Below are 57671 nucleotides of genomic sequence, written 5' to 3'. Positions count from 1 at the left end.
GCCTCGGAGAGAACCTCCCGGTCTCATATCTCGGGCACAGCACACCCCGATTTGGGGACCCCGCGCGTACCCCTTATGCTCAAAACATGTTCATGCGAATGTCCAACTAGCGTGCCACGAGGCACGCACCAGCCCCTGTCCACACAACCGAAAGGCGGGCTGGTCGGGACGCAACGTGTGACCACAGCATGAACGTCGGCGCGTCCGCCGCCCGCTCCCCACAGTTTGGAGAGCATATCCATGACCGAGCAAGAGTGGTCCTTCGATACCCTACAAATCCATGCCGGGCAGACGCCTGATTCTGACTACGGCTCCCGCGCCCTCCCCATCTACCAAACGACGTCGTTCGTGTTCCCTGATGCCCAAGCTGCAGCAAATCGTTTCGCTCTGACCGATCCCGGTCCGATTTATACCCGCCTGGCGAATCCGACCCAGAGCGTCGTCGAAACCCGTCTCGCAGCACTGGAAGGAGGCGCCGCCGCTCTACTCGTCGCCTCCGGAGAGGCGGCGGAGTTCTACACCATCCTCAACCTCGCCCGCCCCGGGGACGAAATCGTCGCTTCTCCCTCCCTCTACGGGGGTACCTACAACCTGTTGAAAACCACACTGGGAGGTCTCGGCATCACCACGCGCTTCGTCGAGGATCCGGATGATCCCGAAAGCTGGCGCGCACTCGTCAACGAAAAGACCCGCCTCCTGTACGGAGAGTCGATTCCCAACCCCAAATGCGACATCCTCGATATCGAGGCTCTGGCTGACATAGCGCATGCCTGGTCCGTACCGCTCGTTGTTGACAACACTATCGGCACGCCGTACAACGTCCGCCCCTTCGAGCACGGGGCCGACATCGTCGTGCATTCCGCCACCAAGTTCCTCGGCGGCCATGGCACCGCGATGGGCGGGGCCATTATTGAGCGCGGTGATTTCGATTGGAGGAACGGCAAGTTCCCCGCGCTCAGTGATCCGGACGACTCGTACAACGGGATCGTCTTCGGGGATCTAGGACCAGGCGGATTCGTCTCGCGTATTCGTGCGACCCTGCTGCGCGATACCGGTGCCGTCATCTCACCTTTCAACGCTTTCCTGATCGCGCAGGGATTGGAGACCCTATCGCTGCGCATGGAACGTCACCTCAGCAATACCGCTGCGGTGGCCGAATTCCTCGCACAACGCGAAGAAGTGGCTTTCGTTCAATATTCGGGGTTAGTCTCCTCTCCGTACTACGAGAAAGCCCAGAAGTACGCGCCAAAGGGTGCTGGATCGGTTTTCACCTTTGATCTCAAGGGTGGTCGAGCCGCCGGTGAAGCCTTCGTCGACGCTCTCTTGCTATTTTCGAATGTCGCCAATATTGGCGACGTCCGCTCACTGGTGATTCACCCCGCCTCCACCACACATTCCCAGATGAACGACGACGAGCTGGCCGCCGCGGGAATCAGTGGCGGTACCGTTCGACTGTCCATTGGCCTGGAAGACATTAGAGACATCCTCGCCGACCTGACCCGCGGCCTGGAAGCCGCAACGTTGGTTTAAGCACCATGGCAGATATCAAAGGTCCTCGTTTCCTCGTTGGTCATGCACCGCTTGAGCCGGTGACCGACGCGGAGCCCATCGGGGATTTCGACACGGGTTACCGCCCCGCTCATCGCACCGCCATCCCCGCGTCGGGGGCATGGCGCGAAGGAGACGATCCTGAGGAACGGCAGTTCGAGAACCTGGGACCACTGGAGTTGGAGCTGGGCGGTCGCCTACCCACGGTGTACATGGCGTACGAAACCTGGGGGAAACTGAACGCGGACGCTTCCAATGCCGTTCTGCTCTGCCACGCCCTCACTGGCGATTCACATGCCACGTCCGTCTCCGGCGATAGCGGCTGGTGGAATGAGATCGTCGGCCCCGGAAAGGCACTGGACACGAACCATTACTTCGTCGTCTGTCCCAATGTCCTCGGGGGCTGCCAGGGCACAACCGGGCCTGCCTCTTCGGCACCGGACGGGCGACCCTGGGGGCCCCGATTTCCCGAAGTCACCATCCGCGATATGTGCGCCGCCGAGGCAAAACTGGCGGACCGGCTGGGCGTGCGGCGATGGGCACTGATAGCGGGGGCATCGTTCGGAGGAAACCGCGTGATGGAGTGGGCGGCGTCGTATCCAGAGCGCACCGGAGCCATTGCGGTTCTGGTGTCAGGACCGGCGACGACGGCGGAGCAGATCGCCTACGCACACTTTCAGAAACAGGCGATTATGCAGGACCCCAAGTGGCGCGGAGGGAACTACTACGATGCCGACGACGGGCAGGGGCCGCACCGAGGGCTCGGCCTCGCCCGCGAGATTGCACACCTGACATACCGCTGCGCGCCGGAACTAGACACCCGGTTCGGGCGTTTGCCGCAAGGCAGCGAAGACCCGTTGCATGGCGGACGTTACGCGGTTGCCAGCTATTTCGACTATCACGCCTACAAGCTGGCAATGCGTTTTGATGCCAACTCGTACCTGACGATTACGCAGGCGTTTATCACCCATGACATTGGCCGCGGGCGCGGGGGAACGGATGCCATGCTCGCACGCCTGACAATGCCCGCTTTGGTGGTGGATGTGGACTCTGACCGGCTGTTCTATCCGGATTACATGCAAACACTTGCGGACAAGCTCCCCGGCTCCAACGGGGTCGTTACGGTACATTCGCGGCACGGGCACGACGGATTCCTCATCGAGAATGACCAGGTTGCTGAGATTCTGACGGATTTCCTCACGCTACTTGATCCGAAGTACGCACTGTCGGCAGAGACACCGATCTGAGGCGCGCCGGGCGGGTTCGCTTAAATCTCCCCCAGACTCCGCCCATCGGGAATCTTCCAGACGCGCCACCCGTTAATGTTCACGTCGCCTGAGACGGCGCGAGCCGCAAGCGTCGGATCGGTATACGTCTCGCCACCGGCGAGAACGATGGTCCCCCACGGAGTGACGCGTGCATTCACCGTTACGCCTCGCCGCTGATCTGTCCACGTTACGGCAAACGGTGCATGATTGCGTCGTGCCACGGCCAGCAACCGCCCCGCCGGAGAAAAAGCATCCTCCTCTGCGGCACGCTCCACGGCATTCGAAGACACCTCTGCGGCGGAGGACTCGGAAATACTGCTCGGCTTCCACGAGGTCTCGTGCTTCGGCGCCGAGTTCTCCCACAGACGCTGCTCGGCGCGGCGTCGAGACTCCGCCTGGTCACGCAAAGACTGCTCGTAGACCGTCATCGGAATTGAACGCCGTCGAGACTGTATAGGCGATGGTGTGACCGGTGGCGGTCCAGCGGGCGAGGCACCCGCAGTTTCCTGTACGAGCGCATCGGGCTTGGCGTTCTCTTGCATCGGTTCAGGTCGCTTCCGGCTCGGCGGCGGTGCGACGAGCGGAATCTCCACCGAGGTCGCCGGAGCTACCGAAGCCGGTGCGTGCAGCTCTCGGCGTGCCGACTCACTGCCCCAGGGCCGTTCCTCCTGGCTTCCAAAGCGTGTTGGCACGGCACCGGGGCCGCTTGGATACTGCAGAGTCGCGGCAACCGATGAGTCGTCATGAGTCGGCGGTAACGCGACGGTGGAAGCATCTATGGGAGTGGCCGGTGAATCGTCCTTCACACGCGTCGCTTCCTGCCGGAGCTGGGCCGATTGAGGCGTCGGGACGGCCTGCACTGCGCCAGCGATCACCGCGACGTCTGCCGACTCCTGTCGCGCGAGAGGCACGGCTATACGATCAGCGGCGTGAGCACCGGCCTTCCTGCCCACACGATTCGACGTCGCATTCGACATTTGGACGGTTGAAGACGGGGACTGGCCCACTTCCGCCGCTTCGCTACCCGACGCCGCTGGGGACAGAACAGTCGTTGACTCATCGTCACCGTTTCCACGGATAAGGTTACGTAGCCGGTGCGAATGCCGACGTCGACGCCGCGGCGTTTGCTCCGCCAATTCGAACGTCTCGCCACCGACGGCGGAATTAGCTGACGCAGCGGTTACTGCCGAGGCAGCCGCACCTTGCGACGGTGCTCCGCTACCCCCCGCCCACACAGGTGATGTGGGCATGGGCATGGCGCCTGCCTGAACGACTTGGTCGCCATTCCCAGCCGTATCAAGCTCCGACGACGTGTCGACGCCCCGCCGCTCTTCGCGTGCAGCGGAAGCATGCGAATTTGCGCGAAGTTCGGCTCGTCGCCGTCGTGCGGCAACCTCAGCAGCCCCGGGCTGTTCATCCCGTGATGCCGCAGCTGCGGGGGAAGCCGCCGAGCTCGGCGTCGCCGCTGATGTCGGCGAGGCAACCGATCCGGCGGATGTGGCCGACGGCGCGGACGCGGTAGACGCCGCAGAGAGCGCGGACAGTGCAGAAACTGCCGAAGCGGCAGACGCGGCGGACTGCCGCGATATCAGTGATCCACCCGAGCCGGCTGCAGCACCGAGTACCGTGCTCAGCGAGGTGATTTGCGGGCGAACCTTATCGAGCGACACAAGCACACGTGCCCCAGCGTGATGCAAAGAAGCAATATGGACTTCAACATCCCCGCTTGCCAGCGCATCGATTGCCGGCCGTACACCTTCGGCGACCCCGAGAACGATGAGGAATAAGCGTGGACCGGAAGCAGGGTGAGGCGGGCACGAATCGATGAAGCTCTTCCAATCACGGGGGAACTTCTTCGCCCCCGGCGCGTACAAGGAGGCAAGTCGAGACGAACTCAGATCCGCATGACGACCTGCACGTACCAACGCCCCCATTAGTTCATCGGCGCTCAGCCGTTCCAACACCTCGACGGTGACAATCTGACCGGTGGGATCCAGCGCGATGAGGGACTCCCGGATGGAGCCGACATCGGGCTCGCTCGTCCAGGCCACGGGAAACAGTGGAGCTTCGATAAGGTCAAGGGCTCGCTCACGGATTGCCGCCAGAGCCTCTTTCACCACGGCAGAGCCACTCGCGTCAACGGGATGGGCAGGAACCAACCGCCCATTCTCCAAGGCGAAAACCGCCATGAGATAAATCCCTTCTGCACGTCCACCCGCCGAATATGATCTCGGCACCAACCAAGCCTAACCGACTCACGGCTGGAAACACGCCACGCCAGGCGGAGCGTTATCAGATTTTGACCTTCCGTCCTTGCGTGCGCAGGCACAGGAATCCGTTCAGTTCCTCCGCATTCGCAAAGTCGAGTAACACCCATCTAAGAGAATTGCGTGAATGTGCTACCCGCAGTCCGTACAGTCACGACCCAATTGGTTGATCGAGTATATCCTCTTCACCTACGGATTAGCTACTCGGCTACCACCATGTTCCCCTGGCAAGCGCCGACAACATGTACATACGCAGTATGTGACCCGGTTACCGAGTCAACACAGCTTCCCACCGACCCGTCTGCACCCCTGCTGACAGGGGGCCTCTTCATGCCGATGTTCGACGTCCAACACCTCGACCGTAACAGAGCAGCTCAGCCAGGTGAACACCCTGCGCACCGGCCAGCTGCTGCGCCTGCGTCCGGCAGGAAAAGCCGTCGGCTAAGAAAACCGAATGAGAGGATGCCGCCCGCAGTGTCGGCAGAAGATGCTGCTCCGCAATCGCCACCGAGACTTCGTAGTGCCCTTTCTCCATTCCAAAGTTTCCGGCAAGGCCGCAGCAGCCGCTAACGGTTCTGATCTGCGCTCCTGTTCGACGCAGCAGCTCTTCGTCGGCTTTCCATCCCATCACCGAGTAGTGGTGACAATGCGGTTGGGCGATTATCTCCAGGCCGGTGAGGTCGGGAAGCTCGAGGCTTTCCGGGCCAATCGGGGTGGGGGCAGTGAACAGTTCCGCCAGCGTGTACGTCATCCCCGCTACGAGCACGCTACGCGCATCACCGGGCAGGAGGTCAACAGCATCCGAACGCAGAACCGCCGTACAAGACGGCTCGACCCCTACAATCGGAATACCGCTTGCGGCGAATGGTGCCAAGATCTCCAGTAGCTGAGTCAGCTTCTTCTTTGCCGTGTCTAGCTGCCCAGTCGTGATCCAAGTCAGCCCGCAACATGCCGAAGCATCGGGCAATAGTACCGTATATCCGGCTCGTTGCAGCAACGTTACCGCCGCCCGAGCTCCGCGCGTATCGAGAGTCTCCGAGAACGAATCGGCCCACAGCACCACGTAACGTTGTCCGGAAAGCCTTCCCTCCGGTGGAGAGTCGGCCTGCCGTTCCCGCCGTTCGAGATTCCGCGCCTCGACGCTGCGGGAGAATCTGCGCGTTGCGAAGCCGGGCATGCCTCGGCGCGGATCCACCCCCACCGCACGGAAACCAAGCCTGCGCAGCGGAGCAATTCCCATCACCGAATTGGCGATGCGTGCCACGAGGGGGACTCGGGTCACAAGCGCGGTGAGCCACGGTAGTCTGCCCAAAGTGTAGTGAGTACGCGGTCGAAGCTTCCCGCGGTAGGCGCGGAACAGTACCTCACTGCGGTAACGTGCCACGTCAATTCCCGTAGGGCAATCCCGCGAGCACGCCTTACACGCCAGGCACAGATCCAAGGACTCGAGAATCTCCGAACTGTCCCAGGCGGGAACGAGCGACCCCCCGTTCGCGAGTTCTTGTAAAACTCTGGCGCGGCCCCGAGTTACATCCTTCTCGTTGCCGGTCGCGGCATAAGAGGGGCACATGAAGAAGCCCTGCTCGAAACGGTCAGCCCGGCAGTTTCCCACACCGGTGCACCGGTGGACGGCACGTGTGAAATCTCCGCCGTCTTCCTCGAAATGGAAGCCGCCCGCGTATCCGATGGACTTGGCGGCCGGTCTGCGCAACGCCGCGTCAAGCGGATCGGGATCAACGAGAACACCCGGATTGAGAAGACCTTCCGGATCGAACAGCGCTTTGACTCCAGAGAACAGTTGCATGACGTCACGTGAGTACATCCGCGGCAACATTTCCGAACGTGCACGGCCATCACCATGTTCACCCGACAGGCTACCACCGTGGGCGACGACGAGGTCCGCCGCACGTTCCATGAAGCTACGGAAAACGGGCCGTCCAGGATCCCCTTCGAACGGGAAGTCAATGCGCAGATGGACGCAACCATCACCAAAATGGCCGTACATCAGCCCGTCGAGGTTCATCTCATCAAGGAGGGCTCGCAGCTCCCGCAGATAAGCGCCCAGTCGCTCTGGTGGCACGGCGGAGTCCTCCCAGCCGGGCCATGCGGGCGCGTCGGCGGGCGTCCGGCCACCCAGTCCGGCACCGTCAGCTCGAATACGCCACAGCGCGGTCGCCTCCGGTCCAGCAAGGCAGATGCGCACCGCGGCGGTATGTGCGGCTGCGGCTAGACCTTCCGCCCTTCGCAGCACCTCCGCTTCGCTCTCGCCTTCTCGCGCGCCGATCTCGATGAGCAACCAGCCGCCGCCGGGTGGTAGGTCCGGCACGCCACCCTTCGCACGGCGCACAACATCAACGAGGCGTGCATCCATTCCCTCCACAGCCAGCGGATCGAATGCGAGGAGGGCGGGCACGTCATCCGCCGCCGTCGGCATATCCGGATAGCCCAGCACAACTAGCGCGGGCTTAGTCGGCACGGGCACCAGGCGCAACGTCGCCTCCGTGGTGATCATGAGTGTGCCTTCGCTTCCCACCAGGAACCGGCCCAGATCACGACCATTCTCCGGCAGCAAATGCTCCAGCGAGTATCCGGAGACCTGTCGTTTGAAGCGCCCCAGATCGGTGCGGATCTCGGCAAGATGAGCGTCGACCAGTTCATTCAGGCCCGGGATGGCATCCGTTCCCCGAGCAGTGTCCAACTCGCTTCCATCGGCAAGAAAACCCCGCAAACGCAGTACATTATCGGCCGTCCGCCCATATGCAACCGCGTGTGGACCGCAGGCGTTATTGCCTATCATGCCGCCCAGTGTGGCGCGATTCTGCGTGGAGGGGTCAGGACCGAAGCGCAGACCAAACGGCGCGGCAGCCTTCTGCAGGTCGGTCATGATGACACCCGGTTGCACGCGCGCCGTGCGCTGCACAGGATCGATTTCCAACACCCGGTTCATATACCGGGAAAAGTCGAGGACAATACCGGAGCCAATCGCATTACCGGCGCACGACGTTCCACCACCGCGGGAGGTGACAGGGACTCCGACATCACGTGCCACCGCGAGCACCCACCGTACGTCGTCGTCGTTGCGTGGGAAGACGACCACTTGCGGAGGTATTCGATAGTTGGAGGCGTCGGTGGCATATTCCGCGCGCCGCCGTGCCGAGGCATCCACCTCGCCACGAATGCGTTCACGTAGCCGGGCAGCAAGCTCCTCAGTACCTAGACTCATGGCACCTCCTGCCCATATTGTGCACGGAAGCCAGTCGCCACCAGTAACGGTATCCGCAGCATGGGAAACCCCCACCGCAACGTATGGAGCCGTAACGCCCCGATATGCCACGGTGGCACTTCTAGGGCGCGACCACGCATACGCCAGCCGCAGAGTTAGCCCACAAACGGCTCCATTGTGTATCACGGAGGCAACAAAACAGCCACCCGCCCCATCGTGCGAATGCTGCACCCCAGAAGTAACAACGCCCGCATGACGCAGGAGTAAGCCCACATGACGCAGGAGTAGCACTGGTGATGGGGCCGTCTCGAGTCGGCGACAGGTCCCACCCACATTAGGTAGCCTGAACTAGGTGATATGAACAGACTTGCGTCTACACCAAGGCAAAATTCCACAGCCCGTGTAGCACAATCACCACCCACAGGGAGCCTGTTCACCGACGCACACAGCACAGTGCCACGCCTCCAACGATACCGGCGATGAGGACCTGTCCGATCACCTTCACCGCCGAGGCACCGAGAAGCAGCTTGGGATGGTGCCGAAGGCCGAAAAGCACTCAGGTGAACACGAGAGACCACTTTTCGCTCTACTGCTTACGCGCTTCGGTCAGTGCAAAACCATGGAAGGCAAGTTCTTCCGTGAAGCCAACCATCAGCGTCGTCACGAGCAGCGCCAGCACAAGCGAGGCCCCGCATCGCCGATTCGGGTTGCTCCGCGTACAATCCCCACCACCGCGATGACGAGGGGAAGCGCAGCTCCGGCTGTGATCGCTGACCACGTCTAAGCTACGTACTCGCCGCACCCCACCATCAACAAACTTACTGAGTAAGTACACTGTACTCGCTCGCGCATCTTCTTGCAGTTCACGGCACGAGTCGCCCACACCTACCGCGAGGCAGGCGCCCGCCCCGAAACTGCATCCGCCCCGCGTGAGCCCTAGATGGTCAGCGGGCAGCCCGCACAGTGGACGCGCGCTTCATCTGAGAGTGCGGTGGTATGGCAGGCGCCAAGTCCGGAGGAACAGAAGGACTGCGCGTCGTCAAGGATTCCAATGCGGTCGTAATGGTCGAGCATGGTTCGTACGAAGACCTCGGAAACTCCTACCTTCACGGCGATTGCGTGAACGGTGCCACCGGCCCGTAGTTCCTCCAACACCCGTACCGCAACCATGCCTCGCTTAGACGTATTCTCCGCCGCACCGGAAGGCCGCGCCTCCGGCAGCCGGGAACGAACAGGAACCTCCGACGTCGACGAGCGAAGGGAAGTGTCCGACGCCGCACGGCCACTCGCGTTCGGGCGTCGAACAGCGTAAAGCGGAAGGAGCCGCGGCGTCATATGAACAGACGCCCAATCTGGAAGACAGCCACCGCTAGCAGCCAGGCAACCGCCAACTGCACAATGACAGCCAGCGTAGTCTTCTTGCCGCCTATCAACTTGGCCTGTTCCGCGACTGTCGCCATACACGGCGTGTATGCCAGCACGAATACCAGGAAGGCGAAAGCGCCCAGCTTCTGATACCCCTCACCCGCCGATGCGGTCAGGGACTCGTCCAGCAACTGCGGTAGTTCGCCCATATCTTCGCCGTTGTCTTCGGCATCGCCACCGTCGACCTCCGGATCAAGGTTGTAGGAGGTGACGATGGAGGAAACCACCGTTTCCTTGGCGACAAAGCCCGTCATCAGGGCGCCGGTCATATGCCACTCACCAAAACCGGTGGGAGCAAATACCGGTTCCAAGATCTGGGCGGTCTTGCCGTACAGGGAATCTTCCATGGCAAGTTCGGGGTCAGCGAATGACTTACCGGCTCCGCCGCTCCCCATCGGGATTGCGCCCATGAGCCATACAACCATGCTCATCAGAACGATGATCTTGCCGGCACCCTTCACGAAGGTCCAAGAGCGAAGCCAGGTGTTGCGCAACATCACCAGCAACCGCGGCAGCTGGTAGGCCGGCAACACAAGCATCAGCGGCGCGGCTTCCTCATTTCGGGTAATGAAATGCTTCAGGACCCATGCACCCAACACGATCAGGACGACCGAGAGCACATACATCGCCCACACAACCGTGCCGGTGCTGCCCTGGAAGAAGATGCGCGCAATCATGAGGTAAATGGTCAAACGCGCAGCACATGAGGTGTACGGCGTGATCAGAACCGTGACGAGCCGTTGGCGAGCGGAGGGCAGCGTACGCGCCGCCGCCAGCGACGGCAGGTTACAACCGAAGCCCATAATCAGCGGCAGAATCACTCGACCATCCAGGCCGATACGGCGCATGAGTCGGTCTCCGAGGAAGGCGACACGGGCCATGTAGCCCGAATCCTCCAAGATAGACAGTGCCACGTAGATAACGAACATGAGCGGGAAGAAGCTCGCAACCACACCCATGCCCGTTGCCAGTCCTCCAACGAGCAGTGCTTGCAACCATGATTCTTCCAGCCCGACTAGGCCGAGAAGCCAGGTAAATCCATTGGCGAGCGAAATCGCGCCTTCGTCGTCGGAAGAGAACAGTCCATCGAACCAATCCTGGACGGGACCAACCCATGTTCCGGCGAGTTGGAAGAGTACCCACAGCAGGCCGAAGAAGACGAGGAGTCCGAGTACCGGATTGAGAAGGAATCTGTCGATCTTATCCGAGCGTGACAGATACTTCGGATCTGCCCGATGATCGCGGATCTTCGTCTCGACCCCATCCACCCAGGAGAAGAGAACCGCCGCGCGATCCATTTCCTCTTCCGAGGAGCGTTCCACGCCGCTCCTCACTGTCGGCGCCGCCGCCATGGCAGCGTCCTGGGCGTGCGAGTTGCAGCATTCGCAGTCCGTTCCATTCACACATTGCCCGTCGACGATCTCGCAGGCGCACTCACTATCGGCGGACGCAACCGCCTCGGCCAGGAGATCCCTGCCGTCCACCGTTGCACCTCGAACTCGTGCCAGCGCCTCGGTGGCGGCCATCTGCGAATAGCCGGGGGCCGCCGGATCGGGAGCTATGCCACTGACACGCGGACGAGTCGAGAGCGCCGTCGCCATCATCTCGTTGAGCACCGCGTAGTCTTTGCCACTGCGCGGGTCAATCGCCATGACGGGGATGCCGACTTCCTTCGCGAGCGCGGACACATTCACAGGCTCATCGTTTTGTACCGCCACATCCGCCATGGTCACGACGGCGGCAACCGGTTGCCCAGTCTGTGCGATCTGGGCGAGCAGGTACAAGGAGCGTGTCATGGAGGACCCGTCCAGCACCGCCAGAATCAGGTCAAGGCCGAGCCCGGTATCCGGATCCGTCATCGATCCGGAAGCCCCGGAGACGGTATCGCTGACCACCTGCTCGTCGGGGCTGTTGGCGATCAGTGAGTAGGTTCCGGGGAGATCGAGCACGCGCGCTCCAAGAGCTCGCCACTGCCCGGACATGACCTGCACCGTGGTTCCCGGCGAGTTGACAACCTTTTGCCGTGCTCCAGTGACGTGATTGAACAGGGTTGACTTACCGACATTGGGGTTACCGACCAGCACAATGGTGGGTTGACGATTCTTATCCAAGGTGGTCACAGCCGGTTGCGGCGCTCCACTCGGGCCGCAGTTGGGGCAGCTCATCCGATTACCTCCGCATCGATCAGTCGGGCAGAACGGTGATCCACTGCCACTCGAGAGCCCGCAACATTGAGAATCAATCCACCGAAGCCGGCGTGTTGGGTCACGACCGCCTCAGTGCCGGGCCTTATACCGAGTTCCTGCATTCGCAGCATATTTTGGGCGGGAAGATCAACATCCACTAGCCGCAATTTGACGTGCCGTGGGCAATCATGAAGCTTCACTAGACAAACCTCACTAAACCAGTCGTTTGATGCGCGCATATCGCCTTTGCTACTAGTTAGGTTAGCCTCCTCGGTCACAATCGTCACATCGAGAGCGGAGAATCGGGAAATATAGATTGATTCAAGTTTGGCGAGACGGAGGCAGAAACGCCCGTACGCAGCGCTTTTCCACCACCGAGCCCACAACGGGCGGCCACCCGCAAAAACACCCGACAGCATCGGCGCCGGGTCTTCATCAGCGCCGACCACACACCGGCACCAACCCTGCATCAGTGCCGTGCCTGCAGCAGTACCAACCCTGCATCAGTGCCGTGCCTAGCCACCCTGTCGCTCCGCCTCCTCCTGCTCAGCTATCAGAACCCTTACCCCGACGGAACGGAACGGCTCCACATCCGCTTCGCAAGCCGGGCTCAGAACGTGCGCATCGGTGATCAATGTCCACGGCGTCTCAAGCCGTGCCCAGGCGGCAACCGAAGATCGATGCAGTTTGGTATGGTCCGCCAGAACAACAACCTCGGACGCACGCGTGGCAGCTACTCGCTTCGTCGCTACCTCCTCCAAGGTGGGCTCCCCGACGCCGTCGTACGCATCAACCGCGTCAACACCCAGGAAGGCGACATCGTAACGAAACTGACGTATGGCATCCGTCGCAAGCGTTCCAACGAGTCCATGTGAGAGCGGAGCGACATCGCCGCCGACCACAATCGTGCGTACATGTGGCCAGTCGGCCAGCAAGATCGCTATTTCCAGCCCACGCGTTACCACGGTCAACTCCGCGTCGCGCGGAAGATTGGCGACCAGTGCCGCGCAGGTCGAACCCGCGTCCATGAACACCGTGCCACCGTGCGTGGGGAGCCACGCGGCTGCGACGTCGGCAATGGCGTGTTTGGCGGAAAGCTCATGGGTGAGACGATCCCGCAAATGTATCTCGGTAAAACCAACCGCTCGGTTCGCGCCGCCGTTCGCACGGGCGATCCTCCCCTGCTTCTCCAAGCGGACCAAATCGCGTCGGATCGTTGCCTGCGACACTCCCAACATCTGCGCCAGCTCCGACACATCGGTGGTTCCACGGCGAAGAAGCCGCATTACCTTCGCCTGCCTGGCTTCAAGTTCCGCCTGGCTCGACCGTGCCATGTCCACTCCTTAGCGTCCAGGTTTCCCGAATCGGCCCTCCGCCAACCGCAACCGGTTGAAGTTCACCCCAACCGGTTGCCTGGCGCAGACCGACGCCCGATCTCTGGCGGGCGCCGCTACCGCATGGCAGTGGCCGCCGCTTCACATGCGACGGCCACCGCCAATTATCTATCACGCGTACTGTGCACGGATATGATCGGCGAAAGGTGCGTACTCAACGCCTGTGAGATACGCGGATCGCATGGTCGCATTATCTGCCTTGCCTGTTCCGGCGATATCGAAGGCCGTACCGTGGTCCACCGAGGTCCGGAGAATGGGCAGTCCCACCGTCACCGACACGGTGCCGTCGAAATCATACGTCTTCGAGGCGATATGCCCCTGATCGTGGTACTGCGAGAGTACCCCATCATATCTTCCCTGCAAGCCCTGGTGGAAGACGGAATCAGCGGGAATCGGTCCGGCAACCTCAATCCCGTACTCGGTTCTCACCCGCTCAATGGCCGGCGTAAGAATCTTGATCTCCTCGTCACCGAAATGCCCGCCTTCACCACCGTGCGGGTTGATTGCGGCCACCGCCAAGCGTGGCTCCGGCACCCCGAACACCTGTAGTGCGGTATAGGCCCGAGTAATCGATCCTACCTGGCCATCAATGGTGATGGCGTCAAGCGCCTTGCGCAGCGATAGATGCCGAGTGGCAAAGAAGATACGCAAGGAGTGCGCCGGGTTCTCGCGATTGCGACACACGAACATGGTGTCCTGCTGCGACACACCCGTAAGATGCCCGAGCATTTCCGTGTGCCCGAGGAACTCGGAACCGGAAGCCCAGATGGCCTCCTTGTTGATCGGACCGGTCACAATGCCGGCGACCTTGCCCTCCAGCGCCGCGGTGGTAGCGGTTTCAATGGCGACGACGGCGGCGCGCCCTGCCCGCGCATCCACCTTTCCCCATTCGGGCAGATCATCGCCCAGCACACCGGTGTCGAAAACATCGACGACGCCTTCCCCTGCGGGGTCGGCATCCCAGTGACTGAGCACGCGCACCTCAGCATCGACGCCGAGGGCACTGATCGCTCGGCGCACGGCGGCGGCGTCGCCAACGGCGATACCGTGCGTACGGCTGTCACTCGCGAATTCGAGCAGGGTTTTGACGGCGATCTCCGGGCCGATGCCCACCGGATCGCCAATGGTCATTGCGAGTACGGGACGTGTCATTGTTCGCTCCTTCATTCCAACTCATTACTTATTGTCTGATAACTGTCTTGTGTTGATCGGATAATTAGGCGGATTCCGCCCGGATCGGCCGCCCAACTTCTCCGGCGCGGCGGGGCATCGGGACCATTCGCCCGAGTTGAACGACGCGGCCCCGGAGAGCTCGGGCATCGCGCCTCTGGAAAGCTCTGCCATCGCAGCCCACCGGCAAGGCCTGGACGTCGCGGCCCTTCGCTGAGTGCCGGGTCAGCCGCCTCGGATGAATCGCCCCGAGGCGCAGACGTTTCCACGCCACGCATACGGACGGCGTCGCACCAGATATGGCATTCGGGGCGGAAGCCACCGACCGCAGACCCCGCCACCGCTCAGCAGCTCGGAATGTGGAATCGCGACCGCCCCATAAACACCGGCACCATGCTTCCCGTTCCCGACTGCATCTGTCGATGGTTGCTGTGCGAGCACAGTGTTACACTCAGCTCCCACTCGTTTGTTCCTTGTGCACCGCCGGGCGGGTACGGACCCAGCGACGCCGCTGATCGACCAGATTCTCCAGGTGTTCGATGCACCGCAGCGCGCCATCGCGTTCACCGATGAGCCCGCCCTTCGTCAAGATCGGCGTACCCGCCCAGCCGCCGCCGACGATCTGTCCGGAGACGGCTAGCGGCATAACCTCACCTTCCACTTCGATGCCGCGGGCATCAAGCGCATTCAACACGCTAGCGGTGATATCACCTCCCGTGGTGTACAGGCCGTCGACCTCGCACTCCTCCATCACTCGGCGCACCATGGAGCTGATCACTCTCGGCAGCTCCTCCGCCTCTTCCCGAGTCAACTGTCGGATATCAGCCTTTTCCAATACAGATGCCCACAGCACGATCCGATGCGGGCTACTCGTCAAGGCGGCCACCAACGCCGTCACCGAGGCATCGAGTTGCGGTAGGCGTTCACCTTCGGGAATGACGGGACGAACCACGGTGACCTGCCGGTTCTCCTGCAGATGCGCCAGCTGGGAGATCGTTAGATCGGTCGACGATCCGGACACCGCGAGAATTGGGCGCCCAGCAGCACCGGCGATTAGCCCCATGGCACGCGCCATAGCCAGTGATCCCGGGCCTGGATCAATGCCGCAGAGCACCACGTCGGCCCGGCGCGCGGCACGCACCGCAGCGGCAGCAAGCAGGTCAATATGCTCCAGCACAATGGCATCGCCGACCACCACATCGAGCCCCGGATCCTGGAATAGCTCAGTGAGCCGCTCTTCGAGAACGGTGCCCGGTGCGGTTACCGCATCGATGGGAATGCTGACGGCCGTGAGCGAGGTATGTTCCCGTAGAATCTCGGTCACCGAGGATGTTCGCATGGGGGAACGCACATCGTACGCCAGCTCGGTTGCCTCGAGGCGGCGACCGCCCAGCAGTTGGTGTCCATCAACCGTCACACGGCCGGCATCGGGATGGGCGGGAATGCACAAGCCCACCGCCCGCTTTCCAGAGAATTCGGTCACCGTATCCAGAAGCGACTGAGCGGCTACCCCAACATTCCCGCGCAATGTGGTGTCGATGCGGGCACAGGCGAGCCTGACCGGCCATCCGGCCGCAACCGCACGACGCATGGTTTGCGCAGCATCGCGCGGCGCCGCGTGCCGCGAATCAGTAGCGGCCACGACGACGTCGAACTGCGGGTGGTAGTCGGCGATGGCTGCGCCGGACCGGTCCACATTAGCCGTCACAGCGCGCATACCGGCACGGGCAAACCCCGCCGCACAGGCATTTCCTCCTGTCAGGTCGTCGGCAACAATAAGGGCATCAGCCATGACAGCGCCTCAAACAATCAGGGAGAGAATCAGTAGCAACGGTATGGAACCGGCCCAGGCCGCCGTCGTGATACCCGACCATCCGCGTAGCGCATCCGTTCCTTCCAGACCCGTGAAGCGGGTGACGACCCAGAAATACGAATCGTTGAAGTAGGAGAAGACCATGGATCCGGCCGTACAGGCAATCACCGCAACCAGCGGAGCTAGACCGGTCTGACCCATGATCGGTGCCGTTACCGAGGCGGCAGTAATAATCGCTACTGTCCCGGATCCCTGCGCAATGCGTACCAGAGTAGCGATGAGGAACGGCACCAAGAATGCCGGTAGAGCAGTTCCCGCAATGGCGGACGCTACTTCGTCGCCCACACCGGAATCACGCAATACTTGACCGAAGGACCCGCCCGCGCCCGTGATCAACAGGATCAGACCGGCAGAGGAGGCCGACTCGGAGAACCAGGAAGCGAACTTCTTCTTCGGTGCCCAGCGCGGCATGATGAAGTACACCGCGATGACCAGTCCGATCAGCAGCGCGACGACCGGGTTACCCAGGAAAATGAATGGTTTAGCCCAAGCAGATGCAACGTAATCCGGCTGGCCGGGCTGCCCGAGCGCCGGGTTGCCTTGCTGCGCCTTATCGATGGCGCTGGCTACGGTGTTCGCAAGGATTAGGATCAGCGGAACAATCAACGGTAGCGATCCGCGGAATGCCCCCACGCTATGGGGCTGGCTCCCCTGCGGTGCCCCACCGAAGTACTCGTCGGGGTCGTAGGTGACGATTCTTCCGTCGCGGCGCTTGGGCTCATGCCCGAGAACACCGTACACGGCCTCGCGAACCTCAGGAAGAATCTTGTCCTCGAGCTTGGGACCGATCCACTTCGCGTACAGAACCACTACGGGAAGCAGAAGGAGCGTAAAGATAGCACCCGTCACGATGACAAGGCCAAGATCCGCACCTAGAATGCCGGTGGCCGCCAGAGGCCCGGGTGTTGGCGGGACGAGATGGTGGGTCAGGGTCATTCCACATCCCAGCGCCAGGGCAAGGGTAACGTATCCGCCGCGTTTGACACGAGCAATCGAGCGTGCCAGCGGATTCATGATGACGTACCCGGAGTCGCAGAACACCGGGATGGAAACAAGATTGCCAACGGCGCCCATCGCCCAGGCCTCTCTCCCGGAACCGAAGGCGCGCAAGAAGGCGTGGGCCAAGGCGTCTGCAGCCCCTGATACTTCAAGGAACTTGCCGATCATGACACCAAGACCGATGACGATTCCGATCGATCCCATCGTCGATCCGAATCCATTTGTAATCGAACCGACCAGACCAACGGGGTCTTGCCCGGCAATCAGACCCGTGGTCAAGGACGCCAAGATAAGGGCAACAAAAGCGTCAAGGCGCGTAAGCAGGACGACGGCGATGATCACCGCTATTCCCGCCAATAGCGCGAGGATGAGTTGCACATCCATGTGAACCTCCTAAACGTGTAGCGACGTCGCTAACACATCCAGTATATGCACACATGGCGCATATGGAGTAGCGTTATTGACACATCATGCGCATATCAGGCGTTGGAGGGGACGTCGTCCGCTGCTGCCCTCGTCGTCCGCTGTCCACGCCGCCCCTGGCGCCGCCCGAGCCAACCGTGCACAGGTCACCCACGCCCATGCCCGGCCCTGCCACCACCACGCACATACCACCAACACAGCCACGCACATACCACCAACACAGCCACGCACATACCACAGCACGCGAAAGGGCGCCGACCGGGAATCCCCGATCAGCGCCCTGCACTTTAGCACCCTGCGTTGCAGTACAGATACTCCACTACAGCCAGGCACATCCGCGTCGAGACCGTGCTGCCCTTGCGTGCTTCACACACGCCCGTTAGCACTACACCGCGTATCGCGGGCGCACAGGTTTCCGAGCTTCGCTCGCGGCAGCCTACTCTTGCTCGGCAGGCTGCTTGCCAGCCACACTGCTCGTCCTGCCGCGGCCTACTTGTCCTGCTTGCGGATCTCGTTGGCGAGGTCTGCCATCTGCGCCGCAAGCTCGGTCACCTGGGCCGCCAGATCAACCGGAGCGGTCGCAGGCGCAAACGAGATGTGCTCCGACTCATTCGAGATCGCTGCCCGCCCGGCTTCCAACCGCGCCACTGGCACACGGAACGGCGAGCAGGAGACGTAGTCGATTCCAATGGCGTCAAAGAAGTGGATCGACACCGGATCGCCACCGTGCTCACCACATACGCCGCAATGCAGCCCCGGCTTTGTCGAACGTCCCCGCTCGACTCCCATTTCGACCAGCTGACCGACACCGCTCCAATCGATCGTCTCGAAGGGCGAGGTGCCGAAGATACCGTAATCGAAGTAGTCGTTGAAGAAGGCCGCCTCGACGTCGTCGCGCGAGAATCCCCACGTGGTCTGGGTCAGATCGTTGGTACCGAAGGAGAAGAAGTCCGACTCGGCGGCGATGCGCTCAGCGGCGACCGCAGCCCGCGGTAACTCGATCATATTGCCAATCGGGAGAGCGAGCTCCACGCCCGACTCCGCCTCAACATCCGCAATGATCTTCTCGGCTTCATCACGCACGATCTGCAACTCGCGGATCGAACCGATGAGCGGAACCATAATCTCCGGGCGCGGATCTTTACCTTGCTTCTTGCATTCGACGCAAGCCTCCGCGATCGCGCGGATCTGCAGCTTGATCAAGCCGGGGATCTTCAGACCAAGGCGGACACCGCGCAGGCCGAGCATCGGATTCTGCTCGTGGTTCGCCTTCACGGCTGCCAGCAGGCGCTTCTCATGCTCGGTGACTTCCTCGCCCTTGGCCTCCTTGACCGCCAGTTCCACCGAGAGCTCCGTCAGATCCGGCAGGAACTCATGCAACGGCGGATCGATCAGGCGCACGGTGACCGGCAGGCCGTCCATGGCGCTGAAGATTCCAACGAAGTCGGACTTCTGCAGCGGCATCAGCGCATCGAATGCAGCCTGCTGCTCCTCCTCGGTCTCGGCGAGGATAACCGCCTCAATCAGCTTGCGGCGGTCGCCGAGGAACATATGCTCGGTACGGCACAGGCCAACTCCCTGCGCGCCGAAGGAACGAGATCGCTCGGCGTCTTCCGGGTTGTCAGCGTTTGCCCGTACCTCCAGGCGCCGCTTCGCATCGGCGTGGGTGAGGATACGGTCGACGGCGTAGACCAGTTCCTGGGTGTCCTCATCGGGAGAGGCAGCCAATCCGGCCTCAAGACCGTGCGAGATGTAGGTCATCACCGGGGAATCAACCACCGGGACCTCACCTTCAAAGACCTCACCGGTTGTGCCGTCGATGGCGATAACATCACCGGCGTGCAGCGTCTTGTCCTGCGACTTGACGTAGACCGTCCCGGCCACCTCATCGACGACGAGGTCCTCCGCTCCGACCACGCAGCAGCGGCCCATGCCACGGGCAACCACGGCGGCATGCGACGTCTTTCCCCCACGGGCGGTCAGTACGCCAGCAGCCGCAACCATGCCCGCCAGGTCGTCCGGGTTGGTCTCGCGGCGCACCAGGATAACGGAAGCACCCTCGGCCACCCGAGACTCCGCCTGCTCATTGTTCAGCACAATTTCGCCCACGGAAGCCCCCGGCGAGGCGGGCATGCCCCTGGTCAGTACCTTCGCCGAAGCGGACTTGTCGAACTGCGGGAACAGCAGCGAGGTCAGCTGGTCGCCCGTGACGCGGGTAACTGACTCATCGGTTGTAATGAGCCGCTCGTCCACCAGTTGCACGGCCACACGGAAGGCGGCTGCTGGCGTCCGCTTGCCAACACGGGTTTGCAGCATCCACAACTTGCCCTGCTGGATGGTGAACTCGATATCGCAGAGGTCGCGGTAGTGCGTCTCCAGCTTCTGCATAATGCCGCGCAGCTCGTCGTAGGACTTCTTGTCCACACGCTCCAGATCCGCCAAGGACAGCGTATTGCGGATACCGGCGACGACGTCCTCCCCCTGTGCGTTGATCAGGTAGTCACCGTACACGCCCGAATGGCCGGTGGAGGGGTCACGGGTGAAGCACACTCCGGTGCCCGAGGTTTCGCCCATGTTTCCAAAGACCATGGTGCAGATATTGACCGCCGTTCCGAGGTCATTGGGAATACGCTCGCGACGCCGGTAGATGCGGGCACGGTCGGTGTTCCAGGAACGGAAGACCGCCTCAATGGCTAGGTCCATCTGGCGGCGAGGATCCTGCGGGAAGTCTTCGCCGGTGGCATCCTTGACAATCTGCTTGTACTCGACGACGAGTTCCTTGAGGTCGTCGGTGGTCATATCAAGGTCGCCCTTGTATTCCTTGCGATCCTGCAGGGCCTGCAGTGCATTGGCGAACAGGTCGCCGTCGATATCCTGCACGGTCTTGCCGAACATCTGGATAAGGCGCCGGTACGAATCCCAGGCAAAACGCTCGTCGCCCGACTGTGCGGCTAGCCCCTGAACGGACTCGTCGTTCAAACCGATGTTCAGTACCGTTTCCATCATGCCCGGCATCGAGAACTTGGCGCCCGAACGCACGGAGACCAGAAGCGGATCGGACGGATCACCCAGACGCTTCTGCATCGTCTGCTCGACCTCGCGCAGATGTGAGGTGACTTCGACATCGAGAGTCTCAGGGGTATGGCCGGCGCTGAGGTAAGCCCGACATGCTTCGGTCGTAATCGTAAAACCCGGTGGGACGGGCAGGCCGAGATTCGTCATCTCGGCCAGATTGGCACCCTTTCCACCGAGGAGGTCCTTCATGTCCTTGTTACCCTCAGTGAATGAGTAGACGTATTTTGTCGCCATTGAGTTCCTCCGTTGGAGCGCTTGTATTCAGAATTTGCAGGCCATTCAAAGGCTAGCACCCGCGAGTGCCGGATTGAATAGACAGCAGTATATAGGTCTTCGGGCCCATTGATCACCCCTGCCGCGCCACACTATATCAATTCCTACGGAAAAGGCGATACACAATGGAGAAGCGGAGAGAGAACCAGGCAGGGCACCCGGCAACCTGAAGGAGGAACTCGGTAGCGAAACCGGGTCAATTGACAGCCCAGCGACGCTCAGTAAGCCGGTGAACACCGCCCCTTCTCAGCTCCGACACGAGCGACTCACGTCTAACACAAACCGCAGCGATTCCACCGCTCGCACCAATCGACACTCCCCAGATGGCAGATCAGGCACCGAGCAGCCACACTCCGGCAAACCCACATGAGGCCGCGACAATATACGACGCCAGAGTCCCGATAATGAAGCGTTCGGTCAACGCTGGATTCGACTGTAAGTCCGCCCAGCGTCCCAGTCCTTTAATGGCGACGACGGCGGCAACGAGTCCGGGCTGACCGGCAAGGATACACCCGGCAATAGCAATGCGCTCCAGCACCCCTATCCAGGTACCTCCGCGCAGCACCTCCACCGGCCGTTCCTCTTGCGGAAGGACAGTGGCGGCATGCCCGCCGGAGCGGGGTACTTGGCCATTTCCGTTATCGCTTACCCGAGCCAGGTGCAGCACAACTTCAACTACCACCCACCCGATAAAGACCGCTGCCAGTAACGTTACGACGATGATTAACCACGCCATACTTCCCCTTCCGTCCAGCCCTGCAACGTACACGGGGTGTGCGCGACGATTAAGCACGTCATACTTCCCCCGCCCGTTTGCTGGACCCACCACTATCTAACTCGTGCAATAGCCGTACGGCCAACGGCCATACCGCCTGTTCCTCCGCCCAGTGCGCTCCGAGGCGACGCTGAGAGACGGCCTGCGGCGTGATGGAGAGGGCGCGAGCTATCGCCTGGCCGGTCTCGCCCGACTCCAGCAGTTGCACCGCCTCGCGTTGGGCCACGGTCCGGGACTGCACAACAATGCCAATCACGTGCAGCAATGCCTGTAGTTCTGCGGCCCGAGCCGGGCGGTCGAGCGCCTCGCCGCGCAAGGGGTTTACTTCGACAGCGCTCCCGGCGGCGGCTGATCGACCGCGTGCCGCGGTGCGAACTCCTCTTTTCGCGGCCGACGAGGCATGTACCTCGTCGGCAGTCGTGCCTTCACCATTGGAAACCGTCGGCACGCGAACAGCCAGCGATACCGGCAGCCGTTTTGACGCCTCCACTGCCTCACGGGCGCACACGAAGGCCATCCCACTGCCCTCACGCACCGAAGTGGGGAGATTCTCCTGCGCATCGGGCGCGCATCCAATTCCGATATGCCACCCTCCACTGCGTAGGACCCGTCGAATCGCTTCCGCCGCGGCAATTGCGGATATCGGCACCCCCTGTGCTTCGTCTCCCACCGTGCGTTCGAAAGGAAGGAGCGTGGGCACATCCTGCAGCATTGCGAGAAGTTCTGGAATACGATCTGCCGTGCGACGCGATGCCACCTGATCAATGGTTAGCACGAACATACAGCCACCATAACACACATCAAGCCTTTCAACTTGATATGCCAACATCAAGTTCCAACCCTTGATGCATGCCGCACGTTACCAATGTATGCAGCGTTACGCCGATACATGCCGCACGTTGCCAATATATGCGGCCTGCCGCCTAGTGCATGCCGTGAATGCGTCCGCCGTCGTCAACCGTAATATCGCAAGCAGATGGCCGACGCGGCAGACCCGGCATGGTCATAACCGAGCCGGAGATCAGCACGACGAATCCGGCGCCGGCCGATAGACGAACTTCCCGGATCGGCACGTCAAACCCCTCGGGAGCGCCGAGAGCTGCCGGATCGGTGGAGAAGGAGTACTGCGTCTTCGCGATACACACCGGCAAATGGCCCCTTCCCTCGCTCTCCAGCCGGAGAAGCTCGCGCCTCGCCGCCGCCGTGAAGCTCACCGTGGCACCGTGATACACGCGCTGCACTACCGCGAGCGCCTTCTCCACCAACGGAAGCTCATCCTCGTAGCACAGGCGTGGCTTTTCCGGTCGCGTTGTCCCCGCATCCTCCAGCGCGGATATCACCGCGCGAGCCAAGGGCTGCGCACCGGCTCCTCCGTCGGAGTAGTGCTGGGACAGAGCCACCGTAACTCCCAGCCTTGCCATTGCGGCACGTACTTCCTCGATCTCAGCAGGGGTATCGGCGGCAAACTGGTTAAGCGCCACCACCACGTGCTGCCCATAGACTTCCTGCAGATTGCGCACATGCTGCCGCAAGTTGGCGACACCCGCCCGCACCGCCTCCACATTCTCGCCTTCCAGGGCCGCCAATTCCACGCCGCCGTGGTACTTCAACGCGCGCACAGTTGCCACTACCACAGTCAGGGCCGGAGTCAATCCGGTCTGCCGCGAGACGAGATCGAAGAACTTCTCCGCACCCAGATCCGCACCAAATCCCGCCTCGGTAATGGCAATATCGCCCAGCGCCAGTGCGGCACGGGTAGCAATCACAGAATTACAGCCGTGGGCGATATTCGCGAAGGGACCGCCATGTACAACGGCAGGCGTACCTTCGAGGGTTTGCACAAGATTCGGAGCCAGGGCATCGCGCAGCACGGCGGTAAGCGCCCCGGTTGCTTCCAGATCATCGACCGTCACCGGTTCACCCTGTGAACTGCGTCCGACAACGATACGCGCCAGCCGATCGCGCAGATCCGCTAGCGACGACGCCATGCAGAACGTCGCCATAATCTGACTGGCCGCCGTGATATCAAACCCGGATTCGCGCGGCACACCTCCGGTTCTGCCTCCCAGCCCGACGACGATCTCGCGCAACGCCCGGTCATTGACATCAACCGTGCGGCGAATGGAAAAGCTACGCGGATCGAGGTCAACCGTGGTGAAATGCAAGGCGTTATCCACCATGGCCGCGAGCAGGTTATTCGCCTCTGCAATCGCCGCGAAGTCGCCGGTGAAATGCAAGTTGATATCCTGCGCCGGCGTGAGTTGCGCCTTGCCGCCACCGGTAGCGCCACCCTTAATGCCGAAAACCGGCCCCATGGACGGCTCCCGGAGCGCAAGAACCGGACGCCTCCCCAAGCGGCGCAGGCCATCGGCCAGCCCAATCGACGTTGTCGTCTTCCCCTCCCCCGCAGGAGTGGGCGAGATGGCCGTTACCAGTACGAGTGGGGCAGACGGACGCTCCCGGTACTCTGGCAAACCTTCCAGGTAGTCAAGGGCTATTTTCGCCTTATCATGCCCGTAGCGGAGTAACGCCCTGTCCGGAATCCCGTAACCGGCAGCAAGATCTGAGATAGGCAGGGGAGTCAGGACTCCGGCGGCAGCGTGCTCCTGCCGCGCATCTCCATTGGCATATCCGTTCAGTGCTCGTGTCACATTACTTATGCTAGGCGAAGAGGCGTGCATCAAACCGCCACTTGGCGACGGATGGGATGGAGCGCGCCAGCGCCTCGGGCTACGTCAGCCCGGTGGCCTGCGCCAGAGCGCCACACTTCACCACGTGGCATGAACTCAGTCGCAACCTTTCAATGCCGCGGTACCGCACCGCTCGGCATTTCAAATCCCCAATGCCTGCCGTGCCGCGACACGCGCATGTGCCGGGTCATGTGCCCCTTGCACCGACTCAGCCGCCAATCGACACTGCGCGAAGCTCACCGCGCATAACTGGGCTCCCACTGCGGGCAACGCGGTGGGAGCCATGGATAGCGACGTGACTCCCATTCCTACAAGCACGCAGCACAAGAAGGGATCTGCGGCCGCCTCACCGCACACGCCCACCGGCGTACCTATTCTCTGGCCCGCCTCGGCGATGCGAGCAACAAGCGCGAGCACGGCGGGCTGCCAGGGATCGGTGTATTCAGCCAACGGTGCGGACAGGCGATCCGCCGCCATCACATATTGTGCGAGGTCATTTGTGCCGATGGAAACGAAATCCACGCGCCGCAAGAACTGCTCTTCAAGCACGGCGACGGACGGAACCTCGACCATAATGCCCGCCTTGAGGCCGCGAGCGCGAACACGAACCGCAAAGTCCTCCGCCTCCGCCAGTGTGGATACCAGCGGCGCCATCACCCACGTTTCACCCTGGTGTTCCCTGGCAACGGCGGCGATGGCATCAAGCTGGTGGTCAAGCAGCTGCGGGTAACGCAAACCGATTCGCAGGCCGCGTACCCCCAAGGCCGGGTTCGCCTCAGGGCCCATATTCGCGAAGGCGAGCGGCTTATCAGATCCAGCATCAAGAGTGCGGATCACAACCTTGCGACCGGAAAAGGCTTGGAAGATCGGACGATAATGAGCTGCCTGCTCCGCAACACTCGGCTCCTCCCGTGCCGCAAGGAATCCAAGCTCGGTACGCAGTAGACCGATACCCTCCGCCTCCCCTGCCGCGGCGCGTTGCGCACCTCGTACATCCTGCACATTGACAAGGAGTTCCACCCGGTGGCCATCTGTTGTCTGCGCCGGCCCCTTCCAGGAACGCACGGTCGCCCGCCACTGTGCATCATGTTCGACTAAGCGGTGAGCATCGGCCGGGTTCGCCGTGCGTGTCAGCATTCCCGTGGAACCGTCGATCAGCACCATGTCACCGTTGCGGAATCGGGAAAGACCACGTGCCGCCACAACGCAGGGAATGCCGAGCTGCCGCGCAATGATCGCGGTATGCGATGTCGGCCCACCGAGTTCGGTCGCCAGCGCGATAACCCTGTTCGCATCGAGGCCGGCCGTATCGGCCGGTGCCAGGTCATCGGCCAATAGGATACTTGGCTCCGGTGGATTTGGAACCCCGGGTTCTGGGGCACCCTGCAGCTCGGCAACCACCCGTGCACACACATCCCGCAGGTCCGTCACCCGCTCCGCCATTGTGGCATCACCGTTTTCGAACAGTTCCACGAAATGCGCCGTTGCCCGAATAATGGCCTGCACCGCCGGTAGACCGTCGGCGATAAGCGCGGCAACCTCTTTGCGTACACCCGGATCCACGGCAAGCACCGAGGACATCTGCAAGACCTCTGCCGATGTGCCGGTGCAACGTTCGGAACGTTCCTGGAGGCGACGCGAAACCGCTGCACTGGACTCTTCGTATCGTTCGAGTTCCCGGGCACGTTCTTGTTCTGGCACACGTGGCTCTTCGCCGTCGGGGATGGAAGGTCTGACGACCCACACGGCAGGCGCATACGCCATGCCAGACACGACGGGCGTACCGTAGACGTCACTCATATTCTCGCTACCCCGATGGGTCATTGCTTCGCTCATTATGATCCCCACCTCTGCCAGTTCGTGCGGCCTGCCCTTCGGATCGACGGTGCACCGAAAGACGGGTGCCACACGGCCAGTCTATCCGAAGCATTCTGCGGTCACTGGCGTCTATGCCATAGGTTCCGCATCCGCACAAGCCTCCGGCCATCACCACCGCCTGTATCGTCAGCGCGGGCGCATCCCCGCACACCGGATCACGCCGGACCGCAAGCATTTGCACACACCCCTCCTTCATGCCTTACCACACGCGGGCGCCCGGCCCCGTTTTCAAAACTCCTCCACCACCAGGCTTGACATACCTCACACCTCCACCGCATAATGAATAAACATTCAGTCGTGAATTACTATTCGGAGGCTGGCAATGAAGCTTGGCTACATCGCTATCGATGAGGGGACAACGAACTGCAAGGTCCTCGCCTACTCGCAGGATGGCGCCGTGCTCGCTGAGGCATCACGGACGCTGACACTACGCAATCCCGCCGCAGGCCATTTCGAGCAGGACGCGGCGGAAATCCTTTCCGCGGTTGATGACGCACTGGCACAGCTCCTCGCTGATCTTCCCGACCTACAGGTACGTGGCATCTCCATCAGCAACCAGCGTGAATCCGTCGTCGTCTTCGACTGCGCGACTGCCACCCCGCTTACTCCGGTTATCGGCTGGCAAGACTCCCGTACCACGCACGCATGCCAACATCTGATTGACGCAGGATGGTCCGATACCTTCCGCGCCGCCACCGGGCTGCATCTTGACCCCATGTATTCCGCAACAAAAATGGCCGCCGCCCTGGACCTGGCACAGGGCAGCATCACGGCGACCACTCGGGTCGGTACGATCGACGCACTTCTCGTAGCTCACCTCACCGGCGGAGCGGCATGCGCCACCGATCCCACGAACGCCTCCCGAACCTTGCTGTACAACATTCATGCCGCCACGTGGGACCCGCAACTTTGCGAGGTCATGCGAATTCCGATGGAGGCCTTGCCACAGGTCCGCGCATCAAACAGCATCTTCGGCACATACGGCGGAACGCTGGAGCGCTTGGCAGGAGTCCCCGTTGTAGGCGTGTTGGGCGACTCGCACGCAGCACTCTACGGCCAGCACTGCAGCGAGGGAATCGGAAAGGTCACCTTCGGAACCGGCTCGTCAATCATGATCCCGACCGCGAGCGCACAAGTTGCCACCTCCCCGGTAGACACAACCATCGGTTTCACACTTGACACGAAAGTCACCTACGCGCGCGAAGGTAATGTGCTCGCGGCCGGCGCAGGAATCGACACGGCAGCCGACCTGCTGCGGTTCCCCTCCGGCAAGGATCTCGTCGCTGCCGCCGCGGACACCGCCACCACACCGCTCACCTATGTGCCGGCCTTCTCCGGGCTTGCTGCCCCCTGGTGGGATCGCGACGCAGTCGGCCTACTCGTTGGGCTGCGCCGTGACAGCACCAACGCGCAAGTCGCCCGCGCCGTCATCGAGTCCGTCGGGCACCAACTGGCAGACATCGTCGACGTCGTACGCGCGGAAGGAACTGACCTCGCCCTACTCCGAGCCGACGGCGGCCTCACCAGGAGCCCGTTGTTCGTGCAGGCAACCGCCGACATCTTGGATGTCGCCATTGAAACCGCGGACCAGAGTGACATCTCTGCGTACGGCGCAGCTCGCATGTGCGCCACAGGGCTAGGAGAACTGGCGGAATTCGATTCGGGAAGCGTTGCCTACACCCGCTTCGAGTCGCACATCGCACACAGCCAGCGGCAACAATCCCGCCGACAATGGCGAGACGCCATTAACCGCTCTCGCACAGCCGCATAACGCGGCAGGAAGGAAATCACCGTGAGTGACTCAACATCAAAACCCTTCTGGAGGCGTGCAGCCTTCGGCTGGGCTCTAATGTGGGTTGTCATTATTGTCGCCGTCGTCGTTAACACACGGGTGTATACACCGGGTGAGGAACCCGAACTCGTGGGCCGAGGAGGGAATGCGGACATTATTGACGACCCCGCCGCTTACGCCCAAGAGGAGTACAGCACCGTCATTAAACCAGCCATTGAGGACAACGCGGTTGAGCTGACAGAACTGCTCGACGCCATTGAGGCGGATGCCGATGCGGCAGGCGAAGAATACGGCGGCCGTAACGGACAGTCAGCCTGGTCGTTCCCAGTCAGCGCAACCGGGACAATCGCCGAGGGCAGCTTTGGCGAGGTCACCCTCGAAGTTGCGGGCCTCACCGAGCCTAGCGTGGGCATTCAAACCGGCCCGGCCATCACCGGCACCGCGCTGCGCGACGCGACCGGAACGATCACTTTCTCCATGTTCACCAACCAGACGGATTTCGCCAGCGTCGCCACCGAAATCAACAACCAGATGAAAGACGACCTGTTGGCCAACGTGGACCTGACGGAGATGATCGGGCAAGAAGTCACGGTGACCGGCGCCTTCACCTACGACGACTCCGGTCACATCCTCATTACTCCGACCAGTATTGAGGTGCAGCGATGACACGGGTCAGTACCGGCGCAACGACGGCGCTTGCCACGCCTGCCGAAGGTACGGATATCGCCACCGGTGAAGTCATTATGAGCGCCCGCAATGTCTCAAAGGTATACGGGGGCACCCATGCCCTACGCAACGTGGACTTCGATATCTACAAGGGTGAAGTCACCGTGCTACTGGGCGAGAACGGTGCGGGCAAGTCCACGCTCATGAAGATCATGTCGGGCGTGGAAAGGCCCACGGCCGGATCTTTACAACTCAAAGGCCAAGAAATCGCGTTCTCTTCACCGGCTGACGCAGTTTCGCAGGGTGTTGCGATCATCCACCAAGAGATGAATCTCTGCCTCAATATGACAATCGCCCAGAACATCTTCTTGGCGCGAGAGGTCACTCGCGGTGGCGTCGTCAATAAGCGAGAGCAAAACAGACGCGCAGTCCTGGCACTGTCCCGGCTGGAGGAAGATATTCGGCCAGACACGTTGGTGGGTGACTTACGCCTAGGCCAGCAACAACTGGTAGAGATCGCGCGCGCACTGGAGGAGAACGCGGAGATTCTCATTATGGATGAGCCGACGTCCGCACTGTCCGTAGGCGAGGTGAAGGTTCTCTTCAAGGTGATCCGCGATTTGACCGCCCACGGCGTCTCCATCGTCTACATCTCACATCACCTGGACGAATGTCTGGAAATCGGCGACGAAGCAGTGGTCTTGCGCGATGGAACGGTCGTCAACCATGCTCGCATGAAAGACGTTGATATGGCATGGATGATCTCCAATATGGTGGGCCGCGCCCAGGACGAGTTGCATGTTCCCGTTACCGCAACCCCCGGCGAGACAATCCTGACGATCAATAATCTCATTGTTGCCGACCCGCAGAATCCGGGACGTACCGCAGTACGCGATTTCTCGCTCGATGTACGTAAGGGAGAAGTCATTGGCATTTATGGCCTCATGGGTTCCGGCCGCACCGAGCTGCTCGAAACAATCATCGGGCGCAATAGGGCGCAGGGCGGGGCAATCGGCTTCGCGGGCCAAGAGATCACGAAAATGTCCATCGCGCAGCGCATTGCGCGCGGCATCTATCTGGTACCGGAAGACCGGCAGCGCGATGGGCTGGTACAGGGGCAGACCGTAGGTTTCAACCTATCGCTCGCATCGATTCTCGGGTTCCTCACGGGCCCCTTCGTTTCCCGCCGACGTGAGAAAGCACGTACCGCTGAGATCACCACAAATACGCGCGTGAAGGCATCCTCTCCCAAGGCGCTGATCGGTTCGCTCTCCGGCGGCAACCAACAAAAGGTCGTTATTGGGAAGGCCCTGATGACGGACCCTCGCCTCGTTCTCTTAGACGAGCCCACCCGCGGCATTGATATTGGTGCTAAAGCAGATATTTTCCGCTTCATGGCCGACCTCGCGGACCAGGGCATTGCGGTCATCTTCACCACCTCTGATGTCAGTGAAGTTCTGACCTCGTGCTCACGGGTTCTTGTCGTCTCGCGCGGCCGCATCACTGCGGAATTCGCACCGGAAGACGTCACACGCGAACGTGTGCTGGCCGCTGCGGACGACTCCCATCAAACTCTCGATTCCATCGAATCCCAGACCACATCGAATACGCAGGACGGAGCACAGAAATGAAAACCGCAGCAAAAGACCGCGAACAGAAGAAGGCATCCGGCTCGAGCCGCTTCTCCTTCTTCGCGGACCGTTCTATCGGGGAATTCCTCATGGATCAACGTGCCTTTATCGTGCTTATCGTCTTGGTCATCGTTTTTGCTGCCCTATCCAGCAACTTCCTTTCCTCTGGAAACCTGCTGACCATGACCCGGCACGTCGCCTATAACGCACTGCTCTCCCTGGGCATGTTGCTCGTGATTATTACAGGCGGTATCGACCTGTCGGTCGGCGCCACCTTGGCCCTGTCCACGGTAGTTGCGGGCGAACTGCTCGGCGGCGTCGGCCTGCCGTTCATTAGCAAGACGGCCTACCCCTCGGTGGTCGCCGTCGTCATTATCTGCATGCTAGTAGGCGCCTTTGTCGGGTGGATCAACGGCCAGCTCATCACGCGATTCAACATTGCGCCCTTCATCGCGACTCTCGGCACGATGTACATGGCCCGCGGTACGGCACAGCTCATTTCCAACGGAGCGACCTACCCGCATCTGCAGGGAGATGCCGCGCTGGGTAACACGGGCTTCTCCTTCCTGGGATCTGGGAAATTGCTCGGATTGCCCACCCAGATCTGGATCATGATTCTGATCGCCATCATCGTCTGGTTCATACTCAACAAGTCACCGTTCGGGACGTGGCTGTACGCAACCGGCGGAAATGCTCGTGCTGCGGGACTCTCCGGAGTACCGGTACGCAGGGTGACCGTTCGGGTTTATGTCATCTCGGGCACCCTGGCGGCCCTGGCAGGCCTCATCATTGCCTCCGAGTTAACTTCGGGAGGCCCGCAGTTGGGAACCACCTTCGAAATGAACGCCATCGCCGCCGTCGTTATTGGTGGGGCATCGCTCGCCGGCGGACGCGGCAATGTCAAAGGCGCTCTGATTGGAGCCTTCGTGATCGGCTTCCTCTCCGATGGACTTACGCTCGTCGGTATTTCCACCTTCTGGCAGACCTTCATTAAGGGCCTGATTATCGTCCTCGCCGTCATGCTGGACCAGGCGCAGGAACGGCTGAAGAACGCCCGTGCCGCAGCGGCGGCAGCGGCGAGTGTACGCGCAGAACGAGGAGAACCAGCGCAAGATCCGGACCCCGAACCCAAGGGCTCATCCGACTCAGTCGGCACGCAGTCTCCAGAACCATCCGATTCAGTCACAACCCACAAGTAAGTACCGCGCGGAGTCGGTACCTACGACCCGTTCGCATACCGGCTCCCGCCTTCAACCGGGCGCGCTGCAGCGCCCACAACAACAAGGAGATCAACATGAAACGCAATCGACTGATCCGGGCGGCCGCCGCCCTCGCGGCTTTCACGCTCGGTTTGGCGGGCTGCTCGTCCGATAATTCGTCCGACGGCGGCTCCGGCGGTGAAAGTTCCGCCGTCGAAACTCACGAGGCGGGCGGCCTGATCGCTATCATTACGCCCTCGCACGATAATCCCTTCTTCAAGGCGGAGTCCGACGCCGCCGTGGCGAAGGCGCAGGAGCTCGGCTACGATACTTCCGCAAATTCGCATGACGACGATCCCAACAAGCAGTCCGAGCTGATTGACACCGCTATTTCGCAGGGCGCCGTCGCCATTATTCTCGATAATGCCGGTGCCGATGTCACCACTGGCGCAGTGCAGAAGGCGGTGGATGCCGGCATTCCCGTGTTCCTCATCGACCGCGAGATCAATGAGACGGGTATTGCCACCTCGCAAATTGTCGCCAATAACTCCCAGGGTGCCGCCCTCGTCGGGGAAGCCTTTGCCACCGAGTTAGAGGGACAAGGCAAGTACGTGGAACTACTAGGGCGCGAGACCGATACCAATGCACAGGTTCGCTCCACCGCCTTCCACTCGGTACTCGATCAGTACGAGGATCTGGAGATGGTTGGGCAAGAAACCGCCAACTGGGATCAGCAGGAGGCATTCACCAAAACGGAGACGCTACTCCAGCAGCACCCGGACCTGGATGGCATTATCGCCGGAAATGACACCATGGCGGTAGGCGCCGTTGCCGCCGTCGAGGCAGCTGGGAAAAGTGACCAGGTGACGGTGGCCGGTTTCGATGGTTCCCCGGACGCCGTCGAAGCCATTAAGGATGGCAAGATGCTGGCCACCGGTATGCAACCTGCCGTCGCCATCGCCGAAATGTCGGTGGAGCAGGCCGATCTATACATCCGCACCGGTTCTACCGGGGAGGACGAGAAGCAGTCCATTGACTGCGTGCTCATTGACGCTACAAACGCGGACAAATACACCCTTTTCGAGCTATCCGAATAACACGCTGTACGGGCCGGGCATAGGCACCGCACGCCCAACCCGGCCCGTACACCTCAACAGGAAAACAGTGTTCGGGTCGAAGGCCTCTTTTGTCGCATCAACCCGTACACATGCACACAGAAAGATAACATCATGACACAATATCCAGAATTCGGCGCCGGCCTCTGGCATTTCGCCACCTATGTAGACCGGTACGCCGTTGACCGCTACGGCGACCCGCGCGGCACACTTGAGCAGATCGAGTTGGCGGGAAAGGTCAAGGACCTCACCTGGGTCGATATCAATTACCCCTTCAGCCCAGGCGTTACCGTCGATGAGGTCAAGGACGCGCTAAAGGCCAACAATCTCAAATGTGTGGGCATCACCCCGGAGATCTACCTGCGCGATCACGTCCGGGGCGCATTTACGAACCCCGACGACGCCGCCCGGCGTCGTGCCATCGACATCATGCAGGCGGGAGCCGACATGGTGCGTGAACTCGGTGCGCGCTACGTGAAGACGTGGCCAGGCCAAGACGGATGGGATTATCCTTTCCAGGTCGACTACCACGATGTGTGGAAGAAGTCGGTCGACGCCATGCGGGAGCTGGCCATCAACAATCCCGACCTCAACTTCGTCATCGAATACAAACCGCGCGAACCACGTAACCACATGATCTGGAACAACGCCTCACGCACCATCCTCGGTATTCAGGAAATGGGCGTGGACAATGTTGGCGTTCTCCTCGATTTCGGGCACTCCCTCTTCGGCGGAGAGACGCCGTCAGATGAGGCACAGCTGCTGATCGACCACGGCAAGCTATTCGCCATGGACGTGAACGATAACTTCCGTGGCTGGGATGACGACCTGGTTGTCGGAACGGTTCATCCCATCGAAATCCTGGAGTTCTTCTACACCTTGAAGAAGAACAACTGGGAAGGCGTGTGGCAGTTGGACGAGTTCCCCTTCCGCGAAGACGTGGTGGAGGCCGCCAACCTCGGCATCGACTTCCTCAAGGCCATTTGTCGCACCCTTGAAGTCATCGACATGGACGCCATCGCGCAGGCGCAGGCCGCACAGGACGCCATCGCCGTGCAGCGCATGGTGCAAAAGGCGCTCTTCTCGTCCATGGCGGGTGAGTGAGGATGCTGTATCCTCCCACTGATCGGCAACCCTGGATCGGGCGGATTGACCGGGATTCCCCGGCAGAACTCGTTGGCGCCCTCAAGCAGGCCGCCAACGAGATACGCAAGCGCGATCTTCGCCTGGTACATGAGGCCGGGGCGGGGCACATCGGGGGCTCGTTGGGAGCCGCCGATATTCTGACCACGTTGTATTTGCATTCCCTGCATGTTGTACCTGAACGGGTGAGCGATCCCGAACGTGATCGCTTCATTCTCTCTAAGGGGCATATCGCCGGGATGTTATATGTGGTGTTAGCCGCGCGCGGATTCATCGACCCTGAAGAACTCCCGACCTTCCTACAGCCGGAATCCGACCTCGATGGCCACCCTTCGCGTACCGGGGTGGCAGCCGTTGAGGCCAATACGGGTCCGCTCGGGCATGGTCTTCCCATCGCCGCCGGGCACGCCATGGCGGCACGCCTCGACGGTTCGCCGCGACGCACCTTCGTACTCACCGGCGACGGTGAGCTGCAAGAAGGGTCCAACTGGGAGGCTCTGATGTTTGCTGGGCACCAAAAGCTCGGCAACTTGACCGTGATTATTGATCGGAATCGCCTGCAGCAGGGTGCCAGAGTGGCAGACACTAACACCTTGGAGCCATTGGCTGACAAACTTGCTGCCTTCAATTTCGAAGTCATCGAGGTTAACGGCAATGAGATAGCCGAGTTGCTGGAGGTATTTGATGCGCCAACGCGCGACGGCGCCAAACCGCGGGCCGTCATCGCGCATACCAACAAGGGGCATCCGATCAGCTTCATGTCTGGCAACGTCGCCTGGCACCACAAAGTGCCCGACGACAAGCAGTACACACAGGCTATGGAAGAGTTGGAGGTGATCTCATGACTGACGCAGCGCGCGACCCACGTGACGGTTTCGTTGCCGCCCTCCTAGAGCTGGCACAAGCAGACCCGCGCATTACAGTCGTCGTCAATGATTCCGTCGGCTCCTCGAAACTCGGTCCGTTCCAGGACGCCTACCCGGATCGCCTGATCAACGTTGGCATAGCGGAACAGAACCTTGTTGGTGTGGGCGCGGGACTGGCCAACGGTGGACGCATCCCCTTCGTGTCCGGTGCCGGGTCGTTCCTCTCCGCCCGTTCAATGGAACAGGTGAAGATCGATGTCGGCTACGCACAGAACAATATCAAGTTGTGTGCACAGAGCCCCGGCTACGCCTATGGGAACCTGGGTGCCACCCACCATTCGGCGGAGGATCTCGCCTGGATGCGTGCCATCCCCGGTATGACAGTTCTGAATCCCGGAGACTGCCGGGAAACCGCTGCCGCAGTGCGTTGGGCTGCCGCATACGAGGGGCCGGTCTATATCCGTATCCCTCGATTGAAGGTCGCCGACTTCACGCCCGATGCCCCCTTCGAGGCGGGAAAGGCACTGCGCCTGCACGATGGCGGGGATGTCACCATCATTTCCACCGGTATCGTGACGCCGCGAGCTCTCGCGGCTGCCGAGAACTTGACAGCCGACGGCATTTCGGCGCGCGTACTGCACATGCCCTGCGTAAAACCGCTGGATACGGAGGCGATAGCAACAGCGGCACAGGAGACCGGTGCGATTGTCACCGTCGAAGAGGGCACGACGGTGGGCGCCCTCGGCGGTGCGGTATGTGAGCTGGTCACGGAGATCAGCCCCATCCCGGTACGCCGTTTGGGTGTACCCGACGAGTTCCCGCCCACCGGATCCGAAACATGGATTCTCGACCATTACGGGGTGAGCGCTGCAGGAATCAGCCGTGCGGCGCGGGCCTTACTGGAGTTGACGAAGTAAAGTAAGGGGAGGATTTACACTTGCTGAGACCGTCTGCGGCGAGGAGGGAGACACATGGGCACCAGTAACCAGAATGCGCAGGCGCCTTCTCTCGCCGCAGTCGTCTCAACTGATCAACTTCGCTTGATAACCCGCACGGCACGCCTTTATCACGAACGTGGCCTGAAACAGCAGGAAATCGCAACCAAACTCAACGTCTCGCAAGCGCGCGTTTCGCGCATGTTGAAACAGGCCGTTGAGCTGGGCCTGGTCAAGACGGTAGTGACGGTTCCCGCCGAGGTCTTCCCAGAAGTGGAGGAGAAACTCGAACAACATTTTTCACTGGATCAGGTTGTGGTGGTCGAATCGCATGCCGACTACAACATTGTGTTGGATCGGATGGGGGCAGCAACCGCTCGCTTTTTGGAATCGGCACTGGCGAAGGATGACATCGTCGGTATTTCTTCGTGGAGTGAATCGATCTTGCTTGCGGCGCGGGCGCTGCGACCCAGCGCAAGCGTGGGCTGCCGTTCCATTGTGCAAATGGTGGGAGGTGTGGGTAATACCGAAGTCCAGATGGCCGCAACCGAGATCATGCAGATACTGGCGCACCGCCTGCGCGCCGAACCGGTCTTCATGCTTACACCCGCGGTGCTTGATTCCAAACATGCACGCGAAACGCTGGGTAGCGATTCAATGATTCGCCGTGTGACAAAACTATGGAATCAACTGGATATCGCCATTTTCGGCGTCGGAGCGCTAGCCCCCTCTCCCCTGCTCGCACGATCCTGGAACTTCTACCAGCCCGGTGATCGCGATACTTTGCGCAGCGCCGGTGCGGTAGGGGATGTGTGCGTGCGCTACTTCGACGCGAACGGAGAGCCTGTTCGCGGTGTCTTCGATGAGCGTGTCATGTCCATTGAGCGAGATCAGCTGCTACGGGTTCCCCGCCGCGTTGCAGTGGCGGGCGGTCCCGACAAATACGAGGCGGTCCGCGCCTGCCTACGCGGCGGGTGGGCGACCACACTTATCACCGACTCCGACACGGCAACCCAGCTCGCGGATGAAATCTAAAGCCAAGTGTTTCAATACACCGCGCTAAACGGCATCACAACAGCATCAATCAGCAACAGTGCAAACATCGAAGGAGAAGTTCATGCTGAAGAATATCGATCCTCGTTTACACCCCGATCTGCTTTACGTCCTCGCGCGTATGGGCCACGGTGATCGGCTCGCCGTCGTCGACCGGAACTTTCCCGCCGAGTCGCTGGGCAGAGAAGTGGTTCGCCTTGACGGGCTGGATATCCCGTCGGCTCTCGAAGCGTTACTGACGGTGTTCCCCATCGACACCTTCATCGACCAGCCGGTCGCCGTCATGCTTGATGTACAAGCGCCGGATGTGCGCCCGAATGTGCAGGCGAAAGCGCTGGCGCAGATTGAGGCCGTCGAGCAACGTCCCATCGGCGTGGAAGGCCTCGAACGTTTCGAGTTCTACCAGCGCACGAAGTCGTGTTACGCAGTTTTGACGACGACGGAGGACCGCCCTTACGGATGCTTCATTCTGACCAAGGGCGTGGTATGACCCTCGCTCGCTGCGCTTCACGTACCGCCGGGCGGCTCCGGTGTTGTTCATCCATTTCATTGCGGCATTCCGCCAAAGAATCGGACAAGCATGCATAAGCTTGTCTTGCGGGACCAAGCTGACAAAGCAAAGGAACTGATATGGCAAAAGTAGTAGTCCTCGGCTCAATCAACCAGGACGTAACAGTCACATGCAAGCGTGCCCCGCTGGTGGGGGAAACGGTACATGGAACCTCCGTTGAATACTTTCCCGGAGGTAAGGGCTCCAATCAGGCGGTCGCAAGTGCCCGCTTTGGGGCAACAGTCGCATTCATCGGCTGCGTCGGCAATGAGTCGGCAGGCCAGGTCATGCTCTCCAACTTCGATATCAATGGAATTGATCGTTCCGCGGTACGCGTATGCGAAGATGCGCCTACCGGCACTGCTTTGATCACCATTGACGGAACGGGTGACAACTCCATCGTCGTCGTTCCCGGTGCAAACGAACAGGTGGGAGCAGAAGATGTCGAAGCACTGCGCGACGGCGGCTTCGGAGCGGGGGACGTGCTCGTCTGCCAGCTTGAGGTGCCACGCGCCACCGTGGCCGCAGCGTTGCGCCTCGGCCACGAACTGGGCATGACCACGGTGCTGAACGCTGCACCAGCTGACGATGTGCGCGATCTTCTGGATGTCATCGACGTCCTCACAACCAATGAAATGGAGATCCAGCCCAATATCGGTGGAGATTTTTCCAGCCGTGACGAGCTTACAGAGCGCGTGGGAGAGCTGGCTCGAAGCACCGACACCGCCGTTGTGGTGACCCTCGGCGGCGAAGGATGCGTCGCGGTCGCGGGAAACGATGTGGCGGATATACGTGCACGCAGTGTGGATGTTGTGGATACCACAGGTGCCGGGGACACCTTCGTCGGAGTTCTCGCTGCGGTGCTGGCCGATGGCGAGTCTCTTCCCGAGGCTGTGGAGGTAGCCTCTGCCGCCGGTTCTTTAGCGACGACGAAGAAGGGCGCCCAGTCCGGCATGCCGACCCGCGCAGAAGTCGCGGATTTCCAGGCCCAAGCATAGGGGGCCACGCCGCGCTGGGCACAACCGTCTAGAGCGACTTAGTGTCCCGCTCTCTTTGAAGCGGTCTGGGGAGGAGGCTGGGCACCGCAAAAGTGTTTCCATTGCGCTGCCCAGCGCTCCCGGGACTGCGACTTTCGAAGGTTGTGATGAGTACTTCAGACGACTCGGTGCGGCGCCCGTACTCTAGTCGCTGACTATGGATCCTCTCCGGGTTCTTCGGTTATCTTCGGCTTTCGCACGGACATACGCGAAAAACCCGGGGATTCCATCAATCATTACCTACCGGAGCGTATCTACCAGCCGCGCCGACAAGACCACGACGACAAGCAGTGACCAGACCTTCCTTGCGGCGTCGTGCGATTCCGCGCGTCCTGTACCATCTCCTCCACTCTGTTGCCTCACCTGTCACGTTCGCGCGATTGCCCGAGTTCCGGATTTGCCCCGTGTCCTATACAGGGACCGATCTCCAGGCTTAGCACTGTCCCAAGCACTACGGGCTGCTGTCAACTCACCGGGTAGCGACGTCGGCACACTGTCGCCTTGCCGTTGCCGTCTGTCACGTTCGCACCATTGCCATTGTCACGCTGGCGCCGTCGTTGGCGCAGCACCCGTTGTATTCCCGTCGGTCTGAGCCGTTTCGAGGGCGCGGCCAAAGCCGTACCCTGATCGCGGCGAGGGTCCTTTGCACACCCAATATGCGGTGACTCCAGGTACCGCGACCGCGAATAGGCTGCAATCGTCAGTTGAAGCTCTCCACAATGCCCCAGATGAACATGTAATCCACACCGAGCCCCGGCTGCCACGACTCAGCCGCAGACAGACGACAGACTAGTCGGTATGAAACACACAGTAACGCACGTGTCGGCTTGCTCCGATTCTTCCGAAGCACCGTCGGAGCCAGCACGCACCGTAGAGCATGAAACAACTACCACACAGGAAAAGCCATTGCAGCGAGGATCGGATCGAGCAGTCAGCCATGTCACTGGCACACAGTCACGTATCGCCCTCGCGGAGCAAGTCCGTCGTGCTGGACTGGAAGAGTGCGTACTCTCAGCCAGCGGGCCGCTACCCAACGCATCCGATGCCGCCAGCGTGGCCGACCGGGAGGAGTGGACCGAGAGACCAACCGGCACAATCAAACCAGCCCGCCAGAGCAGACCGACACCGCAGGGTCGGCAACCTCGCCAGAACAACGCAACCCGCAAGAACGAGGCAATACTGGGAAGTCAAACGGCACGGAGCGCGCCGACAGGACAGTCATGAGCCCCCGGCAAGCTACTTGCGCCTCTCCGAATTGTTCTGTTCCGGAGCCACCACATGTTGGCCAGCACAACAGAGTTGGCGCCAAGGTCGTGCCTCCCCAGGAGGAAACCGTGCGCATAAGCCCATCCACCAAAACAGCGGTCCAGTCCCACTCGGCTCCACACGCTGGAAGCACAAGAGGCATTGCCGCCCACAAATCCGATCAAGGGTCCTCACATGTGCCGCGGACCGTTTCTCCACCGAGCCGACGAGGTCAAGCAGAAGCAAACTCTTCATCGCCGTCCACGGCAACCATTCCTGCTGTCTCTCAGGCGTACCTACCTCTCTCCTTCCCTGACACTTCGCGCGAACAGGTCACGCCGAGCGAACCGTTCGGGAACATCCCCTACGTTCTTCAAACAAGCCGCCTCTCTAGCAAAGAGCTGCGCCAGCTTGAAGAGCGCTCGTGGATATGCCTTGGAAAAAACCTCTACGCCGAACCATTGGCCGGGACTGGCACGCAACAGTCTGAGCATGATCGACACATCTTCCTCTCACAATTGCGCTTGTTCACCGAGCGGACTGCTGGCGCACCCGTCGTCATCGCCGGTGAAGCGGCTGCGTGCGTCTGGGGAAGCGACCTGCTGCATCTTCCTGACTGCATCGACTACTATCAGTTCGGTGGCGCCTGGCAGAGGGCTCCACTCAGGACCCCTCGTGTTCTACGACCAAGGCGCAGAAACCCGTTAGCACCAGACTCGCAGATTTGTAACATCGATGGCGTTTACGTAACAAACAGACATCGTACTGCTGTTGATGTGGGACGCTGGGCGTCGGACGCCGAGCAGGCAGTCGTGACCATCAGTTCCATCATGCGCCAGCTCATCGGCACCGAGCCGCGGCAAGGGCACCGAGTCGATGGCACGCTAGTGAGGGACGATCTGCAACTCAAAGCGCTACTGGCCGACATACTCGACGGCATGGGAGCAAAAGCTGGGACGATACGTGCACGCAGACGGATCAACTTGTCGTCAGCTCTTTGTGGCTCGACAGGCGTGAGTAGGCTGTGGTGGCTTCTTCAGCTCTTCGGCTTTCCGGCGCCCGAGTTGCAGTATCCGATTCTGACTGACACTGGACTGTATTTTGCAGACTTCGCATGGCCGGAGTGGAGGCGAATCATCGAACTCGACAGGTTTGATGAGCTTGAGCCTAGTCTGACCGGCGACGACGTTGCGGAGCCGTTGACCCGCATCAATTCCTTGCGACATCAAGGTTGGGAAGTACTACATATTCGGCCACAGGATCTGGCCAACCACACTCGTCTCGTTCGACGACTCCAGCAGTTCTTCCCCGCGCGAGCGGGGGTGATACCACGACTGTCAAGAGCACTTCTATGATGCCGGGAGCCGTTGGCATACACGCCTCACCTTGTTCATCCTGCGTGCCGCTCGCAAAATCTGCTGCCCTTGACGTTCCTACCCGACGTCGTCATTCGGTTCAGGCCACAGATGTCAACGGACTGTTCTCCCCCTGATATCTCGCCAATCCCCGGCCGTCTCACCACCCTCCGGACCCTTTCCACCCCCGGACCTTTCGCCAGTCACCTGTTATCTCACCACCCTCCGGACCCTCCACCAGTCACCTGTTGTCTCACCACCCTCCGGACCCTCCACCAGTCACCGATTGTTTAGCGAATCCCCGGATCCTTCACCAACGTGGCGGCCTAATCGCACGAACAGACAACCGGGTTTTTCACCAGCCTCCGGACACTTCGCGGTCATAGAGCAAAAACCCGGAGAGGATCCATAGTCTGCAACATCGCACACCCCAACGAGCGCCTCTCCTCCGGCGAGCTCCACCAACTACATGACGCAACTACTACCATCTAGCAAGATGAAACAACAATAAATAGTGTAATAGTCACACAAACCGGCTTTTATCAACGTAACTCGATTTTCCGACATATCTGACTAACAACGAGCACTAACCATCATGAATCACTTCAATTCACGCGCAAGCGCTCAACACCACTTTCAGCAGCATGTCTGAGAACAACGCCTTACATGCGATACATGCGCGGACTGCCCATCCGAGGTACGCAGGCTCATGGGGCACACCCACATGCAGTGAATGCGCCCCATGAGCTGCGGATTACTAAACGTGCCGCCTAGGCGAAACTGGTCAGGCCCTCGATCAAGTACACGGAAGCCTGGCCTCCTTGGTCTACTAGGCCAACGGCCTTATCACCGAAAACGGCCGCCTTTCCGAACCGGGGAACCATATCCTTGGTCGCCTCCAGGCCCTCGGACGCCCCGGCCCGCGCCGCCTGCGCGACCTCCGTGAGCCCGCCGTCCTCGTCGTCAACCTTCGCCCGAGCTGATCGCGCCGCCGGTGCAAGAACGTCAAGCAGGGTGCAATCGCCTTCCTGGCACTTTCCACGTTTGGCGACGCCGTCGCGCAAACCTTCCAGAAGTGTTGCCAGCCCGGCGGCGTCAATCGCTCCTTGCCCGCGCAGTCCGCGTCCGGCCTGCATTAGCGCCGAGGCCATAAGCGTTCCCATGGTGGAAGGTACCGCGCCGGCCATCGCCATGCCGCCTTTCATGAGCATCTCGCCGCAATCGTTACCCTCATAGGTGCCGACACTCTCAGCGAGTGCCGCGAAGCCCTTGCGCATGGTGATCCCAAGGTCGCCGTCGCCTAGAGCCGCGTCCATTTCACGCAGTGTTTCCTCATGGTCCGCCATATTCTGCGCAACCACGGCGAAAAGCTTGGCCAGCTCGGCCACGCCCAGGCTCTCCATTACTTGGCCTCCTGCACAAAGAACGGTGTGGCAGCTGGCGCGAGAAGCAGGTCCTCGAGCTCGTCGTCCAACTCGATGAGGCTGATAGAGGCTCCCGCCATGTCCATTGAGGTGACGTACTCGCCGACATAGGTCTTCGCAACCGTGACTTCCCGTTCGCCGAGTTCCGCCAGCACCTCGCCAGCCAGAATGTACAGCTCGTCCAGCGGCGTCGAGCCGAGGCCGTTCACGAGCACGGCCACTCGCCCTCCGGCAGCCACAGGGCGATCATTCAAAATGGTCTCCACGCTCTCCTTGGCCAGCTCGCGGGCGGGCTTGACCTCGCCGGTCCACACGCCCGGCTCGCCGTGGATGCCGACGCCCATTCCCATCTCGTTTTCGCCCAACTCGAAGTTGGGCTTCCCGGTACCGGGGATCACGCAGGGCGCCATGGCGAATCCAACGGTGCGCGTGCGATCATTGGCCTTCTCCGCCGCCGCGGTCACCTCGTCGAGTCCCGCGCCACGCGCCGCCGTCGCGCCCGCGCATTTGTACACGAAGAAGATTCCGGCCACGCCACGTCGGCGGTCCTTCTCCTCCGGTGGCGCCGAGTTCACGTCGTCGTTACCGAGGACGGTCCTGGTCTCAATACCCTCCATCTCACACATCTCGCCGGCCATGTCGAAGTTCATGACATCGCCGGTGTAGTTCCCATACAGATACAGGAGGCCTTTACCGGTGTTACACGCTTTCGACAGTTCGAAGAGTTGCGCCGACGACGGCGACTGGAATACGTCTCCAACACCGCATCCGTCCAGCATGCCGTCTCCGACGTACCCGAGGAAAAGCGGAAGATGCCCGGTACCTCCTCCAGTTATGATCCCGACTTTGTCTGGGACCATGGCCGCGCGAGCATAGCAACGCAGGTCATCGCCCACGGGCTGCACCTGCTCGCCGTGAACGGCGTAGATACCCCGCAGCATGTCATCGGTGTACGTCTCCGGGGAATTGATCACTTTCTTCATTGCACAGTCTCCTTTGTCTGTACGGGTAGCCGGCGACTCCGGCTACTCTTTTGTAGCGAGCGCAACAGCGGGACGACGAAGGTAAGAGCCACCAGCACCACCAGCACGAGCGACACCGGGCGAGTGACAAAAATCGAGTAGCTCCCGTTCGACATCACGAGCGCACGTCGCAAGTTTGATTCAAACATACTTCCCAGTAACAGGCCAAGGATAAAAGGTCCCGGTGGGAAACCGTGCGCCTTGAACAGGTAACCCAGCACGCCGGCGATGAACATGAGGATGACATCGAAGAAGTTGTTATTGAGCGAATATGAGCCGACGACGCACAGCCCACACACCGCTACCCACACGGTCGATTGTGAAACGCTCAGCGCGCGGGCCGAGGCCTTCGCCGTCGCCAGCCCGAATGCGAGCATTACCAGATTGGCCAGCAACATCAGCAACATGACCTGCGCGGTGAAATCAGCGTTCTCGCTAAACATCTTGTATCCCGGTTGCATGCCGTACATGGTCAGTGAACCGATCAGAATGGCGGTAACGGCGTCGCCCGGAATGCCGAGCGTCAGCATCGTTGTCATGGCCCCGCCGATCACACCGTTGTTGGCAGCCGAACTCACGGCAAGCCCCTCTACGGATCCCTTCCCATATTCGTCCCCATGCTTGCTGAACTTCTTACTGTTGCCCCAGCAAATGATGGAGGCGATGTCACCGCCCGCAGCTGGAATCGCTCCGATAATCGTGGACGCACCGGCAGCCACCGTGGTCCGGGGCACTAGGCCAAGCGTCTCCTTCACCGGTGGCAATACGCGCCCGAGTTTCAGATTCCTCTTCCGCTCCGCCAGTTCCTCGGCTTCACGGGCTCGATTGCGGATGTGAATCTGGTAGAGCACCTCCCCGATCCCGAAGATGCCGATCATTACCGGGATGAAAGAGACACCCGCCAGCAGAGACGTCTGCCCCATCGTGAATCGTTTAACGGAAAGGATTGGATCAAGACCAATCGACGCGACAAGCAGACCGGCCGCACCCACCACAAGGCCCTTCAAAACATCATCACTGGCGACGGCGATCATCATCGCCAGGCCGAATACCGCCAACAGGCAATACTCGGACGGTCCGAATGTGACGGTGAACCGCGCAATCGGGCTGGCGAAGAGGATCAAGGCGATAACGCTCACCACACCGCCTAACACCGAGAAGATTACGTTGACGCCCAATGCGATACCGCCCTGCCCACGTCGGTAGAGCGGGTAACCGTCGAAGCTTTGGGTGATAGAGGCGGGCGTACCCGGCGTATTGACGAGAATCGCCGATATGCCGCCGGCAAAGATAGCCGCATTCCACAAGCCCATCAGCATGGCGAATCCCTCGGTAGGAGAGAACCAGAAGGTTATAGGGGTCATAATGGCAATCGCCATCGTGGCCGACAGGCCCGGCAACGCACCGATAATGGTGCCAATAACAACTCCGGCACATAGGAAGAGCAGCACGGAAGGCTGCATTAGTGTTTGCAGGGCACTTGCCCATACTTCTGAACTCATTGTCCGTCCTTACACCGCGAATTGGATGGAGAACCCGAGCGTGAATGCCAAGTAGATGAAGAGGGTGAAGCACGCGGGGAAGATGAGAAGGAAACGTAGAGGCCTGCGATAGAGTGCCGACATGAGCAGCGTCATAACGTAAAGCCCCGGATAGAACCACCCGGTCGCATGCCAGAAAGTGAGGAACACGGCCAGTAACGCCAGTGTTCCGAGTAGGAGTAGGGCGTCCTGTTTCCGCTCGGCCGGTTCAAGTTCTGGCTCCGATGATGCCTGCTCGACGGCGACGTGCTCCGGCTCCAGCACTGCCTGCGCCCGCTCGCTCGGTGCCGTCGGCCCCTTCCGCGTCGTCGAGAACGAAGTAACGAGCGCTCGCACCGCCAGAACCAAGCCGAGTGCTGCCAGCAGCGCGCCGAGCACGATGGGGAAGAACCCCGCGCCCGGCACGCCGTCGGACGTGGCAGCTTCGAAGGTCAGGTTGCTATCACGTATCGCCGAGACGAGGAATGCACCACCCACTAGGAAGGCGAGGCCTCCCGAGATAAGGTCGTCTTTGCGTAACATGGCCGCGCGCCTCAGCTATTGACAATGCCTAGCTGTGGGATCAGTTCGGAGAAACGCGCCAGGTCCTCAGCAGCGGCGGCATCCATATCCGGTCCACTCAAATAGGCGTGCTCATAACCACGTTCCGCCAGGAAGTCGACCACCGAGTCCGAGTTCATTGCAGATCCACTCGCATCCTGAAGTACGGCAACCACCTCATCGGGAGTGTCTTTTGGCACAGCGAATCCACCCCATCCCTGCACGGTAAGGTCCACACCCAGCTCAGAGGCGGTCGGAACATCAGGCAGAATGGACGAACGCTCATCGCCCAGCACGGTCAGTACCTTCAGTTCTCCGGACTCCACGGAGGACTGCACCTCCGACGGACTGACGGTGACGGCTTGAATATTCCCACCCACGAGTGCTGCAACAGCGGGCGCCGCACCGTCGAAGGGAACATGGGTAAACTCAACATCCTCTTCCTGCTCGATTGATGCTGCGGCAACGTGCCAGATCGAGCCGGTGCCAGAGTTTCCGACTTGGATCTCGCCGGGGTGCTCACGGGCGTAGTCGACGAAGTCCTCGTAGCTATCCCACGGGCTATCCGCCCGGACCGTCACCGCTGCCGGGATGGTCATCACACGGCCAAGGAAGGAGAAATCATCGGTGGATAGGTCGGTGAATCCCAACGCCTTGAGCATTGCCGATTCGACTGGCATATACGCGATGGTGTAGCCGTCGGCTTTTGAGCTTCGAACCTGCTCCAGTCCGATGGCACCAGAAGAGCCCGTCACATTCGTGACGACGACGGAGGTATCCAGTTCCTTTTCAAGCTCTTGCGCGTAGGCGCGAGCGGTTAGATCGGATGCGCCTCCCGCCGAATACGGCACCACAATGGTCACTTGTTTACCCGCCGGAAAATCCGACCCGTCGGAGTTCTCCCCCGAGCCGTTTCCACATGCCGCAAGTGCCAGTACCAGGGCACCGGCTGCCAGCATGGCTATCTTTGTTCTCATCGGTGTATGCTCCTTTGCGCTATTTCGACTCATCTGAGAACGATTGAATGGTTTCTTCGATCTGTACGTGAATTTGCTCGTACTCCTCCAGCGGTAGTTGGAGGAGCGGCGGCCGCACCACTCCCCCGGCAATGCCTCGGCGTGTCAGCAGATACTTGAAGATCGAGATGTCCGCGCCTGCGCGCATGATCGCGATCAGGCGGTTGGCGTTCAGCTGTGCCTGCCGGGCCTGTACAAGGTCGTCGGCGTCGTACAGTTGCTTGATAGCGACGAAGATCTCCGGCAGCGGCCCCGAGCATCCTGAGACGATGCCATCACACCCGAGTGCGAGCGCCGGGAGGAACAGGTGGTCGGCGCCTGGCAGCACGGAGAAACCGTCACCGATTGCGAGGTATTCGGCGATGCGCGTCATATTCGGATAGCTGTACTTAATCCCGACGAGATTGTTACAGCGCTCCCTGATTTCGCGGACCACTGAAACCGAGAGATCGTTGCCCGCCAGCTGCGGAATTGCGTATGCGTAGACGGGAAAGTCCTCCGGCACTTCTCGGCACACCGACTCGTAGTAGGAGATTAGAGCTCGGTCGGTGAGCGAGAAGTACATCGGAGTGACAACGCCGATTCCGTCCGCCCCGGCATCAACCGCGTGATGCGCAAGCGCGATGGTATCGGCAGGCATTTGGCATCCGACATGGATGTACACGGGCACACGCCCGTCGGCCTGGTCGATCACCGCTTCGGCAACCCGTTTTCTCTCCTCGACGGAACACAGCAGCATTTCTCCTGTCGTCCCCGCGGGATACAGACAGTCAACTCCGGCCTGAATGAGGAAATCGACCTGCTCGCGCAGCGACCCGTAGTCAATACTTCCATCTCCCCGGAATGGGGTGGTCATAGCGGTAATAACGCCGGATAGCTTGCGCATAGCCCTTCTTTCATCGCACACATCGTTGTCTACTTTGCAGAACTGGGTTCAGCAGCACCGCCGTTCGTTCAGTTCTACTGAACACTAGAATAGCGCGAAGCCGTGTGTCCCACAACGCATAGTTGATGTGATGCGCGGCACCATTACGAGGCGGCGGAGCCAATTCGCCGTCGTAACGGAACCTCTGGAAGCCGGACCACGAGGCCGTAAGATATATGCAGTGCAAGGCCAGAAAATGGAGGCGGTGTGGCAAGCAGAACCACGCAATCGGATCGGGGCGATAGCTCTGCGGGCGGCGTCCAGTCAGTTGTAAAGGCGGTGCGAATTCTTGACTGTTTCTCCGCCAACCAGCCCTTTCTCACCCTGTCGCAGATCTGCCGTGAGACCGGATTGCCAAAAAGCACCGCTCTGAATCTGGTCCGCACGCTAGAGCAGTCGAACTTACTGATGCGCATGGAGGACACTCAGCAGTATCAACTGTCGTATCGCGTCATGGAGTACAGCTACGCACTGAGCTCATCACTGCCTCTTATCCAGTACGCAATGCCCTTCTTGGAAGAGATTCAGGTGAGCACGGGTGAGAATATCTACCTCACCAGCCATATCGACGGGCGTGTGTTCTACTTGGAGTGCGTTTACCCCAGTATCCGCATTGGCAACTACTCCGTTCAGGGAAAGACCCTTCCTATGCACTGCACCGGCTGTGGGAAGGCCATGCTGGCCTACTTATCCGACCACGAACTGCAGCAGGTTGTCGATAGGCGAGGCCTCCCCCGCTTGACCCCCGCCACGATCACTGACGCGGACGCACTGCGCGAGGAACTGGCGGCGACGCGCGAGCGTGGTTACGCCCTTGACCTGGAAGAAGAAACTGCGGGTGTGAAATGCGTGGCCGTCGCCATACGTGACGGCTCCGGCTATCCCGTGGGTGCCATCAGCATCTCGGGAACCACGGTCAGTGTTCGCGACGATCTGATCGAAGAGTATGCGCGCATCCTTTCGCGGGCCGCATCGGTATTTGCATCAGTCTCGCGGCAGTTCCCCGCCGCACAGTTGCGCAGCCGCGGGTAGCGACTCTCTTCACCATCGCAATCGACGGCGCGGCATCCCTCAGCTGCGCCGTCACTGGTAGTGGTGCAAGATAACGGGCGAGGCGACATGCACGTCACCTCCAACATCTCCCAGTACTGGCCCCACGAACGGCGACCAGTGTGGAAGCGACAGCAGAGTATCAGACAGCAGCTCCACCGCCGAGCTATTACGGAGGTGTGATATTGCGGCTGCATGTCGACGTCGTTGCAGACGCATGGCAGCGGCCGAAATGGGGGATTGACCAAGTCGGGGATGGTGCCTACCACGCTTTTGGTCCCCGCACGGCGGTCACTGCCGAATCGGTGTCAAAATCCCGGTGGTTCCGCCCATCGAGCATCCATAGAATGGGGTTGTCACTGGAGTGGTGTCAAAATCCCGTCCAAACGCGAAGCAAGCGCTTCGGGCCAGCATCCAAAACCGCGTGATTCCGCCATTTTTTAAATGGAGCGATTCCACTTTGCCTCCGTTTGGACGGGATCTGGACACGCTCACGCCAGCGCACCCCCGAACTGCTCACACCCCAGAGCACAAACGGGAATGAGAAACACCTGAACCACCGACTCTGCACGGCCGATCACTGGATCCGAAAAAACAAGCTCGGCGCCGACCAGGGACGGTCTGCCCCACCAGCACTGGACGTGCGCGTCACTTGGGCGCGGCCTCTACGCCCCGCCCTCCACCAACGCCACTGACGAAAAGAAAAGCCCGGATCTGCGCTTGCTAGCGATGGCACAGATCCGGGCTTCCACCCTTACCATTGCAACCACAGCACCGCTTGACGCGGTGCCCCAGTAACAACTCACACCATGTGCACGGTTAACCACTCCCGTACACATTCCTCTATTATGCCTGGGCTCCGCTGTGCGCACAACAGGGACATCACGTTCAGTGCAACGCGCGAACCCCGACACTATCGACACCGGCAGCCTCATCCCCGGCAACCTCAGCCCCGACTGTCTCGGCCGCAACGGCCCCAGCATCATCGGCCGCAGGCCAAGCGCCGGCGCTTTCGGGCGCCGCCTCAACCTCGATATTCGCGTCGCGCACCTCCCGGTAGGCGGGAAGGTCCGTATACAGCTCATCACGCAGCGGGTTCAATCGCTTGGCGCGGATAGTGCGCACCTGGTAGATCAGCACCGCCACATTGGCCACCAGCGAAATAGCCGAAACCAGGAACAGCGCTGCCGGGCGATGTGACGCCTCTACCGCGAAGCGGGACGACGTCACGAAAGTCGGCACGGCCATAGTGAACATCATCCACAGCGCCAGGGTGTGCGCCCGATGCTGTAACCATGCACCCCGCTTAATGAAGAAGGCCGGAATCGTGCAAGAAATCAGCAGCGCCGCACCGGCATAGAAGGAATGGTCACCAACACAGTTGTACACGTAGGCGAAGTTCCACAGATCGTAGGCAATGATCCAGAACCACAGCATGTCGGGCCAGATCATGTCCTTCGCCTTGTCACGCGAGACAATAATGCCGCTCCAGCCACAAATGGTGATGAGGTTGAGCAGGCCCGCGACACCGTTCATGTAGTTCCAAGAACCGGAGACCATGAATACGCCGTCGACCATCTCGTTCGCACCCATCGCGCCCACCTGAAAGTCACGGATGCATGCCTCCAGGATGTTCAGACCCAGAATCGCGGGCGGGAAGAGCAGCGCCCACCGATGCGCGCGCAGCTTCGGGTGATAGCGCAGTGCCATGAAACCGAGGCACCCGGCCAGCGCCGAATAGACCTTCACCCAGTGGAACCAGGTGCCGGTCGACGAACCGGCACCCGCCGTCGTCGGCCAAACAAAAACAGTCAGGACGATTGGCAAGACGATAAAGATCGCCCAGCCCGCACTGCGGAAGCGGCGAGTCAGCTCGTTCAAGCCGATCAGTGCCGCGAGTACCGCGAGCCATGCCAACCACGAATACCACGGTATTGATTCGAATAAAAACATTGTGCGTGCTCCAAGAAATCGTGAGGAAGCCCGTCAGCGGGCTGTCCATTACACGATTACGTTATGATGCAGGCAACGACGACGGCGATGGACAGTCGCGCGGAAGTGTCCAAAAATCCGACTTCGCGTCACGGTTCCGGGTCGACGACGTCGCGACGTTTAGGACTTTGTTCCTAGAGAGCGAGGGGGAGCCAGACCATGGACGATAACATCATGTTCCCGTACGACGTCGTGACGCCACCGGGTAGTGCACGACGAGAGCCGGACACCACAGCACAGGCGCCCGGTCGCGGCGCACAAAGTCCGGCTGGCACGACACTGAGTAGGATGAGGCAATTCACGAGCAGTGCGGCGCAACCGCCACAAAGTATTGCACATCCCCCGAGTGCCACCACCCAACCGCGGAGTGGAACCACGCACCCGCCACAAGGCATTGCGCATCCCCCGAGTGCCACCACCCAATCCCCGCGCAACACCACGCAACCATCACATAGAGGCGGGCCGCCAGCGGGAGACACCCCGAAATCGCCCCCTGGCAAGGTACAGCCACCTGACTGCGCAAGACGATCATCGATCTACATGGCACATGTGGCGCACGGCAGGGCGCAATCGCCGCGTGGTCATGCGGCGCCACCAGCGTACACAAAGAAACCGACGACGCCGGAGTTGCTCGGTCAAATTCTCAAGGAACAACTGCGCACAATTCCTTTGTCAAAGGTCACGGTGGCCGGTCTGGCAGCAGATGCCGGTATTTCGCGCCAGGCGTTCTACTACCATTTCTCCGATATACACGATCTGGCGGCGTGGGTATTCCAGATCGACATTGCCGACCACATCATGGCGCATGCGAGTTACGCACAGTGGGCGAACGGCTTCCGGCAGATGCTGGCCTACATGCAAGCACACCGCGACCAGGCGTATGCGGTGATCAACTCGCTCAGTCACGAGGAATTGGAGCAATTCTTCTTCCGGACCTTGCGCGAGATGATGAGCGTCATCGTGGCCGAGCTGGAAGGGGATCTGCGACTAGCAGAGGCGTCGCGCACCTTCGTGATCGAGCATTTCACCCTGATCGTGCTGGGACATCTACTGCACTGGTTCGCTACGGACATGGCCGCCAACCCCACTGGTTTAGTGGACGACCTTGAGCTAATTCTGCACGGCACTGTGCGGGCGGCTCTGGAACGCTTCGCGCAACGGGATGCCATGTAAACACCCCATCGCCCACCGCCAAAACGCCGCCTTGGCACCTCCGCACGGACACCCTACAGGCGCCCCAGTCGGCCGCCAGAGCACGAGGCGGCCAGCCTCTGCCGCAATCCACCCCAACCACCAGCACAAGGCGGCCAACACGGAAGTGCCCCCGGATACCGAAGCATCCGGGGGCACGAGGGCTGGTTTAGCGTCTGTATGCTATCCAATTTTGAGCGCTTGTAGCAAGTGCAAGCACCGGCCGCAAGTACAAGTGCTCTCTGCGGGTACGGGCGCTCGCCGAGGTCGGACGACCGACAGATCTGTCAGCAGACCTGCCTTTGCTCGACCGGAGCCACCCCGCCTGCCTGCCCCGCAGCCAACTCTCAATTCGCTGCAGAGAGGCCAGCGGCTTGGATGGGCCCAACCGTTTGGATGGGCCCCATATCACTCGGTGCGGCGTTAGTTCGCTGCAGATAAACCACTGGGCTGCGAGCCCGCCGACGAGCCGCCACTCCACGTATCGGTCGCTGCGGCCAGTCCGTCGATTCCTTCCGGCGCCTCGGCTGCCTCGGCATCCTCGGGAAGGGGCGCGTCGGCATCCTGTCCGGAGAAGGTGAAGGACATCGGGATATTGTTCTTATCCACGTCCACCACAATGGTCTGACCCGGCCGGAACTCACCAAAGAGCAGCTTCTCGGACAGTACGTCCTCAATGTCGCGCTGGATGGCGCGACGCAGCGGACGCGCACCAAGCACCGGATCGTACCCGCGATCAGCGAGCAGGCTCTTGGCGTCGTTCGTCAAGGCGATGCGCATATCTTGCTCGGCCAACCGCTTGTCCAGCTTGCCGATCATCAGATCGACAATTGCCAGAATCTCCTCGCGGCGCAGCTGCGGGAAGACGATCATTTCGTCCACACGGTTGAGGAACTCGGGGCGGAAATTGTCCTTCAGTGCCTCGTTGACGCGCTGCTTCATGCGCTCGTACGACGTCGTCGTGTCCTGATCGAACTGGAAGCCGGTGGTCACGCCCTTGGCAATGTCCTTCGTACCGAGGTTGGTCGTCATGATGATGACGGTGTTCTTGAAGTCGACCACGCGCCCCTGCGAATCGGTAAGGCGGCCTTCCTCCAGGATCTGCAGCAACGGGTTGAACAGGTCGGAATGCGCCTTTTCAATCTCGTCGAACAGTACCACGGAGAACGGCTTGCGCCGTACCTTCTCGGTCAGCTGGCCGCCCTCTTCATATCCGACATACCCGGGAGGAGCACCGAACAGACGGGAGACGGTGTGCTTCTCCGAGTACTCGGACATATCAAGCGTGATCAGCGCGGACTCGTCACCGAAGAGGAACTCGGCTAGCGCCTTGGCCAGTTCGGTCTTGCCGACGCCGGTCGGACCGGCGAAGATGAACGAGCCACCCGGTCGGTTCGGATCCTTCAGGCCGGCGCGAGTGCGCCGAATCGCCTGCGAGAGCGCCGTGACGGCCTCGTTCTGGCCGATAACGCGCTTGTGCAGCTCATCCTCCATGCGCAGCAGCTTGGCAGACTCGGCCTCTGTCAGCTTGAACACCGGGATACCGGTGGACATGGACAACACCTCTGTGATGAGGTCTTCGTCGACGACGGAGACCACGTCCATATCGCCATCCTTCCAGGCCTGCTCGCGCTCGTTGCGCTGCTCGGTCAGGCGCTGCTCTTCGTCGCGCAAAGAAGCGGCCTTCTCGAAGTCCTGCCCGTCAATGGCGGCCTCCTTATCGCGGCGCAAACCGGCGATCTTCTCGTCTAGCTCGCGCAGCTCCGGCGGCGCAGTCATCTTGCGAATGGCGAGCCGTGCACCGGCTTCATCGATCAGATCGATGGCCTTATCCGGCAGGAAGCGGTCGTTGATGTAGCGGTCGGCCAGCGCTGCGGCGGAGTCGATCGCATCATCTGTAATCGTCACACGGTGGAAGGATTCGTAGCGGTCGCGCAACCCCTTGAGGATCTCGATGGTCTGCGGCACCGTCGGCTGATCCACCTGAATCGGCTGGAAGCGCCGCTCCAAAGCGGCGTCCTTCTCAATGTGCTTGCGGTACTCATCCAAGGTGGTGGCACCGATGACCTGCAATTCACCACGCGCCAGCATGGGCTTGAGCAGCGACGCCGCATCGAGTGCGCCTTCGGCCGCGCCTGCGCCGACCAGGGTGTGAATCTCGTCGATGAACAGAATGATGTCCCCGCGCGTATTGACCTCTTTGAGGATCTTCTTCATGCGCTCCTCGAAGTCACCGCGGTAGCGTGATCCGGCAACCAGCGAGCCCATATCCAGCGAGTACAGCTGCTTATCTTTGAGCGTCTCGGGAACATCTCCGGCGGCAATCGACTGGGCGAGGCCTTCGACGACGGCGGTCTTGCCGACGCCGGGTTCGCCCACCAGCACCGGGTTGTTCTTGGTACGGCGGGATAGCACCTGCATGACACGCTCGGTCTCCAGATGACGTCCAATCACCGGATCGAGCTTGTGCTCACGCGCGGACTGCGTCAAGTTGCGTCCAAACTGGTCAAGAACAGTTGAGCCTGCCTTCTGACCCTCGCGGGCACCGTTTCCAACCCCAACCGGCTCCTTACCCTGGTAGCCGGAAATAAGCTGATTGACCTGGTTGCGCACGCGCGGCAGATCCGCACCGAGCTTCACCAGTACCTGGGCGGCGACGCCGTCGGGTTCACGGGTGAGCCCGAGCAGCAGGTGCTCCGTCCCGATGTACGAGTGTCCCAGCTGCAGACCCTCACGCATCGCATATTCAATGACTTTCTTGGCACGGGGAGTGAAGGGGATATGCCCCGACGGGGGTTCCTGGCCCTCCCCGATAATATCGATGACCTGAGCTCGGACATTCTCCAACGTGATGTCCAAAGCATCAAGCGCCTTGGCAGCAACGCCCTCTCCCTCACGAATGAGACCGAGCAGAATGTGCTCAGTGCCAAGGTAGTTGTGTTTGAGGTTACGAGCCTCCTCCTGCGCGAGTACGATCACCCGGCGGGCACGGTCTGTAAACCGTTCGAACATTGGCACTCCTTGCGTGGTACTACTCCCTGACTTGGCGAGTTCACTCAACCATAACTGCGCCGGTCGCTAAATCCTGCCGTTGTTCGCCAGCGGCGTGAGGTGTGATGGCATGAAGCCCCTGTCCTACGCGAGAATTCGCGGCAAAAACACCGCACACATGCGTTCTATGCCATCGCGCAATACTTACAAATGCTGCCTTTCTCGCCGCCACCATGCGCACGCGTCCCGCAGCCGAGTAGTTTCTAGAGAGTAGTTCTCGCGGGAGAAGTGCCCTGTACGAGTTCCGCAGCCGAGTAGTTTCTAGTCGCGAAGAGTCCGTTCCGGCGACGACGTGCACACACGTTCCGTACAACACCTTCCATACAGCGAGTGGCCTAAGGGAAGCGCCTTCGACACTCAACCTGACTCAACACTCCACCAGGATCGTGAAGGGACCATCATTGACCAACTCAACATCCATCATCGCGCCGAACTCCCCGGTTTCCACATGCAGCCCGTAGGCGGATCGCAACTCCTGCACAACGGCGTCTACCAGCGGTTCGGCAACGTCACCCGGTGCCGCGTGCGACCAACTCGGCTTACGCCCCTTCCTCGTATCAGCATAGAGAGTGAACTGTGACACGACGAGGACCGGAGCCCCGCATTCCTCCGCACTACGGCGAGCAGCGGTATCGTCTAAACCGCCCGACCCTCGCAGGATTTTCAACTGTGCGATTTTCCGCGCTGTCTTCTTCGCTTCGGCATTCCCGTCGGAACCAGTCACACCCAGCAACACACATAGCCCAGCTTCGATCGCGCCTACAACACGTCCGTCCACGCGAACCTCTGCGCGTTTGACACGCTGGATAACTGACCGCATGCTTCCTGCTCCTCACTCGATTCTCGCCGCGCCGGTGGCCACCCCGACCTGCTGCGGGTCATCCAAGCCCGCTCAAGGGATTCTCGCCGCGCCGGTAGGACGCTTGTGTTGTGGCTCAATACGCAAGCTTACGATCCCCGATTGCCACCCGTCACCGTGCGCACGTGCCGCCCACTGGGCGACGTATCACGGGCCATTCGGAGCACGTGTTACCGCGCGTGTGCCAACCTCGCTTACCTGTTACAGCAGTCTTTACGATAGCGATCATCACCGGCGCGCACGTCACCCTCGGCACGAGGAAGTCCAGCGGCAATCTGACGGCACAATCGTCACCGTGCGCAGATAACCCGGCCAAGAAGCTAGTCCCAGCGTGTAGATTAACCGCGCGAGCCTCCCGCAACTCCGATGCCTTACGCCTGCCTAATCCGCGACTTCATTTGTCTCCGTCGCGTCAGCTGCCGACGTCGCAGTTCCTCCCCGTGGTCCCATCCGTGGATATTCCGCGCCGCGGTAGTAAACTCCTGGAACAAGAATCAGCAGGAACAGCACGAAATGCACCCATGAAAGATCGGGCGACACGATGAGGACTGCCCCGAAGAACAATGCAAAACTGAAACAGAGTAGCCAGGAATCCCGCGATCCCTTGGCCTTCTTGAAGTCACTCTCCGGACGACGCCCGCAGTCCACCAAAGCCCACACATCGATTGCCAGTGCACCAAGTACGCTGATGAACCCAATCAAGAACAGACTACCGAAGAACAACTCCTCATCACTCATTGTCTTCGCCTTTCGTTCTGCCTATGACTATCTTCGCTTTACTCGGAGACTAGCTCCAAACGGCCCAGTACGCTTCTGATTCGGAGTCTTTCTTTGATCGGAGCCTTCCGCAGCAAGGAACACCGCGGCACGCACCAATACCACAGCGCTCGGTTCTCACCAGCCTCCACGATTTGAACGCGGGCGCTCGCCGCCAGGCCGTCGCGGTCCCATGCGCTGCCGCTCCGGGCCGAGGTAGTAGACAACGGCGATGATGGCGAGCAGAGAGAGAAATCCCCGGAACGGCAGGTATATGAATGGCACAACGAAGCTCAAACTGAGCACCACTGCTAGGACCAGCACAACGGTCCAAAAGTCCTTTGATCGCCGTGCGAACGTAAAATCGCCCGCCGACCGGCCCAAGCAATCCACAAGCGCCCACACCGCAAGAGACGCTACAAAAAGCGCAATCGCCCAGTTTATAAGGCCATATAGTGTCCACCCCAGCACGGCGGCCCACCTCCCCTCCCTAACATAGAAGCATGAGAACACTCACGCCTACACAGCACACCCCAGCGACGTGCTGCGACGAGTTCCTCTACGGGTCTGCATCGATATGCACCGACGCCACGGCATGTACTGCCCTCGCAGTATATCCATCCCGCACATCATCCGCAGCCACAGTTCCCGACATCCACCGTCGTATTCCTGTGTGCCACGTCTCGGCATTCAACACCAGCTCCGCTTTCGCCCGACCGTTGTATTCCCTCGTGCCGCATCGGCACCGATAGGCCGCAGCCACATCAGAACTAGTGCCCCGCCTGCTCAACAGCCTGTAAACTACCGGGCCACACAGACCTGTCCAATATCTAACCAAAATCTAGCCGACTGAACATGTCGGCAGAGAATGGCGCAGGATTTCCGACTTTCCGCACCGTTTCCCGGCTATGCCATTGCTATCGCATGGGCGCACTACGAAAATCCGTGCATATCAGAGCTGATCACGCCTGCGCAGTTCGGCGCCGGGTCGGCGCTCCGGAGACACACTGGATTTTCCGCTCGGCGTGACGATTACTTCCTGGGCCGCCCGGAAATCACCAATTTCGACGACGGCCTCAGTTGGCAGGTTGCGCCGTACCAGAGCGAGCGCCACCGGCCCCTCCTCACCATCGCTCACGGCACTGGTAACGGTACCGACCACGCGGCCTCCCGCTACAACGTCGTCGCAGTGTCGAGGCAACTCACCGGGCGGCCCTTCCAGGTACAGCATGACGAGCCGTCGAGGCGGC

General features: G+C 60.8%; 41 protein-coding genes (1 of these 41 cut by a window edge). 16 read left to right on the top strand and 25 right to left on the bottom strand.

Annotation, left to right across the window (positions count from 1 at the left end):
• Window positions 1-240 precede the first annotated feature (240 nt).
• Window positions 241-1530: a PLP-dependent transferase gene (locus EKN07_RS09690; RefSeq protein ID WP_126146278.1), complete on the top strand. Its 1290-nt coding sequence runs from the start codon at window positions 241-243 to the stop codon at window positions 1528-1530.
• Between the two features lie 5 nt (window positions 1531-1535).
• A complete protein-coding gene (locus tag EKN07_RS09685; RefSeq protein ID WP_126146277.1) occupies window positions 1536-2795 on the top strand; it encodes a homoserine O-acetyltransferase in 1260 nt (419 codons plus the stop codon).
• A 20-nt stretch (window positions 2796-2815) separates the two neighbouring features.
• Here EKN07_RS09685 and EKN07_RS09680 read toward each other — a convergent pair whose 3' ends face one another.
• The 14 genes from EKN07_RS09680 to EKN07_RS09615 form a co-directional block, all read right to left on the bottom strand.
• Complete coding sequence (locus EKN07_RS09680) at window positions 2816-5053, bottom strand: hypothetical protein (RefSeq protein WP_125482503.1); 2238 nt, start codon at window positions 5051-5053, stop codon at window positions 2816-2818.
• 358 nt (window positions 5054-5411) lie between these two features.
• Entirely contained in the window at window positions 5412-8306 is a 2895-nt protein-coding gene (locus EKN07_RS09675) for an FAD-binding and (Fe-S)-binding domain-containing protein (protein ID WP_126146276.1), read from the bottom strand.
• A gap of 936 nt (window positions 8307-9242) precedes the next feature.
• The gene (locus EKN07_RS09670) at window positions 9243-9641 is read right to left on the bottom strand and encodes a hypothetical protein (RefSeq protein ID WP_126146275.1); all 399 of its coding nucleotides are present in this window, start codon (window positions 9639-9641) and stop codon (window positions 9243-9245) included.
• Window positions 9638-11851 carry a ferrous iron transport protein B gene (gene feoB / locus EKN07_RS09665; RefSeq protein WP_240611255.1) on the bottom strand — a complete coding sequence of 738 codons (2214 nt, stop codon included), beginning with the start codon at window positions 11849-11851 and terminating at the stop codon, window positions 9638-9640. Before feoB ends, EKN07_RS09670 begins: the two co-directional genes overlap by 4 nt.
• Window positions 11852-11892: 41 nt before the next feature.
• Window positions 11893-12117, bottom strand: a complete 225-nt coding sequence (locus EKN07_RS09660; RefSeq protein WP_240611256.1) for a FeoA family protein — start codon at window positions 12115-12117, stop codon at window positions 11893-11895.
• A gap of 315 nt (window positions 12118-12432) precedes the next feature.
• The gene (locus tag EKN07_RS09655) at window positions 12433-13251 is read right to left on the bottom strand and encodes a DeoR/GlpR family DNA-binding transcription regulator (RefSeq protein WP_108716235.1); all 819 of its coding nucleotides are present in this window, start codon (window positions 13249-13251) and stop codon (window positions 12433-12435) included.
• 171 nt (window positions 13252-13422) lie between these two features.
• Window positions 13423-14463 (bottom strand): 4-hydroxythreonine-4-phosphate dehydrogenase PdxA, encoded by a 1041-nt coding sequence (pdxA, locus tag EKN07_RS09650; RefSeq protein WP_108716236.1) that lies wholly within the window; start codon window positions 14461-14463, stop codon window positions 13423-13425.
• Window positions 14464-14932: 469 nt separating this feature from the next.
• Entirely contained in the window at window positions 14933-16273 is a 1341-nt protein-coding gene (locus tag EKN07_RS09645) for a four-carbon acid sugar kinase family protein (RefSeq protein ID WP_126146274.1), read from the bottom strand.
• Between the two features lie 9 nt (window positions 16274-16282).
• Window positions 16283-17737: an SLC13 family permease gene (locus EKN07_RS09640; protein WP_206435710.1), complete on the bottom strand. Its 1455-nt coding sequence runs from the start codon at window positions 17735-17737 to the stop codon at window positions 16283-16285.
• A 528-nt stretch (window positions 17738-18265) separates the two neighbouring features.
• Window positions 18266-21085, bottom strand: coding sequence for a pyruvate, phosphate dikinase (ppdK, locus tag EKN07_RS09635; RefSeq protein ID WP_126146273.1), 2820 nt, complete (start codon window positions 21083-21085; stop codon window positions 18266-18268).
• A gap of 370 nt (window positions 21086-21455) precedes the next feature.
• Window positions 21456-21860, bottom strand: coding sequence for a hypothetical protein (locus EKN07_RS09630; RefSeq protein ID WP_108716238.1), 405 nt, complete (start codon window positions 21858-21860; stop codon window positions 21456-21458).
• A 58-nt stretch (window positions 21861-21918) separates the two neighbouring features.
• Window positions 21919-22680, bottom strand: coding sequence for a hypothetical protein (locus EKN07_RS09625; RefSeq protein ID WP_126146272.1), 762 nt, complete (start codon window positions 22678-22680; stop codon window positions 21919-21921).
• A gap of 142 nt (window positions 22681-22822) precedes the next feature.
• Window positions 22823-24484 carry a formate--tetrahydrofolate ligase gene (locus tag EKN07_RS09620; RefSeq protein ID WP_346962693.1) on the bottom strand — a complete coding sequence of 554 codons (1662 nt, stop codon included), beginning with the start codon at window positions 24482-24484 and terminating at the stop codon, window positions 22823-22825.
• Between the two features lie 246 nt (window positions 24485-24730).
• Window positions 24731-26497, bottom strand: coding sequence for a putative PEP-binding protein (locus tag EKN07_RS09615; RefSeq protein ID WP_241228170.1), 1767 nt, complete (start codon window positions 26495-26497; stop codon window positions 24731-24733).
• Between the two features lie 292 nt (window positions 26498-26789).
• Here EKN07_RS09615 and EKN07_RS09610 point away from each other — a divergent pair, with 292 nt between their 5' ends.
• The 12 genes from EKN07_RS09610 to EKN07_RS09555 all read left to right on the top strand — a co-directional run bounded on the left by EKN07_RS09610 (window position 26790) and on the right by EKN07_RS09555 (window position 41054).
• Window positions 26790-28238: an FGGY family carbohydrate kinase gene (locus EKN07_RS09610; protein ID WP_126146270.1), complete on the top strand. Its 1449-nt coding sequence runs from the start codon at window positions 26790-26792 to the stop codon at window positions 28236-28238.
• A 21-nt stretch (window positions 28239-28259) separates the two neighbouring features.
• Entirely contained in the window at window positions 28260-28925 is a 666-nt protein-coding gene (locus EKN07_RS09605; protein ID WP_125482505.1) for a DUF2291 family protein, read from the top strand.
• Window positions 28922-30556 (top strand): sugar ABC transporter ATP-binding protein, encoded by a 1635-nt coding sequence (locus tag EKN07_RS09600; protein ID WP_108716242.1) that lies wholly within the window; start codon window positions 28922-28924, stop codon window positions 30554-30556. The genes EKN07_RS09605 and EKN07_RS09600 overlap by 4 nt, the downstream gene beginning before the upstream one ends.
• A complete protein-coding gene (locus EKN07_RS09595; RefSeq protein WP_108716243.1) occupies window positions 30553-31755 on the top strand; it encodes an ABC transporter permease in 1203 nt (400 codons plus the stop codon). The genes EKN07_RS09600 and EKN07_RS09595 overlap by 4 nt, the downstream gene beginning before the upstream one ends.
• Before the next feature lie 95 nt (window positions 31756-31850).
• The gene (locus tag EKN07_RS09590; protein ID WP_108716244.1) at window positions 31851-32852 is read left to right on the top strand and encodes a D-ribose ABC transporter substrate-binding protein; all 1002 of its coding nucleotides are present in this window, start codon (window positions 31851-31853) and stop codon (window positions 32850-32852) included.
• A 132-nt stretch (window positions 32853-32984) separates the two neighbouring features.
• The gene (locus EKN07_RS09585; protein WP_126146269.1) at window positions 32985-33974 is read left to right on the top strand and encodes a sugar phosphate isomerase/epimerase family protein; all 990 of its coding nucleotides are present in this window, start codon (window positions 32985-32987) and stop codon (window positions 33972-33974) included.
• Window positions 33975-33976: 2 nt separating this feature from the next.
• Window positions 33977-34858 (top strand): transketolase, encoded by an 882-nt coding sequence (locus tag EKN07_RS09580; protein WP_126146283.1) that lies wholly within the window; start codon window positions 33977-33979, stop codon window positions 34856-34858.
• A complete protein-coding gene (locus tag EKN07_RS09575; protein ID WP_126146268.1) occupies window positions 34855-35796 on the top strand; it encodes a transketolase C-terminal domain-containing protein in 942 nt (313 codons plus the stop codon). Before EKN07_RS09580 ends, EKN07_RS09575 begins: the two co-directional genes overlap by 4 nt.
• Window positions 35797-35850: 54 nt before the next feature.
• Window positions 35851-36849, top strand: a complete 999-nt coding sequence (locus EKN07_RS09570) for a sugar-binding transcriptional regulator (protein WP_126146267.1) — start codon at window positions 35851-35853, stop codon at window positions 36847-36849.
• A gap of 82 nt (window positions 36850-36931) precedes the next feature.
• A complete protein-coding gene (locus EKN07_RS09565; protein WP_108716248.1) occupies window positions 36932-37357 on the top strand; it encodes an RbsD/FucU domain-containing protein in 426 nt (141 codons plus the stop codon).
• Window positions 37358-37497: 140 nt separating this feature from the next.
• A complete protein-coding gene (locus EKN07_RS09560; RefSeq protein ID WP_126146266.1) occupies window positions 37498-38415 on the top strand; it encodes a ribokinase in 918 nt (305 codons plus the stop codon).
• 2096 nt (window positions 38416-40511) lie between these two features.
• Window positions 40512-41054: a hypothetical protein gene (locus EKN07_RS09555; protein ID WP_126146265.1), complete on the top strand. Its 543-nt coding sequence runs from the start codon at window positions 40512-40514 to the stop codon at window positions 41052-41054.
• A gap of 770 nt (window positions 41055-41824) precedes the next feature.
• Here EKN07_RS09555 and EKN07_RS09550 read toward each other — a convergent pair.
• From EKN07_RS09550 to EKN07_RS09525, 6 genes are read right to left on the bottom strand one after another with little or no spacing between them, the layout of a single operon-like run.
• Window positions 41825-42457, bottom strand: a complete 633-nt coding sequence (locus EKN07_RS09550; protein ID WP_126146264.1) for a dihydroxyacetone kinase subunit L — start codon at window positions 42455-42457, stop codon at window positions 41825-41827.
• Complete coding sequence (locus EKN07_RS09545) at window positions 42457-43461, bottom strand: dihydroxyacetone kinase subunit DhaK (protein WP_108716252.1); 1005 nt, start codon at window positions 43459-43461, stop codon at window positions 42457-42459. Before EKN07_RS09545 ends, EKN07_RS09550 begins: the two co-directional genes overlap by 1 nt.
• The gene (locus EKN07_RS09540; protein WP_108716253.1) at window positions 43458-45002 is read right to left on the bottom strand and encodes a tripartite tricarboxylate transporter permease; all 1545 of its coding nucleotides are present in this window, start codon (window positions 45000-45002) and stop codon (window positions 43458-43460) included. Before EKN07_RS09540 ends, EKN07_RS09545 begins: the two co-directional genes overlap by 4 nt.
• Before the next feature lie 9 nt (window positions 45003-45011).
• Entirely contained in the window at window positions 45012-45563 is a 552-nt protein-coding gene (locus EKN07_RS09535) for a tripartite tricarboxylate transporter TctB family protein (RefSeq protein WP_108716254.1), read from the bottom strand.
• An 11-nt stretch (window positions 45564-45574) separates the two neighbouring features.
• Complete coding sequence (locus tag EKN07_RS09530) at window positions 45575-46558, bottom strand: tripartite tricarboxylate transporter substrate binding protein (RefSeq protein ID WP_164546647.1); 984 nt, start codon at window positions 46556-46558, stop codon at window positions 45575-45577.
• Between the two features lie 19 nt (window positions 46559-46577).
• The gene (locus tag EKN07_RS09525; protein ID WP_108716256.1) at window positions 46578-47483 is read right to left on the bottom strand and encodes a dihydrodipicolinate synthase family protein; all 906 of its coding nucleotides are present in this window, start codon (window positions 47481-47483) and stop codon (window positions 46578-46580) included.
• Between the two features lie 246 nt (window positions 47484-47729).
• On the opposite strand from EKN07_RS09525, the gene EKN07_RS09520 reads away from it, so the two are divergent.
• Window positions 47730-48554: an IclR family transcriptional regulator gene (locus EKN07_RS09520; RefSeq protein WP_108716257.1), complete on the top strand. Its 825-nt coding sequence runs from the start codon at window positions 47730-47732 to the stop codon at window positions 48552-48554.
• Window positions 48555-49460: 906 nt separating this feature from the next.
• On the opposite strand, the gene EKN07_RS09515 is transcribed toward EKN07_RS09520, so the two are convergent.
• A complete protein-coding gene (locus EKN07_RS09515) occupies window positions 49461-50525 on the bottom strand; it encodes a DUF5692 family protein (protein ID WP_241228169.1) in 1065 nt (354 codons plus the stop codon).
• A 579-nt stretch (window positions 50526-51104) separates the two neighbouring features.
• Here EKN07_RS09515 and EKN07_RS09510 point away from each other — a divergent pair.
• Complete coding sequence (locus EKN07_RS09510) at window positions 51105-51737, top strand: TetR-like C-terminal domain-containing protein (protein WP_126146262.1); 633 nt, start codon at window positions 51105-51107, stop codon at window positions 51735-51737.
• A gap of 441 nt (window positions 51738-52178) precedes the next feature.
• Here the strand turns inward: EKN07_RS09510 and EKN07_RS09505 are convergent, their stop codons facing one another.
• The 4 genes from EKN07_RS09505 to EKN07_RS09485 all read right to left on the bottom strand — a co-directional run.
• Entirely contained in the window at window positions 52179-54767 is a 2589-nt protein-coding gene (locus EKN07_RS09505; RefSeq protein ID WP_108716259.1) for an ATP-dependent Clp protease ATP-binding subunit, read from the bottom strand.
• A gap of 406 nt (window positions 54768-55173) precedes the next feature.
• Window positions 55174-55626 (bottom strand): D-aminoacyl-tRNA deacylase, encoded by a 453-nt coding sequence (gene dtd / locus EKN07_RS09500; protein ID WP_108716260.1) that lies wholly within the window; start codon window positions 55624-55626, stop codon window positions 55174-55176.
• Between the two features lie 420 nt (window positions 55627-56046).
• Complete coding sequence (locus EKN07_RS09495) at window positions 56047-56403, bottom strand: DUF2516 family protein (protein ID WP_108716261.1); 357 nt, start codon at window positions 56401-56403, stop codon at window positions 56047-56049.
• 970 nt (window positions 56404-57373) lie between these two features.
• Window positions 57374-57671 carry the 3' end of a glycine cleavage T C-terminal barrel domain-containing protein gene (locus EKN07_RS09485; RefSeq protein WP_108716263.1) on the bottom strand. The gene runs 863 nt beyond the window's last position, so the window shows 298 of its 1161 coding nt (coding positions 864-1161); the start codon falls outside the window, past its right edge; its stop codon occupies window positions 57374-57376.

Source organism: Actinobaculum sp. 352 (assembly GCF_003957265.1).
In the GTDB taxonomy this organism is placed as follows: Bacteria; Actinomycetota; Actinomycetes; order Actinomycetales; family Actinomycetaceae; genus Asp313.
The sequence above is the reverse complement of the archived record's forward strand: the minus strand, read 5'-3'. Positions and strand labels throughout refer to the sequence as shown.

Bases quoted from the DNA above. Each gene is read 5' to 3' on its own strand.
- dtd (WP_108716260.1), bottom strand. From the start codon at position 55,626: ATGCGGTCAGTTATCCAGCGTGTCAAACGCGCAGAGGTTCGCGTGGAC.
- EKN07_RS09515 (WP_241228169.1), bottom strand. From the start codon at position 50,525: ATGTTTTTATTCGAATCAATACCGTGGTATTCGTGGTTGGCATGGCTC.
- EKN07_RS09580 (WP_126146283.1), top strand. From the start codon at position 33,977: ATGCTGTATCCTCCCACTGATCGGCAACCCTGGATCGGGCGGATTGAC.
- EKN07_RS09600 (WP_108716242.1), top strand. From the start codon at position 28,922: ATGACACGGGTCAGTACCGGCGCAACGACGGCGCTTGCCACGCCTGCC.
- EKN07_RS09570 (WP_126146267.1), top strand. From the start codon at position 35,851: ATGGGCACCAGTAACCAGAATGCGCAGGCGCCTTCTCTCGCCGCAGTC.
- EKN07_RS09560 (WP_126146266.1), top strand. From the start codon at position 37,498: ATGGCAAAAGTAGTAGTCCTCGGCTCAATCAACCAGGACGTAACAGTC.
- EKN07_RS09585 (WP_126146269.1), top strand. From the start codon at position 32,985: ATGACACAATATCCAGAATTCGGCGCCGGCCTCTGGCATTTCGCCACC.
- EKN07_RS09670 (WP_126146275.1), bottom strand. From the start codon at position 9,641: ATGACGCCGCGGCTCCTTCCGCTTTACGCTGTTCGACGCCCGAACGCG.
- EKN07_RS09525 (WP_108716256.1), bottom strand. From the start codon at position 47,483: ATGCGCAAGCTATCCGGCGTTATTACCGCTATGACCACCCCATTCCGG.
- EKN07_RS09610 (WP_126146270.1), top strand. From the start codon at position 26,790: ATGAAGCTTGGCTACATCGCTATCGATGAGGGGACAACGAACTGCAAG.
- EKN07_RS09565 (WP_108716248.1), top strand. From the start codon at position 36,932: ATGCTGAAGAATATCGATCCTCGTTTACACCCCGATCTGCTTTACGTC.
- EKN07_RS09505 (WP_108716259.1), bottom strand. From the start codon at position 54,767: ATGTTCGAACGGTTTACAGACCGTGCCCGCCGGGTGATCGTACTCGCG.
- EKN07_RS09535 (WP_108716254.1), bottom strand. From the start codon at position 45,563: ATGTTACGCAAAGACGACCTTATCTCGGGAGGCCTCGCCTTCCTAGTG.
- EKN07_RS09575 (WP_126146268.1), top strand. From the start codon at position 34,855: ATGACTGACGCAGCGCGCGACCCACGTGACGGTTTCGTTGCCGCCCTC.
- EKN07_RS09595 (WP_108716243.1), top strand. From the start codon at position 30,553: ATGAAAACCGCAGCAAAAGACCGCGAACAGAAGAAGGCATCCGGCTCG.
- EKN07_RS09545 (WP_108716252.1), bottom strand. From the start codon at position 43,461: ATGAAGAAAGTGATCAATTCCCCGGAGACGTACACCGATGACATGCTG.
- EKN07_RS09530 (WP_164546647.1), bottom strand. From the start codon at position 46,558: ATGAGAACAAAGATAGCCATGCTGGCAGCCGGTGCCCTGGTACTGGCA.
- EKN07_RS09640 (WP_206435710.1), bottom strand. From the start codon at position 17,737: ATGGATGTGCAACTCATCCTCGCGCTATTGGCGGGAATAGCGGTGATC.
- EKN07_RS09550 (WP_126146264.1), bottom strand. From the start codon at position 42,457: ATGGAGAGCCTGGGCGTGGCCGAGCTGGCCAAGCTTTTCGCCGTGGTT.
- EKN07_RS09590 (WP_108716244.1), top strand. From the start codon at position 31,851: ATGAAACGCAATCGACTGATCCGGGCGGCCGCCGCCCTCGCGGCTTTC.
- EKN07_RS09645 (WP_126146274.1), bottom strand. From the start codon at position 16,273: ATGGCTGATGCCCTTATTGTTGCCGACGACCTGACAGGAGGAAATGCC.
- EKN07_RS09495 (WP_108716261.1), bottom strand. From the start codon at position 56,403: ATGAGTGATGAGGAGTTGTTCTTCGGTAGTCTGTTCTTGATTGGGTTC.
- EKN07_RS09655 (WP_108716235.1), bottom strand. From the start codon at position 13,251: ATGGCACGGTCGAGCCAGGCGGAACTTGAAGCCAGGCAGGCGAAGGTA.
- EKN07_RS09630 (WP_108716238.1), bottom strand. From the start codon at position 21,860: ATGGCGTGGTTAATCATCGTCGTAACGTTACTGGCAGCGGTCTTTATC.
- EKN07_RS09675 (WP_126146276.1), bottom strand. From the start codon at position 8,306: ATGAGTCTAGGTACTGAGGAGCTTGCTGCCCGGCTACGTGAACGCATT.
- EKN07_RS09540 (WP_108716253.1), bottom strand. From the start codon at position 45,002: ATGAGTTCAGAAGTATGGGCAAGTGCCCTGCAAACACTAATGCAGCCT.
- EKN07_RS09625 (WP_126146272.1), bottom strand. From the start codon at position 22,680: ATGTTCGTGCTAACCATTGATCAGGTGGCATCGCGTCGCACGGCAGAT.
- EKN07_RS09685 (WP_126146277.1), top strand. From the start codon at position 1,536: ATGGCAGATATCAAAGGTCCTCGTTTCCTCGTTGGTCATGCACCGCTT.
- EKN07_RS09510 (WP_126146262.1), top strand. From the start codon at position 51,105: ATGGCACATGTGGCGCACGGCAGGGCGCAATCGCCGCGTGGTCATGCG.
- EKN07_RS09690 (WP_126146278.1), top strand. From the start codon at position 241: ATGACCGAGCAAGAGTGGTCCTTCGATACCCTACAAATCCATGCCGGG.
- pdxA (WP_108716236.1), bottom strand. From the start codon at position 14,463: ATGACACGTCCCGTACTCGCAATGACCATTGGCGATCCGGTGGGCATC.
- ppdK (WP_126146273.1), bottom strand. From the start codon at position 21,085: ATGGCGACAAAATACGTCTACTCATTCACTGAGGGTAACAAGGACATG.